We start from the raw sequence: 56478 nt of genomic DNA, 5'->3' as shown, positions 1-56478 counted from the left end.
GTGCCTTTGCCAAAGATATCATACTCTTTGCCATTATCAGGGCAGATGAAGCCGCTCATGTTTTCGACGATACCGGCGATCGGGATGTGAAGTTTTTCAAACATGTCAAGCCCGCGTCTGCTGTCATCAAGCGCGACTACTTGCGGCGTTGTGACGCATACACCGGCGGTCACCGGCACACTTTGTGCGAGTGTGAGCTGCGCATCGCCGGTTCCGGGAGGCATATCGAGGAAAAGTACGTCCAGCTCGCTCCAGAGCACGTCTTTTAGCAATTGCTCGATCGCCTTCATGATCATCGATCCGCGCCAAATGAGGCTAGCACCCTCCTCCATCAGCACGCCCATACTCATCATCTCTATGCCGTGGCTGAGTATCGGCTTTAGCTTATTCCCCATGACCTGAGGCTGAGTGTTGAGCTCTCCTAACATCCGTGGGATATTTGGTCCGTAGATGTCAGCGTCAAGCAGGCCTACTTTCTTACCAAGCTTCGCCATCGAAATGGCTAAATTTAGCGTCGTGGTGCTTTTACCCACGCCGCCTTTGCCGGAGCTTACCATTACGAAATTTTTGATCTGCGGCGCGATATTTTTACCGCTCTGAGAGTTCGACTTCTCTTGAGGCATCTTTGGCTGGATGATGTTTATCTCGGCCGCCGCTCCACCAAGCACGCGCGAGATATCTGCTTTTAGTTCGTTTGCTATGTCAGGATTTGAGCTGACGATCTCCACATCTATCTTTATGATTTCGCCCGCTTGCACGTTTTTAACAAAGCCAAAGCTTACTATATCCTTTTCAAATCCGGGATAAACTACGCCCTTTAGGCGCTCCATGATCTGTTCTTTACTTAACATCTTTCTCCTTTATGATTTTTCTTGAAATTTTATACGCGCAAAATTTCGGTCCGCACATCGAGCAAAATTCCGCCTCTTTAAACACGTCTTGAGGCAGGCTCTCGTCGTGAAGCTCACGAGCTTTATCAGGGTCAAGTGCGAGCTCAAACTGCTTGTTCCAGTCAAAGTTATACCTAGCATCGCTCATCGCGTGATCTCGCTCTATGGCTCCTGTCCTACCGCGTGCGACATCAGCCGCATGTGCTGCGATCTTATGAGAGATTATGCCGTCTCTGACGTCGTTTGCGTTTGGCAGCCCCAAATGCTCCTTTGGCGTCACGTAACAAAGCATCGCCACACCGTGACTGGCCGCGATCGCTCCGCCGATAGCCGAAGTGATATGATCATACCCCGCCCCGATATCGCTTACTAGCGGCCCGAGCACATAAAACGGCGCATTATGACACCACTCTTGCTCGATTTTTACGTTGTATTCGATTTGGTTTAGCGGTATGTGACCTGGACCTTCGACCATGACCTGCACGTTTTTCTCCCACGCACGAAGCGTGAGTTCGCCAAGCACCTTCAGCTCGCTTAGCTGCGCTTCGTCAGTAGCGTCATACAAGCAGCCCGGACGCAGGCTATCGCCAAGCGAAAGTGCGACGTCATACTTCGCACAAATATCCAAAATTTCATCAAATGCTTCGTAAAATGGATTTTCTTTATGATAGTGCATCATCCAGCTGGCCATCAGACTGCCGCCGCGACTTACGATACCCATCTTGCGCTTTGAGATAAGAGGCATAAATTTCAGCAAAAAGCCCGCGTGTATCGTAAAGTAGCTCACTCCCTGACTAGCCTGACGCTCAATGACTTCAAGCATCACGTCTTTGTTTAGCTTTTCAAGGTCGCACACATCGTGAATGATCTGATACATCGGCACGGTGCCTACAGGAACGCTGGAATTTGCTATGATAGCCTCGCGTATGGCGTCTAGATCGCCACCTGTGCTTAGATCCATGACCGTGTCGGCTCCGTATTTCAGACAAGCTCTAAGCTTTTCAAGCTCGCCATCGATATCGCTAGCAAGGCTTGAATTCCCGATATTTGCATTTACCTTCGTCTTAGCGTCTATGCCGATCGCCATCGGGACTAAATTTTTATGTTTTATGTTTGCGGGGATTATCATCGCACCACTAGCTACGCGCTGCCTGACAAACTCCGCCTCAAGCCCCTCGACATCCGCGACATAGCGCATCTCGGGGGTTATGATGCCGTTTTTAGCGTAATACATCTGTGTAGGCGTCGCATCGTTTTTTCGGGCGTCAAGCCACTCTTCTCTCATCAAATTTCCTAATATCAAAATTCGGATAATTTTACTGCAATTTAACTTCTTTTATGCTTTAACAAAAATGCTCTTGGTTTTGAAATTCTTAAAATAAAGACTTCACAAATAGAGCCAAAAGTTTAATACAAGTTTTGTAGGTGTATAATATCGTAACATTTCAGCCAAAATAAATATAAGGAAAAATTTTGCTAGATATCTCTCTCATCATGCTTGGAGCTGGGAATTCCAGCCGTTTTGAGCTACCGGTAAAAAAGCAATGGCTACGTATCGGCTCCGATCCGCTTTGGCTGGCCGCTACAAAAAATTTGAGTGAATTTTACACGTTCAAAGATATAATCGTCGTGAGCAAAGAGTGCGAATACATGGCTAGATTCGCCCCTCATTATAAATTTGTGATCGGCGGAGACACACGTCAGCAAAGCCTGAAAAATGCACTGAATTTAGTCAGCAGCCAGTTCGTACTAGTTAGCGACATCGCCCGCCCTTGCATCACACACGAGCTTTTTAGCAAGATAATAGAAGGCTCAAAGCAAGCCGACTGCGTAGTTCCGGCGCTTAAGATCGCCGATACTGCGTATTTTGGCGACGAAGCGATAGACAGAGAAAAGATAAAGCTCATCCAAACGCCGCAGCTTTCAAAGACGAATTTGCTAAAACAAGCGCTTGAGACCGATACTCTTTACACCGACGACAGCTCCGCGATGAGAGCTGTTGGAGCTAGCGTATGGCACGTGCTTGGCGATGAGAGAGCGCACAAGATCACGACTAAAAGCGACCTCGCCAAGATCCCCTGTCTGATCCCTCCTTCAAACGAGCATTTTACGGGCACCGGCTTTGACGTGCATGAATTTGAGCGCGGACGCGAGCTGTGGCTTTGCGGAGAAAAGATCGAATATGAATTTGGCCTCAAGGCTCACAGCGACGGCGATGTAGCGCTTCATGCGCTAACGGACGCGATATTAGGAGCTGCCGGGTTTGGCGATATAGGCGAGCTCTTTCCTGACACAGACGCTGAATTTAAGGGCATAAGCTCGCTACTTTTACTGCAAGAGGCCTATAAAAAGGTGCAAAGCGTAGGCTTTGAGCTGGTAAATGCCGATATCACGATCATGGCTGAGCGCCCTAAAATTTCAAAATTCAAGCGTAAAATGGAGGCAAATATCGCGGGTGCGCTAAATTTGACGCCAAACCGCATAAACGTAAAAGCTACCACGACAGAAAAGCTTGGCTTTGTAGGGCGCGGCGAGGGCATAGCCGTGATAGCAAGTGCAAATTTGAAATACTATGATTGGACGAAATGATGAAAATTTTAATAGTTGAAAACGAGATATATTTGGCTGGCTCGATGGCTACGAAGCTCGCTGATCTGGGGCATGAGTGCGAGATAGCAAAGAGTGCGAAGGAGGCCTTTAAGGACGAAGAGTTTGATGTAGTGTTACTTTCTACCACACTCCCGGGACAGGATTTTTACCCGATAATAGAAAAATTTAAAAGCTCGATCATCATCTTGCTAATCGCATACATCAGCAACGATACCGTGCTAAAACCCATCCAGGCGGGTGCTGACGACTACATACAAAAGCCGTTCATGATAGAAGAGCTCGTGCGTAAGATGAATCATTTCGAGGAGCACAGACGCTTACAGGGCATGCTGCGAAACTACGAGAGCTATGTCGATTATAGTTTGAGGAATTTAAAGATAGACGAATTCGAGCCAAAAAAGGTGAAATTCCCGCTTTTAATACGCACCTCAAAGATCGCCTACGCCGATAAATTCGTTCATAATTATATGAAAATGACAAAAATTCCGTTTATATTTTTGCCCGCGACCAAGCTGGCTCAAATAGAAAAAATTTTAAGACAAAATCACGATGACTACGTATACATCTCGAGCTTTCAGCTGCTAAAACAAGATGAAAGAGACAAAATTTTATCGCTCGTGTATAAACGCAAGGTGATAATCTCGACCAGCGACTTTGAGCAAAAAGTGTCATTTGAAACGCTTGATATCTCAAACGGCGAAAATCTTTTCAGTATCGACGAGATCGTCACGATCGATGATTATATAAAATACATCATCACGAACTATCAAGATAGATTTCCCGATACCGAGCTATCCAAGAAACTAGGAATTTCACGCAAATCACTTTGGGAAAAGAGAAAAAAATATGACATCCTCAAGAAAAAATAAATCCATCATCATAAACACCGAAGTATTTGGTACGCTGGAACTCATAAAAAATCAAGTCATCTCAAATTTCAGCGCCCTTATGGACGACGAGCAGATAAGACTGGCCAATGAAAGCGGCTATTTCGAGGGTGAGCCGATGCCCTACTCCTTTGGCTTCGCCCCGCCAAGCGAGATAAATCAGCACACGATAAAGCAACTAAGTGCAGGAGAGCGCGTAAATTTAGTACTAGAGGGCAGAAACGTCGGGCACATCGACATAGATAAAATTTTCAAGCTTGATAAATTTACACGAGAAAAAAATATATTTTTAGCCAACGAATCAGCCAACGGACGACAGCTACAGCTGGGCGAATACGCAATCAGCGGTGAGTTTGAAATTTATGACGAGAGCATAAAAGATGCAAAATTCAGGCTAAAAAACGTCATAAAAGAGATAAACGCCAAAAAGATAACGTCAGTGTTTTTGACCGCCGACCCTTTTAACCGCGCGCACGAAAGGCTCATTCGCATGACGGTCGACAAAGCCGACCTAGTCATCGTATTTTTGGTGAGGACGCTGCAAGAAAACCATATAGACTACGCCATCAGAAAGCGAGTGCTGGAATTTTTCAACCAAAACTATTTACCAGAAAAGCGCGTATTCGTCTTTCCCCTTGAAAATACGACGCTTTTTAGCTCACACACAAATCCTACGCTAGAATGTATCGCTGCGCGCTCATTTGGTGCAAATAAGCTAGTCATCGGACAAAATCATGCCGGTATCGGTATGTTTTACGACCACAACGAGGCGCATACGATCCTTGATCGATACAAAAACGAGCTGGCGATAGAGATCATAGTCTTACCCGAGCTAGTTTATTGCAACCAGTGCCGCACACTCGTAAGCACGAAGACTTGCCCTCACGGGCAACATCACCACATCAAATATCATCCGGACATCATCAAAGAGCTGCTTTTTAAGGGTATCATGCCACCAGCTATCCTCGTGCGACCTGAAATTTCGGCATTCATTTTAAGCGAGCTCTTTCCAAACCGCTTCAAGGACGTGCAAAAGCTCTGCGACGATCTGTTCGTAAATTCGGGGCTATTAGAAAAACGCACCGACCGCGATTTTTATGAAGAGCTGATGAAGCTTTATCAAACCTCGTCGATGACATAAGGAAATTTATGCAAAAGCTATTTTTGACATTTTTTGGCTTCGGGCTACTGCCAAAAGCTCCCGGTACTTGGGGCTCTATCGCCGGCACAGTAGTAGCAGTAGCGATACTTTGGGCGTTCTCGCCGACTACACTTTTTCTGGCAAGTATTTTACTTTTTTTGATCAGCATAAGTATCATAGATAGATATGAAGCGCAAATCGGTATCCACGACAGCTCGCACATCGTGATCGACGAAGTAGCCGGCGTCTGGCTCGCAGTAGCCATAAGCGGCGGTACGATCTCGCAAATTTTACTATCGTTCGCCTTTTTTAGGCTCCTAGACATCAAAAAACCATCCGTCATCGGCCGCGTGGATAAAAATGTAAAAGGCGGACTTGGCGTCATGGGCGATGATATGATAGCGGGATTTTTCGCGGGGTTGATGAGTGCGATGGTTTATGGCGCCTGCCTAAAATTCGGGATAAATTTGCCTTAAATTTTGAATTCGTAGCCACTCGCTCCTGCTGATAAATCAAGAAAGCTATGTAAGCGAGTTTGTTTTTAAAATTTAGCTTTGTTTTAAAAAATTTTAAGACTCTGTTATAATAAATCATTGACACTTGCTTCACTTCTGCTTTGCAGTTGCGAACGAAGTGAAGCAAAAACCCTGCTCACTCCGCAAAGCGCCGAACATATAGCACGATTTACGCGGTCAGCTACCGCTTCCCTGTCCTCGTAGCGAAGTCTCGTTACGAGTGCGTAACACGAAGTAAAAATCGGTGGCGATAGCGTCGCTTCACAAGGTTTGACTTCGCTTTAAAATCTAAAAATCAATAAAATATTGTAACAGAGCCAAATTTTAAATGTTCTAGCGTAGTTAAATCTTATTAACGAGCTTATCGCCACCTTATTTACTGATTTTCGTTGCCAATGCTGTTCGTATGCGTTTGTTGATCGTTCCTAAAGTAAGGCTTAATGAAGTTATTTACGAACTTTCCTGGTATCCAAACCTCGCTTCTCATACTCTTCGATCTCTAAAACATAGGTCGGATTTTTCTTTTTAGTCTCGTTATTTAGGTAGCTTATGAGCTTTGCATCGACATTTTTATGCCTGCAAACAAGCGTTATGAAATTTAGATAGTTACTGGCTTCTTTTGGGGCTTTATCACCATTTTTAGACGGTATGCTCATCTGCTCGGTAAAAATTCTCACTAACGTAAAAAGCTCGTTCTTGTTGATAGTGCTGTCTGAGGCAAATTTTACAAGATCGTCTATCTCGATCTTTTTATCTTTTGGCAGATCGGGTAAAACCTCTTTAAAGGCAGGCTCCGCCCGATTTTTAATAATCTTTAAAAATAGATAAAAAAGCCCGCCGACAGCTATGAGTAAAATTACGATACAAATTAAAGCGATGCTTTTGATAGGAGTCATTAAATTTTAAAGCTTCGTGCAAATTTTACGCTTTGGAAAGGCCAAAAAGGTCATCGCAAACATAATGCCTATACCTATCCAAACAAAGTCCGGTATCGGTAACGGGTCTCCAGCGGCATAAGAGTGCATGCCAGCAAGATAGAAATTTACACCAAAATATGTCATCAAGATCGCCCAATAAGCAAAAAACGATGCGACAGCAAATGCGTATTGGTTGTTTAGCTTTGGTATAAATCTCATGTGAAGCACCGCCGCATAAACTAGTATCGAAACAAGGGCCCAAGTCTCTTTGCTGTCCCAGCCCCAATATCTGCCCCAGCTCTCATTGGCCCAAACACCACCTAGGAAATTTCCAAGTGTTAGAAGGCTTAGTCCAAGTATCATCGCCATCTCGTTTATTCTAGTAGCCTCCAAGATATTACGCGTGATCTCGGGGTTTGGCTTGCGCTTATTTTGCATTATGATAAGGATGAGCGTAAATCCTCCAAGGAGCGCGCAAAGTCCTAAAAATCCATAGCTCGCTGTGATGACAGATACATGTATCGTCAGCCAATAGCTCTGAAGCACGGGCACGAGAGTGGTTATCTGCGGATCCATCCAGCTAAGATGCGCGACAAATAACGTAACGCCTGCTAGTATCGATGTCAGCGCGATCGCGATAGGACTGCGTTTTGAGAATATTATGCCAGAAAGGCCAAGGGCCCAAGCGATATAGACCATCGACTCGTATGCGTTGCTCCAAGGTGCATGCTCGGCTATATACCATCTTAGCCCAAGCCCTATGGTATGAGCTATAAAGGCTAGGATATTGACACCATAGACTACTCTCACTATGCCGCTTATCTTGACCTTTGGCGCGAGCATTTTCACGAAAACGAATAACAAAAGCACCAAACCTGCGAGCAGATAAACCGGGATCAAACGGTCAAATATCTTAAATTTATTGAACAAAATTTCGATCTCTACCTTTTTCTCGCTAGGCATTATCGCAGAGCCGTATTTTTTCTGATACTCGAAAATTTTATCAAGCGACGCGTCGGCCTTACTCCAATCCTGCGTCCTAGTAGCCTCGTCTACGGCGGTAAAATAATCCTTCATCATGGTAACTACGAGATTTGCCTCCTCCGGTGAGAAATACATCATCGCAGATGCCGGCGAATACCAAGAGTTGGAAGGGTCATCTTGCTTAGGGAAAATTTTGAAAATTTCACCTATAAAAATCATATAAAAGACGTTTAAACGCTCATCGACCTTGATGACGTCTTTGTCAAAAGTGCCGCGTGAGCCGGGATGCTTGCGATTTGCGATCTCTGCAAATTTCGTGAGCTTATACTCGCTACCGCCATCTTTGCCGACCTTGAAAAAGTCATTGAAGCTTGCATATTTTGCATTTTCATCTACGCCTATGTCTTTTTTTAGCTCCTTGCTAAAGCCAAGAGCGATGATAGGCTCGCTTCGCCAAAATTCAGGCGTCACCATTATAGAGAGCATGGCTTGGTTGGAATTTAGCGAGCCGATGCTGTCTTGTCTGTGAATTTTGTTTAAAACTTCTTTGCTTAAAGTATCAAAAGGCTTTATCCTACCATCTGGGCTTTGCACAAGGAGTCTTGAGAGCTTTTGGGCGTGTTCGGGGCTTATCTGAGGCAAAAAGTCACTTGCTTTGGCCTCGTTAGCTCCAAACACGATAAGACATGCCGCGATACATGCCGCTACCTTTTTAGCCGCTTCATTATCTATGAGATTTGCGAGCTTTCTAAAACGACTGCCAGGATTTATGACGTTTAGTAAAAAGCCAAGACCAAGTAAAAAATAACCGATATATGTAGGAATTTTGCCTGGGTCTTTGTTTACGGAGAGTATCGTTCCCCTCTCGTCTCTATCGTATGAGCTTTGGAAAAACCTATACCCATCGTAGTCAAGCACGTGATTCATGTAAATCCTATAATCAAAACTAGGGCTGACACTATCTTTTACGACGACATCACTGGCATAGCTCATAGGAGAATTTGAGCCGGGATAGCGCTTTAGCTCGAAGTCTTTTAAAAATAAGCTAAAAGGCAGTTTGATCTGCTGCGGCCCCCAAGAAGCTATGAAATTTTGCCCGCCGATAGTCGTGCGAGCAGGCTCTATGAGGTTGTAAAACAATGTCATCTCCTTATTTTCGCCTTTATAGCTAAGCTGGGCTATTATCGCGTCAAATTCGCTATCTTGGGTCGTGACTAGCTTCCTTGCGGCACTGGCAGATATAAACTGCGGTGCGAAATTTATACCGTTTACGCTATATAGATTCATAGGGGCAAACTCATTCACGCTACCCGCGTCAAGCTCTATTTTTGCATTATCACTCATCGAGAATTTTGAGATTTTTTGATTTGAAGTCACGCTAAATTTACCATCTTTTAACTCAAACAACACATATTTTTGCCCCTCTCGTGGCTTGGCATTAAAAATAAAGCTGATCTCGCCCGCCAAAGCCTCTTCGCCGTCTAGCAAATACACCTCTTCTCTGTTTGTCTCGTCGGATATAACGAGCTCGATCACCGGTTTACCACTTGGATCGTCTACGAATTTATAAGAAGCCTTGGGGATATACTCGATAAATTTAAGTCTTGCGTCCGCATCCGCGAGCTTTAGCGCGATGTCAAACCCCTCTTTGTTTATATTTTCAACGCCTCTAGGCACCGAAGCGGAAATCTCCTTGCCGTCCACGTCTGCAGCAAAATTTACATACGAGCCCTTAGTCGTTACTATGTTGGTTTCGGTATTTTCCCTTATATGCACGTTTCCTTCAAAGCCAAAATACCTCGTGATGCCAGCGCCTACTAAAATAACCAAAAATCCCAAATGAAAAAGCAAAGACGGAAGCTTTTTTATGTTCAAAAGTCTGTAATGAAAAATATTGTAAGCCAAATTTATACCAAGCAGTACCTGAACGAGTGCGAACCAGCCGGCACCATATACATAAACCCACGCTAGCTCCGTACTTGTCTTGCTTTCGATTATCGTTGCCGCACCACTTGCCACGGCAAATATGATCATCAAAACGATAGCCGAAGTCATGCTAAAAAATAGTGATTTTATGCCAAACATTACTTGCTTCCTTTTTGTGCGTATGTAAAATTTATCTTAGATAGCTACCCTGTTTTTTCTCTGTAGAAACAGGCTTATTTGCTTGGTCATCTTGATCGGCAAGTGCATCTTTGCCTTTTAGATAGGCTAAAATTGCTCCAAGATCGTTGTTTGTAGTTATTTTGGCTTGATTTTGCATTATTAGTTTGCCATCGCCCCCAAAAGATGTGTCGCTTCTATATGAAATGATGCTGTCTTCGATATCTTTAGCATTCATATCTTTTAGCGCTACTGCACCGTAAGGTCTTTTCTCGGCGTTTTCTCCATGACAGCTTTGACATTGTTTTTCATAAAGCTCTTTGCCGAGTGAGACACTATATCTGCCTTTTCTATCGACACCAAATTTTAAAATTCTATTGTCTTTATATCTTCGCGGATCTTCATCGATAAATATTTGAATTTTTTCATTTCTTTCATTGGCCTGTTTTGTCGCCATCTCTGCAAGCTCTTTACCAAAATCGCCGTGGGCCTCTATATAATACACTTGTGAAGCGCTGAATGCACTTGCCGCAAAAAGACACACCAAAAAAGAAATTTTAAAAATTTTCATAAGTTTCCTTAAAATCTTGCTCTAAATTTAAAAATCCCAAGCTGGGGAATACCAACTTGGGATTATAGCATAAGTTGATTAAACTAAGCTGGGTAAATTAGAATGAGTATTTAGCCTCAAATCTTAACTTATCTTGTTTATCCTTGTTTCCATCATTGTCTTTTTTCTCTAGGAATGAATAGAATGAGCTAAACTTAAGTTTCTTGTTGTATTGATAAGCAAGTCTTGGAACGATCTCTTGATATTTGTTTTTTGTGTCATTGCTATATTTTATTTCGCCCTTTACATAATCAACACCTGCAAAGAACTTATCGTATGTATAACCGGCTGTTCCAAACCAGAAGTTACCTTTACCAGCAGCAAAAGTATAGTCTGCATCATCATAGCCAAATAGCTCTTCGCCCGGTTGTATCAACTGACCCTTATCTTCTAGAGCAAATGATGTTACACCATGATCTTTAGCTTTCCAGCCAATATAACCGGCAGATAAATCTAAACCAAACAGTGATGTAGAAAGTTCGGCTGCATAGAAGTTACCGTCATCATATGGAACAGTTGCTGCTGCAGCGTCTTTAAAACCAGAGTCCGCATTACTATTCACATATTGAGCTTTAGCACCGATAGAAACATCATTTGTCACAGCAAAATTTCCAGCTACTTCAACAGCTAGTAAATCGACTACTTCTGTCAAGCTGGCATACCATAGTTGAAAGCTTATAGGATCATAAGAGCCTACAACTGCTGCAGCATAAAGGTTTCCTGCATTATATCCGTTAAGAGGATAAGTAGAAGGGTTTTTAGCTCTTATATTATCAAAAAGCGTTCCATCTGTTTCACTACCATTTTCAAGAGCATCAAATGCAAAAGCTGTAAGAGTTAGACCTTCGATATCTTGATTTACTACTCTAACACCTGTACCGATAGCATCATCTGTAAAGAATGAGCCGATCTCTTGTTTGCCAGCTGTTATAGTAGTACCACCGATAGTGTATCCTAGATAGAACTGATGAACACCAAAAGTATCTGTGGTATTTGTTGTATCTGTTCCAGTATTTAGGTGACCAGAGGCATCACTTGAGTTATATCTCAAGCCCAATACACCAAAGAAATTATCGTCGATCGCAGCTTTAAAATTTGTTACGATTTTAAAGTTATGTTTTGCCTCTGTATTTCTATCGCTCTTAGAAGCTTTTTCTGTTGTATTTGTATACCTATATCTTGCAAATCCTGAAAGATCTACATTTTTTATAGCTTCTTCAAGTGGAGTAGCTGAAGCTACGCTTGAAAATGCACCTAAAGCAACCAAAGCCGCTAAACTAATCTTTGTTAGTTTCATTTGTTCTCCTTTTAAGAAATTGTGTAAGGGCATTATAATACATAAAATTTAATTTTAAGCTTAAAAAATCCTAAATTCTAGCGAATTTGCTACCGATCGTTTACCGAAAAACACTAAAAATTCAAAATTTTACTAAAATCATATATCAAACTTAGAAAGTAGCACCGAAGAAAAATCAAGTTTTAAAAGTGGAAAATAAAAAGAAAGGGGCGAAACACATCAGCCCCTTAAAAGGAGTTCTAGTTTTGATTGCTTGGTGAAATTATAATAGGACTAAGTAAATCAACGGATAATCAAAACGTTATTTTCTCTTCTTTTGGAATTTCTATATTCGTTTTGATATTTTTCTTTTTTATGACGATGTCATTTTGCGGCTTTTTGATCCCGGAAAATGAGCCTCTGGAGCTTCCTTCGTGGATAAGAAGCATGCTCTCAAGCTGCTTACCGATAAAAGTCGCATACACTAGATCGCCCTTGTCGTAGTAATATTTGGTGGAGCAAAAATTAGCACTAGGCAATTTGGCGTTTTTGGTATCGCTCGCGATGATAGTGTAGCAATACTTCGAATCCTCATAATGAAGCTCTTTTATGAAGCCCTTGATAGCGCTTTTAACAAGTCTTTGTTGCACTTGAGGAGTTTGCTTTTTGGGCGCTTGATTTTCAAAAAATGAACAACCAGTAAGGGCAACCACGGCTAAAGTCATGGTAAAAATATGAAATTTTGACATTTGCTTTCCTAAAAAATTTTAAAAAAGTATAGCTCATAAATTTAAATGCTTTAAAATTTAAGTTAAATAGAATTTACTGCCTAAGCGAAAGATCAAAAGAGGAATTTTAGAATTTGGCTACCATTCATAGCAGCCAAATAAATTTACGCCGATACGTTTAGAACGTTACCGCCGAGCTCTGCTATCCTTTTATCGACGCTCTCTAGCGCCCTATCGATGGTGTGTTGTGAAATTTCAGGCAGATCGCCGCCCCAAAGCTTTGCGGCATCTTTGAAGCCTTTTAGTATCCCCTCTCGCCCGGCCTGAAGCTTTTGTGCGTCGTCACCTGCTGCCGAGATGACGAAATTTGCTATCCTGTCGGCGGTATTTTTGACCCCGAAAAATCCATCCTCTCCGACTAGCTCGCCAGCCTCTTTCGGGCTAAGCGAGTCGATGGATTTGCCGCTATATCCTATGGCGTCATAGTTGATGCCTTTTAAAATTTCAGCTAAATTTTGCGGAAAATTTTGACCTCTGTCGCCAAAAAGTGAGCTGACCGCACTTTGAGCGCTGAAATTTGAACTAGATACTGAGAGAAACTGGGCTTGAAACTGCAAAAAATAACTATTTGATATCTCTTTTGCGCTTATTTTAGAGGCGGTTTGCTCCGAGGATTTAGTATTTTTGTATTGTGAAATTTGCGGATTTTCTTTAGCGTTTGGATTAGCATATGCGTTGATGTTTGTATTTACCTGCATGATAGCTCCTTTATAAATTTTCTAGCTTGAATATCGTCAAAATACAAATTTTATAAAGGGGCGAGCCGAGGCCCGCCTAGTTATCATTTGGCAAGTGTAGCGCTAAGCATCCAGATAGCTTTTTCATATTTTCCTATCTGATCTTGTGCATACATTTGAGTAGTAGTATCGCCCTCTGCGATCTTATCAAGCTTTTTAAACTCGCCCAATAAGTGTTTGTAATCAGCCAAAACGATCTCTAAAACTTCGCTCGGAGTGTAGCTGGCCTTTGGCTCGTGTTTTATGTGAGTTAGTTTGTTTAGCTCCTCAGCTTTGATGACAGGTTTGCCACCAAGCATGATAGCTCTCTCGGCTGTGTCATCGAAAATTTCGCTCATATCTTCGTAAGCTTTTTCGGTATATTCATGCACGCTGAAAAACTGAATGCCCTTTACATTCCAGTGAAGATCGTGGAATTTGATATAAAGCGCATTTGCATCGGCCTGGATTATATTCAACTGTGAAATAACTTTTGACATTTTGTCTCCTTGTGGTTTATTTGTGATGAAATTATAGCATATTTTACTTAAAATAATTTTAACTAGATAATAAAAAATATTATCTAGTTAAAATTATGAAAAGGCTCTATTGCAATAAATTATTGACGCTTACTTCGCAAACCATGCTCGCTCCGCAAGACGCCGAACATGTAGCACGATTTACGCGCTCAGCTACCGCTTCCCTGTAAATCGGCGGCGATAGCGTCGCTTCACAAGGTTTTTACTCGAATGCTGTTCGCATTCTCCTGCTTTGAAAGCTGAAAATCAATGAAATATTTTAACAGAGCCTATGAAAAATATAAAAATTTTAGCTTTTTAATAAGTACTGATCTGTTATTTTTTAGTATAGTCAAATAGGCTAAAAGATGAAATTTTACTTAGCTGATAAGCTTAAATACTCATGAGAATTCTTTTATCTAAACAGAACTAATTTGATTTTACGTAATCATAGAAAGCATAATAAGATAGTAATTTTTATAAGTGGTGTCCCCAGCGAGATTCGAACTCACGACCTCAAAATTAGGAATTTTGCGCTCTATCCAGCTGAGCTATGAGGACAAAAATTTATTTAAAATTTTTAAAAGCAGGTCTGCCAGAGGACAAACCTGCATAAATTTAGCTTTTAGCCGTTTCTCTTTTTAATGATCTCTTCGCTTACATTCTTTGGAACTTCTTCATAATGATCAAATTCCATAGAGTAAGTCGCACGACCTTGAGTACCTGAGCGAAGATCTGTCGAGTAGCCAAACATCTGAGCTAGAGGGCAGAAAGCCGTGATGATCTTGCTACCGTTGCGCTCATCCATCGAGCTAACTTGACCGCGGCGTTTATTAAGATCGCCGATGACATCGCCCATATACTCTTCAGGAGTTTCGACCTCGACCTTCATCATAGGCTCAAGGATGACCGGATTTGCCTTTCTGGCGCCCTCTTTAAAGCCCATAGAAGCAGCAAGCTTGAACGCCATTTCAGAGCTGTCCACCTCGTGGTAGCTTCCGTCGTATAGAGTGACTTTTACATCTTCTACCGGATAGCCGGCCAACACACCATTTTGAAGCGCTTCGCGGCAACCTTTCTCAACGGCAGGTATGTATTCTTTTGGAACGACGCCACCTTTGATATCATTGACGAATTCAAATCCGCTAGCCGGCTCAAGCGGTTCGATACGTAAAAATACGTGTCCGTATTGACCACGACCACCTGATTGCTTAGCATATTTATACTCTTGCTCGACTGGTTTGCGGATAGTCTCGCGGTAGGCAACTTGCGGCTGACCTACTTCTGCGTCGACTTTAAATTCACGAAGCATACGATCGACGATGATCTCTAAGTGAAGCTCACCCATGCCCGAAATAATAGTCTGACCGCTCTCTTCATCGGTATTTACTCTAAAGCTTGGATCCTCTTGAGCTAGCTTTTGAAGTGCTATCGCCATTTTCTCTTGATCGGCTTTTGTCTTTGGCTCAACGGCGACTGAGATGACAGGCTCAGGGAAATCCATCTTTTCAAGGATGACTTTATCTTTCTCGCTTGCGAGAGTATCGCCAGTCAAGGTATTTTTTAGACCTACTACCGCGCCGATCTCACCGGCATGAAGGACTGAAATTTCCTCACGTTTGTTTGAGTGCATTTTTAGCAAACGACCGATTCTTTCCTTACTATCTTGAACGGTATTGTAAGCATAGCTACCGCTTTCAAGACTTCCGCGATAAACACGGATAAATGTCAGCTGTCCCACAAACGGATCGGTCATGATCTTAAATGCAAGCGCAGCAAATTCGCCATCATCGGTAGACTCGACGGTAACTTCCGTGCCGTCCTCATAAACACCTTTGATAGCCTCGATCTCGTCCGGAGCTGGTAGATAGTCTACGACGGCATTTAAAAGCGGTTGAATGCCTTTATTTTTAAAAGCTGTTCCGCAAAGCATAGGGATTATGCTCATTCTTAAGCAGCCAGCTTTTATGCCTTTTTTGATCTCTTCTTCGCTTAGCTCTTCGCCGCTGAAAAATTTCTCCATCAAGCTATCGTCTGTTTCAGATACGGCCTCTATGAGCTTCGTGCGATACTCTTGCGCCTTTTCCAAAAGCTCGGCCGGGATTTCTTTTTCTACATAGTCAGTCGGTTTTTTATCATCTTCCCAAACATAAGCTTTCATCCTCACAAGGTCGATAACACCCTTAAAATCATCCTCTGCACCGATCGGAATTTGAATAGGCACAGGATTTGCTTTCAAACGGTTTCTGATTTGGCTTTCAACATTATAAAAATTTGCGCCGATCCTGTCCATTTTATTTACAAAAACGATCCTTGGAACGTGATATTTGTTCGCTTGTCTCCAAACGGTCTCACTTTGAGGTTGGACGCCGCCGACCGAGCAAAATACCGCGACTGCGCCGTCAAGAACACGCATAGAACGCTCGACTTCGATAGTGAAATCAACGTGGCCCGGAGTGTCGATCAGGTTTATTTGATGCTGTTTCCAAAAACAAGTCGTCGCAGCCGAAGTTATCGTGATGCCACGCTCTTTTTCTTGTTCCATCCAGTCCATCGTGGCCGCACCGTCATGCACCTCGCCGATCTTATGGCTCATACCGGTAAAAAATAAAATTCTCTCGCTCGTGGTAGTTTTTCCTGCATCGATATGAGCTGCGATACCGATGTTTCTGACCATATGTAATGGTGTTTTTCTATCTGCCATATTGTGCCTTTCTTACCAGCGATAATGAGCAAACGCTTTATTAGCCTCTGCCATTTTGTAGGTATCCTCTTTTTTCTTGAAAGATGCGCCTTTTGAATTTGCGGCATCAAGAAGCTCGTTTGCCAGCTTGTCTATCATGGTTCTTTCGCTTCTTTTTCTAGCGTAAGTGATCAGCCAGCGGATCGCAAGCGCTTGTTGGCGGACAGGACGAACCTCCACAGGGACTTGATACGTCGCACCGCCTACACGGCGTGATTTTACCTCTAGGATAGGTTTTACGTTTTCGATAGCATCGTTAAAAACATCTATGCCTTTAACATCGCCGCCTTTTTTCTCGATAGCTTTAAGCGCTCCATACATGATCTCTGTGGCGACGCTTTTTTTGCCGTCATACATCAAAGAGTTAATAAATTTAGTGATTACTTTGTTTCCGTAAATCGGATCAGGTAAGACTTCCCTTACAGGGGCTTTTCTTCTTCTCATTTTGATTTTTCCTTCAAATTTTATAAATTTTACTCAAACGTTTGCAAATCTACGCAACGTCTGCGAACCTAAATTTTACTTTTTAGCAGCTGCAGCAGCGCCTGCTTTAGGGCGTTTCGCACCGTATTTTGAACGTGCAACAGTTCTTTTTGCGACACCAGCAGTATCTAGCGCACCGCGAACGATGTGGTATTTAACACCCGGTAAGTCCTTGACACGACCGCCGCGTACCAGTACGATGCTGTGTTCTTGTAGGTTATGGCCCTCACCGCCGATGTAGCTGATAACTTCAAAACCGCTTGTAAGCCTGACTTTGGCAACTTTCCTCAAAGCTGAGTTTGGTTTTTTAGGAGTCGTAGTATAGACCCTAGTGCAAACTCCTCTTCTTTGAGGGCACTCTTTTAGCGCTGGAGATTTTGACTTGACGGTCACTTTCTTGCGCTCTTTTCTGACCAATTGATTTATGGTTGGCACAGTAATTCCTTTCGACTAAATTTATTAAAAAGACCTAATAATATTTAAAAACAACTTAAATAATGATTAATCAAATTTTAAAATAGCAAAACACAAGGCCGTTTTACTTTATCAATACTCATACGTTCCTTTTTTGATAAAGCCGTTCTCATCTTTTAAAATTTCGCCTTTCGCGATGACATACTCAAGCCCTAAATTTTCGTCAAAAAGTAGCAAATCAGCATCATATCCTATTGAAATTTTGCCCTTTTTATCGGCGATAGCGATAGAATTTGCAACATTTGTAGTAAAAAACACCAAAGCCTCCTCCAAGCCAAAGCCGTCATTTACCAAGCTTAAAAATTCTTCAAACAAAGCTCGTACGCTGGCAACGCCGATCTCAAGTAGCTTCCCGTCAGCGTCATAGCTGGAAAAGCTACCATATCCATCGGAGCTGACGGTTATTCTATCGGTGCTTAAGCCCTGGGATTTTATACGCTTGATCGCCTCCAGCGGGCTTAGATGATTTTTGCAGGTAAGATCGATATATCCGCCGTCCTTTAGAAATTTAACGGCTTCATTAAATAAATTTTCATTTCTATTTACATGCGTAGGCTGAAAAAACGTAATAGGGATGTCAAATTCTTCTAACGCCTCATAAACTAGCCCGAGCCCCTTTTTACCGTCGCCCATATGAAGCGTAGTGTGGCCTGATTTGGAGCTGATCATCCCGGCGACCCTACCGGCCGAGACAATGCGGGCCAGCTCATTTTTGCTGACGGACGAGGAGCGGTGGTCGCTGATGGCCAGCTTTATGCCTATGATCTTATCTACAAATACGATGTCTTTTTGTATATCGCCCGTGATAGTCGGGGTTTGTACGTTATATGCGCCGGTGTGAGCGTAGCAAGTGATACCTTCGTCATTTAGCGCGTTTGCCTTTGCGACTAAATTTTCCACGCTTCTAGTCGCACTATCGGTGCCTAAAAGCCCCACCGCAGTCGTGATGCCAGCCTCTATAAATTTTGAGAGCATTATCTCGGGCACCCTAGTTTTAAAGCCGCCTTCACCGCCACCGCCCGTGATATGAACGTGCTTGTCGATGAGCCCCGGCGTAGCTATAAATTTTGAAGCCTCGATCACTTTTAAATTTGGCAAATTCGGGTTTAAATTTTCATCTATGCAGACGATCTTGCCGTTGCAGACAAAAATATCTTTACGTCCTATAAATTTAGGAGAGAAAATTTGAGCGTTTTTTATGAGCAGCATCACTCCTCCTTTTTATCTTTTAGCGGCGCTATACCGATGCCCGTGATAGCTAGGATCACGGCAAAAACGATACCCATATAGTTCATGACCGCCCAAGGCAGATATTCCACCGTCGCGACACCAAGCGTAGCCGTCATATAAGCTCCGGCCGCCGACCATGGTATGAGCGGAACGACGACGGTGCCGGAGTCCTCGAGAGTTCTGGATAAATTCTTAGCCGCCAGTCCCTTTTCTTTATAAAAGTCCTTAAACATCTCACCAGGCACCAAGATCGACAGATACGAGCTACCGGTCACAAATGCAACCGTCAAACAAGACGATATGGTCGAGATGATGACTCCAGCTTGCGATCTGACCTTTGACATTATCGTGTGAAGCACGACGCTTAGCATACCGGTAACGGATAAAATCCCGGCAAAGCCCATAGCACAGATGACGAGGATGGTCGTGGCATTTACCGAGCTCACACCGCCTCTGTTTAAAAGCTTCATCATATCTTTTGAAAATTCACCATCAAGTCCGCTCATGTTTAGATTAAAGCCGCTCATCACGGATATCAGACCGTTTTTGAGGCTAAAGCCCTGTAAAAATACACCAAACAATACAGCCATAAAAGACGATATGAGCATCACGGGTATGGTCGGCCATTTTAAAAAAGAGCCCGCTAGGACTAAAATCGCCGGCAGAAAAAGGATAACGTGAAAGTCAAAAACTCTATCAAGCTCGGTCTGAAGCGACAGTATCGATGCCGAGACATCACTACCGCTCGCTGCGCCCGAGCCTATAAAAAGATAAACGACGATCGCTACGATAGTAGCCGGCACGGTCGTGTAAAGCATATGTCTGATATGCTCGTAAAGCTCCGAGCCTGCGGCTATCGGGGCTAAATTTGTAGTATCTGAAAGCGGAGAGAGCTTATCGCCAAAATAAGCTCCTGCTACGACGGCTCCGGCAGTCGCAGCCAGATCTACATTAAGACCCTGAGCGATACCCATCACAGCTACGCCCACCGTGCCGGCCGACCCCCAGGACGTACCTGTGACGGTCGATAGGATGGCGCATATCAAAAAGGCGGTAACGACGAGGTATTTTGGGCTGATGATCCCGACGCCGTAGTAGATGATCATCGGTATCGTGCCGGAAAACATCCACGAGCCAATAAGTAGGCCCACGACCCAAAGTATCATGAGCGCCGGAAGCGAGCTTGAAATTTTGTCGATTATACCCACTTCGAGCTCTTTGTAAGAGTAGCCAAGCCGCCAGGCGATGAGCCCGGCAACGAGCGCCGAGGTCAAAATGATAGGTTCGACTTTAAGCTTGTAGTAGCCCACTCCCAAAGCAAGTCCGAAAATCATGACCAAAACCGGCGTAACGCTTTGCAAGAACGTCGGCTTCAACTTTTCGCCAGACATGACAGCCTCCTTAAATTTAGATTTATTAAAAATCTATATTCTAAAGGCTTAAGATATTATAAAAATTTAATATTAAAAATAAGATTTTTATATTTGATTAGTAAAATGTAACAAAAGCTAAATTTTAGTCCGCCTTGATGGCATATTTGCCGCTTCCACAAAAGATCGTGCAAAGAGCCATAGCCATATAAAGATATAAAATTTCAGCCTCAAAGCCGCCGTGTCCGGTAAGAGCCAAGAAATTTGGATGCGCAAGATAAACTATAAACAGCGCATTTGCAGTGATTATAGCTGCGGCGACTCTCGAATAAAACCCGATGATCAGCATAAGCGGAGCCAAAACCTCGGTGATATAAACGCCATAAGCGAAAAATTCCGGCATCCCGGCCGAAGCTACCATCGATTTTATAAAGCCGATGCCGCCTGTAAGCTTTCTAAAGCCATGCATAAACAGGCAAATGCCAAGGCCAAGCCTCACAAAAAGCAGTCCTAAATCTTGATTTTTCATCGATAGTCCTTTTGGATCTTAAATTTTAATAGGATTGTATAAGAAGAAAGTAAATAATAAAGAGCCTCAAAATGAGGCTCTTGCGTCAAATTTGCTTGATTTTTATCTTTTTATCTTTATAAAGACCTGTGCCCACTGGTATCATACGACCCAAGATGACATTTTCTTTTAGATCTTCGAGATAGTCAAATTTCGCTGCGATCGATGCCTCCGTGAGGACCTTTGTGGTCTCTTGGAAAGATGCAGCCGAGATGACGCTATCGCTTCCGATAGCCGCACGCGTGACGCCAAGAAGGATCGGCTCGGCTATCGCCGGCTCTCCACCCATTTTCATTATGCGCTCGTTCTCCTCTTTAAATTTATTTCTTGAGACCATATCGCCGACAATGAAATTTGTATTTCCGCTATCTACGATCTTTACTTGGCGAAGCATTTGAGAGACGATGATCTCGATGTGCTTATCTGCGATCGCGACACCTTGTCGGCGATAAACTTGCTGAATTTCGCTTATCAGATAGTAATGTAACGCCTTTTCGCCCAAGATCCTCAAGATATCGTGGCTTGATATCAAGCCATCGGTAAGCTTTTCGCCAGCATGGACGAATTCGCCGTTTCTGACTTGAATTTGACGCGTCTTATCGATCAAGTATTCGGCGGTAGCGCCGTCTTCGGCCTCGATGATGATGCGCTCTTTAGAGCGAAGCGGCTTGTCAAATCTAACTACGCCGTCGATCTCGGCAACTATAGCCGTATTTTTCGGACGTCTAGCCTCAAATAGCTCACTGACACGCGGAAGACCGCCGGTGATATCTTTTGATTTTGCGACCGCCTTTGGCGTCCTGGCGAGCACATCGGCCTGAGCGACCTCGGCACCGTCAGCTACGAATATCGCGGTCTTTGGATCGAGTTGATATTTTATCATACCGCCATTTTTAGTCGCAACGACGATGGTCGGCTTGACTCCGCTTGGCAAGTACTCGTTGATGACAAGACGGCTTTGTCCTGTCGCCTCGTCAAACTGCTCGGCGGCGGAATATCCAGGCTCGATATCCTCGTAAGAGACCACGCCCGCCTCCTCGGCGATAGTCGGAGTAGAATAAGGGTCCCACTCTGCAATAACGAGTTTATCGCTATTTTCAGGAAGCGCGATGACGCTTTTTGCCTCCACGTTTTCATTATCGGAAAGCTGGATGATAGAATTTCTTGGTATATAGTGGCGGACCGCCTCACGACCGTCTTTGTCGGAAACTACGACAAATAGGCCTTTTTCTGTGACCTTGTGTCCCTTTTTGATATCTTTTAAACGATCCAAATAATCACCGTTTAATATAAAGAATTTTATCACTCCGCTCGCATCAGCCAAAATTTTCTGCGTCACAGGCTCGCCGTCGGCGATCTTAAGCTCGCTGGCAAACGGGATACGATTGGGCACGTTCCAGCCCTCTTTGATGATCTCTACGATACTCTCGTTCGCAGCTACTTTATCGCCGCTTGAGTATGGTATATACATCTTTCCTTCGATCTTGCCGCTTACGCCCGCAAGCTCGTTTGGCTTAGCCAGATCGTTTCTTCTTATCGTATATTTGGCCTCTTCTTTTTTGCCTTTGATCGTGATATTTACGTCTTCGTGGGCAAATTCTATCTCTATTTTACCGTCGATCGTAGATTTTATCTTTGGCTCGACCAGCAATACGGCAGCGCTTCGCCTGTTTGCAACGATCCTTTTGCCGTTATTTTCGTAAGTGTTAAGGTTATAATACCTTATGAAGCCCTCTTTTTGGGCTATGACTTGACGATCTTGCTGCTCGGTGGAGGCCGTTCCTCCGATGTGGAAAGTCCTAAGCGTTAGCTGAGTTCCAGGCTCGCCGATAGATTGAGCCGAAATGATGCCCACAGCCTCGCCGGGTTTTACGAGCTTGCCTTCGCCCAAATTTATACCGTAGCATTTAGCGCAGACGCCTTTTGGCGCTTTGCATGTGATAGGCGTTCTTATGCTTACTGATTTTATGCCCGCTTCGCTGATGGTCTTTGCCTTTTCCTCGTCAAGCAGTGTGCCTTCGGAGAATAAAATTTCATTTGTTATCGGATCGATAACGTCATCTGCCAAAACACGTCCTAAAACGCGCTCTTCCAGGCTCTCGATTAGCTCGCCGTTTTCGGTGATGTCGGTTATCTCGACGCCCTCGTGAGTACCGCAGTCATGCATAGTGACCTTCACATTTTGCGCCACGTCGATGAGCTTTCTTGTTAAATAACCGGCATTTGCCGTTTTAAGAGCGGTATCAGCTAGACCTTTTCTAGCGCCATGGGTCGAGATGAAGTACTCCATCATATTTAGACCCTCGCGGAAATTTGAAGTGATAGGCGTTTCGATGATAGAGCCGTCAGGTTTTGCCATCAGACCGCGCATACCGGCAAGCTGGCGGATCTGCGCCGCAGAGCCTCTCGCACCGGAGTCCGCCATCATATAAATAGAGTTGAAACCTCCCTTATCGTTTTGGATGAGCTTCATCATCTCGCCTGCGACGGTGTTATTCGTATCGGTCCAAATATCGACGATCTTATTATATCTCTCAGAGTCAGTAAGCAAGCCAGCTCCGTATTGACGCTGAATTTCGCGGACTTTTTTCTTTGCCTCGTCGATATGCTTTTGCTTGCTCTCCGGCACGATGATATCTGCGATAGATATTGAAATTCCAGCCTTTGTAGCGTATCTAAAGCCTAAATTCTTAAGCTTATCAAGAAAATCAGCCGTGACCTCTAGCCCGCCGTTGCGATAGACATAATCAACTAAATTCGCGATATCTTTTTTCTTCATTATCTTGTTCCACATGTTATCCGGGACAAAATCAGGCAATATCGCGCGAAGTATCAAGCGGCCGGCTGTAGTGAACATAGTCTTGCCATCGACCATAGTCTTGATCTTTGCGTGCAGACCAAGAGTATTGGCCTCCTCGGCTATCATGACCTCATCGACGCTAGAGAAAATTTTATTTGCGCCCTTCTCGTCGTTTCGCTCAAGACTTAGATAATAAATTCCAAGGACCATGTCTTGGCTAGGGACAGTTATCGCTTTGCCGCTTGCAGGAAGCAAGATATTCATCGAGCTTAGCATCAAAATTTTGCACTCTGCGATCGCCTCTTGGCTTAGCGGCACGTGAACAGCCATCTGATCGCCGTCAAAGTCGGCATTGAAAGCGGCACAAACGAGCGGGTGAAGCTGGATAGCCTTGCCCTCGACAAGTACCGGGTGAAACGCCTGGATAGAGAGCTTGTGAAGTGTCGGAGCGCGGTTTAGCATGACCGGATGGTCTTTAACGACCTCCTCTAGGCACTCCCAAACCTCGTTCGTCTTATCCTCTATCATCTTTTTAGCTTGTTTTACGGTCGTTGCATAGCCTTTTTCCTCAAGGCGAGCGAGCAAATGCGGCTTAAACAGCTCTAGTGCCATTTTCTTAGGCAGACCGCATTGATCCATCCTTAGCTTTGGTCCGACAACAATGACGGAACGTCCCGAGAAGTCCACGCGCTTTCCTAGCAAATTCTGACGGAAGCGACCCTGTTTTCCTTTGATGATCTCGCTTAAGGATTTAAGAGGGCGTTTGTTTGCGCCCTTTACGGCATTTGCACGGCGACCGTTGTCAAATAACGCATCAACGGCTTCTTGCAACATCCTCTTTTCGTTCCTTATAATGATCTCCGGTGCATCAAGCTCCAGTAGGCGCTTTAGACGGCTGTTTCTATTTATGACACGGCGATAAAGATCATTCACGTCTGAAACTGCGAATTTGCCGCCGTCAAGGCTGACTAACGGCCTAAGATCAGGTGGCAAAACAGGCAAATTCGTGATCATCATCCACTCCGGACGGTTGCCTGAATTTAAAAAGCTCTCGATAACTTTCAAGCGTTTTACTATCACTTTTTTCTTCGCATCGGAATTCGTAGACTCCACTTCAAGCTTTAGCTGCTCTAAAATTTCAGTCAGATCAAGCTCTGCTAGCATATCATGGATGACTTCGCCACCCATTCTGGCCGCAAAACCGCTGTCCTCATAACGAGCGGCCAAGGATTGATACTGCTCCTCGTTTAAAACATCGTATTTTTCGACCTTTTTAGAATTTTCATTATCATAAAAGGCTTCGCCAGGGTTTTCGACGATATACGCCTCGTAGTAAAGCACGCGCTCAAGATCTTTCATCTTTATGCCAAGTAGTGTTCCGATGCGGCTTGGGAGTGAATTTACATACCAGATGTGCGCGACCGGAGTCACTAGCTCGATGTGCCCCATGCGTGAGCGGCGGACTTTCGAGCTTGTCACCTCGACGCCGCATTTTTCGCATTTGATACCTTTGTAGCGCATCTTTTTATATTTTCCGCAAAGGCACTCGTAGTCGCGGATAGGTCCGAAAATTTTGGCGCAAAACAGACCGTCACGCTCAGGCTTTAGTGTGCGGTAGTTGATAGTCTCAGGCTTTTTGACCTCGCCATAGCTCCATGATTTTATCTTTTCAGGGCTTGCCAAACGAAGCTGAAAAGCCTCAAAATCGCGCGGTCTATGCTCCTCTTTTATCTCAACTGGTTTTAAATTATTCATTTTCATTTGTCTCGTCCTCATCATATACTTCTACATCAAGAGCTAGCGACTTTAGCTCGTTGGTCAGAACAAAGAAAGTCTCAGGGATGCCAGTCTCCGGCACGTTCTCTCCGCGTGTCAATGCCTTATAAGCAGACAAACGGCCGTCTACATCGTCTGATTTGACAGTCAGCATCTCTCTAAGCGTATGCGCTGCGCCATAAGCCTCAAGCGCCCAAACCTCCATCTCTCCAAATCTTTGACCGCCAAATAGCGCCTTGCCGCCGACTGGCTGCTGAGTGACTAGGCTGTATGGTCCCGTGCTTCTTGCGTGGACTTTCTCATCGACTAGGTGGTGGAGTTTTAGCATATACATGCAGCCCACATTGACGCGTTCGCGAATTTTCGAGCCCGTTCGTCCGTCGTAAAGCTCGGTCTTACCGTCACTATCGATCTTTGCCATCTCAAATAATTTGACGAATTCATCGGCTTTGACGCCCTCAAAAATAGGAGTGGCAAATCTAACGCCGTTGCTCCAATCCTTTGCGTATTCAAGCAGCTTCTCATCGCTCATCTTGCCAAGTGCATTTTTAGCGTTCATAAGCTTTGAAACGCTTGCGATCTCTATCATCTTGGCCCTTAGCTCTTTTAGCCACTCGCCTTTTTTGGTTTCAAAAATTTCATTTATCTGCTCGCCCAAGCGATATCCTACAAGGCCCAAGTGAGACTCCAAAATTTGACCGATATTCATACGACTAGGAACGCCAAGAGGGTTTAGCACGATATCAACGATCTGACCGCTCGGAAGATACGGCATATCGACTTCTGGCACGATATTTGAGACGATACCTTTGTTGCCGTGGCGACCGGCCATCTTATCGCCTACTTTTAGCTTGCGCTTAGTGGCGATATAGACCTTGACCAGTTTGACTACGCCACTTGGCAGGATATCGTCTTTTTCTAAAATTTCGATCTTGGAGTCATGCTCCTCTTTTAGCTTTTTCTTCTCGTTTTGGAAATAGTTTTTAAGCTCGTCATATTTTTTCTGAACCTCTTTTGAAAAGCCCTTTACGATAGAATTCAGCGTGAAGCGGTTGATGTTTTCAAGATCGGCTTTGTTGATTTTCGAGCCCTTCTTATATGTCTTTTTATTGATAGACTGCTCACTGGTAAGCTGGCTCTTAGATAGTAGCGAAGTGACCTTTAGCATCTCCTCTCTATCTAGCATCAATAGCCTGTCGTGGTGTTCTTTTTCCAAAAGGGCCTTCTCTTCCTCGTAGGCTTTATGCGTTCTGCTGTCTTTTTCGTGGCCCTTTTTGGTAAAAATTTTGACATCTACGACGACACCTTCCATAGAGGCCGAAGCGTAAAGCGATTTATTTACCACATGACCGGCTTTCTCACCAAATATCGCGCGTAGCAAGCGCTCCTCTGGGGTCGGCTTCACTTCGCCTTTTGGAGAGACTTTACCGACTAATATCATACCGGGCTTTATCTGCGTGCCTATCTTTACGATACCGCTTTCATCAAGATGAAGCAGGTCTTCTTCTTTGATATTAGGTATGTCTTTGGTGATCTCCTCTACGCCGTCTTTTAGCTCGCGAGCTTCGATCTCTTTTTCATAAATATGGACGCTAGTGAATGCATCCTCGCGAATCATCTTTTCACTGATGACGATAGCATCCTCGTAGTTGTAGCCGTTCCAAGGCATAAACGCGATAAGGGCGTTCTTGCCGATAGCAAGCTCGCCCTTTTCCATGCTAGGGCCATCGGCTATTATCTGATCCTCTTTTATCTCATCGCCTTTTTTGACGATAGGGTGTTGAGAAAATGTAGTATTTTGATTGGTCCTTAAATTTTTCTCAAGCGAGTAGTGATCGATATAAGGACCGGCCTCGTCCTCACCTAAGATAAAGATGTTTTTGTTATCTACCTTTTCGACTATGCCACCGCGGCGTGCTTTTATGCTTTCCCACGCATCACGAGCTATGACGCTTTCCATGCCCGTTCCCACGATAGGAGCCGTAGAGCGAAGAAGCGGCACTGCTTGGCGCTGCATGTTTGAGCCCATCAATGCACGGTTCGCATCATCATGTTCCAAAAACGGGATAAGCGAAGCTGCGACACCGGCTATCATACCGGAGCACAAATCTATCAAAGTGACATCCTCGCGTCGCGCAAGCATCATCTCGCCCTCGCGTCTGACCTCGATGAGATCCTCTACGATGTAGCCGTTTTCATCAAGCTTGGTAGAGGCTGGAGCGATAACGTTGCCCTCCTCTTGAGTAGCCGTCAGATAAACGATCTCGTCGATCACTTTGCCATCGACGACTTTTTTATAAGGAGCTTCGACAAAACCAAGGTCATTTACCTTCGCGTATGTCGAAAGTGTATTTATAAGGCCGATGTTTTGACCTTCCGGTGTCTCGACAGGGCAAATTCTGCCGTAGTGAGTCGGGTGAACGTCGCGCACCTCAAAGCCCGCACGCTCTTTTACCAAGCCGCCCTCTCCAAGCGCTGACAGACGACGTTTATGTGTGACCTCGCTAAGAGGGTTGGTCTGATCCATGAACTGACTGAGCTGGCCGCTAGTGAAGAATTCCATTATCGTTGCGGTGATCATTTTTGGATTTATGAGATCATAAGGCATGATCTCCTCTGTGTTGTTGCTTAGGCTTGTAAATTTATCACGGATCGCTTTTTGCATTTTGACGAAGCCAAGATGAAGCTCGTTCGCTAAAAGCTCGCCTATAGAGCGGATACGCCTGTTGCCCAAGTGATCCCTGTCGTCTATATGACCCTGTCCGTTTTTGACCTTTATGAGATATTTCGCAGTCTTTATGATGTCTTCGCTAGTTAAAACGGTGACATACTCGGGCACGTCAAGGGCTAGCTTGTGATTCATCTTCATACGACCGACTTTCGTAAGGTCGTATCTTTCAGGATTAAAGAATATGTCGTTTACAAAGGTCTTAGCAGCCTCTTTGACGACAGGCTCGCCCGGCCTCATTACCTTGTAAATTCTGATCGCAGAAAGATCGTTCTCATCGTCGACACCCTCTGTTTGTCTTAAAATTTTAAGCATCTCGTTATCGGCGATGAATGAATTTATGATCGCATCATCGACGCCTGAAGCGGAGTTGTTTATTATCTCGATACTGTCTTGTTCGCTTAGAATTTTGACGAGTTTATTTTCATCAAGCTGAGAAAGGGTGTCATATAGCACCTCGCCGCTTTCTTTGTTTATGACCGGGCTAGCCAAATAGCGGCTTACCAAAACCTCGGTAGGGTATTCGACCCATTTAACACCGTCTTCTATGAGCTTGTCTGCCTTTTTCTTTGTAAGGCGCTTACCTGCTTGATGAAGGACGTTGCCCTCTTCGTCTTTTATATCGTAGTCTATCCTGCCAAGATAATCATCCGGGCTAAAAGGGGTTAAAAATTTATTATTTTTTATACTTAGTGTTTGGATAGGATAAAATAGCTTTATAATGTCTTGTTTTTTATATCCGAGCGCCCTAAATAGTATAGTTACCGGCACTTTCCTGCGCTTATTTATCCTGACGTATAATACATCTTTCGTGTCGTATTCAAAATATAGCCAGCTTCCTCTATCAGGTATGATCTGAGCGGTATAAATGAGCTTGTTTGCGACCGTTGCGCTCTCCTCTTGTTTGAAAATAACGCCTGGACTTCTGTGAAGCTGGTTTACCACCACGCGCTCTACGCCATTTATAATAAATGAAATTCTATCGGTCATTAGGGGAATTTCACGTATAAAAATCTCTTGCTCTTTTATATCTTTTACGCCGACTTTTTCGCCGGTCTTTTCATCTTTTTCATGCACGATGAGGCGAATTTTCATCTTTAAATTTACAGAATACGTAAGGCCTCTTTCGATACATTCTCTTATCGTATATTTTGGTTTTCCGATCTCAGAGCTCACATATTCCAAACTTAGGCGATTTTGCGGATCATGTATAGGAAAAATCGATTTAAAAACTTTTTCAATCCCGCTTTCGGACTGGGTATTGTCTAAATTTAAAAAATTATCGAAGCTCTTTTTTTGTAATTGTAGTAGGTTAGGAACATCTATCTCTTTGACGACATTAGAGAAATCAACTCTAAGACGATTTCCTGAGTATAAGCTATTTAACATTGCATCTACCTCGTGGTAATTTTGAAAGAAAAGTATAGCCTCTCTTGCAAGGCATCTAAATTTAAAAAAGAGAGAGCACTAGCCCTCTCTGAAATTTTTGATAATTTCAAGAAAATGAAATTACTTAAGTTCGACTTTAGCGCCTGCTTCTTCAAGCTCTTTTTTAGCTGCCTCAGCCTCATCTTTGCTAATGCCCTCTTTAAGAACGGATGGAGTTCCTTCAACTGCGTCTTTAGCCTCTTTAAGTCCAAGACCGGTAAGAGCTCTAACGACTTTGATTACATTGATCTTCTTGTCGCCAGAATCAACCAATACGAGGTTAAATTCTGTTTTCTCTTCAGCCGCTTCAGCAGCACCGCCAGCTACTGCACCGCCAGCTACCATAACAGGAGCGGCGCTTACGCCGAATTTCTCTTCAAACTCTTTTACGAGCTCGCTAAGCTCGAGTACTGAAAGATTAGAAATAAATTCTAATACGTCTTCTTTAGTGATTGCCATTTTATTATCCTTCTAAATTTTTATGCTGATTGTTCTTTTTTCTCTTTAAGCGCATTTAGTCCAATAGTGAAATTTTGGATAGGCGCATTCCAAACTTGAAGTAGCATAGCGATAAGCTCATCGCGACTTGGCATCTTCGATAGAGCCTTGACTTTATCAACGCTTGCAACTTCTCCGTCAATATATGCTGTTTTGATTTTGAAAAGCTCGGAATTGGCTTCTTCAAATTTAACAACAACCTTTGTCACAGCTAGCTGATCTTCACTCCAAAGATAGATATTCGTATCTTTTAGGCTCATTCCGTCTTTAGCGGAATTTTTAAGAGCTATGTTAGCAAGCGTGTTTTTGATGACTTGAACTTTAACGTTTTGTTCTCTTGCAGCATTTCTCAACGCTTCAAGTTTTTTAACGCTAAGCCCGTGATAATCGCAAACAACGATCGCTTGAGCATCTTTAAATTCGCTCTCAAGTTTAGCTATAACTTCAGATTTTTCATTACGTGTCACTTTTTCTCCTTTCCGACCGGTGATTTCAAGCAGAGCGGGTCGAATCGATTAAGCCCGAAGGCCTCGGCTATCTCCAATCTAAGATATAAATTTAATTTAATAAATTATTTTAGATCCATCACTTCTTGAGTATCAAGAGCGATAGACGGGCTCATCGTCAATGACAACGAAGCATTTTTGACATATCTACCTTTTGAAGCAGACGGTTTATGCTTATTTATGGCTTTTATAAAAGTTGAGATATTCTCGTTTAGCTGTTCTTTACTAAAGCTGACCTTTCCAAGCCCTGCATGGATATTTCCTTGTTTATCGACACGAAAATTTACTTGACCGCTCTTTGCATTGTTTACAGCTTGAGCTACGTCCATAGTAACGGTCCCTGTTTTTGGATTTGGCATTAAGCCTTTTGGTCCAAGGATACGACCGACTTTACCTACTAGACCCATTAAATTTGGAGTAGCGATAAGAACATCGAAATTCATGATGCCTTTTTGGATATCCTCAACAAGCTCATCAGAGCCCACGATATCTGCGCCCGCAGCTTTTGCCTCGTCGGCTTTGGCGTCTTTTGCTATGACGGCGACACGAACGGTTTTACCTGTTCCAGCCGGCAATACCACAGAGCCACGAACCATCTGGTCGGCATGTCTTGGATCAACGTTGAGCTTAAGCGCTATTTCTACGGTTTCATCAAATTTAGCAGACGCTAAAGTTTTGATCGTAGTGATCGCTTCATCAAGATTATAAATTTTATTTTCTTCTACTTTTTTAAGTAGCTCTTGAAATCTTTTAGTAGTTTTTCCCATTAAATTCTCCGCATTTTAAAGTGCTTCCGTCTTTTGATACTCAGCCTGACGGTAAAGGCGTTTAGTCTACTATCTCGACACCCATAGAACGAGCTGAACCGGCAATGATTTTAGCCGCTTGCTCTTTATCGTTCGTATTCAAATCTACAAGTTTTTTCTCAACGATCTCTAAAACTTGAGCTTTAGTTAATTTACCAACCTTGTTTTTCAAAGGATTGTCCGTCCCTTTTGCTATGCCGGCAGCCTTCTTTATAAGGTCTGTTGCAGGTGGTTGCTTCGTGATGAATGTAAAGCTTTTATCTGCATAAACGGTTATAACGACAGGTATATTAAATCCTACCATATCCTTTGTTTTCTCATTAAAAGCTTTGCAAAATTCCATGATATTTACGCCCTTTTGACCAAGAGCTGGACCAACTGGCGGGCTTGGATTTGCCTTCGTAGCGGCAATCTGTAATTTTATTTCGCCTATAACTTTTTTAGCCATAAACTTACTCCTTAAATTATCTTTTCAACTTGTGAATATAAAATATCGACCGGCGTACTTCTGCCAAATATAGAAACATTCAAGCGAAGCTTGCCATGAACCATGTCATACTCCTCCACGATACCGGTAAAGTTCGCAAAAGGACCTTCTGTGATACGAACGCTTTCGCCCTCATCAAAGAAAATTTTAGGTTTAGGCGCAGCACGTTTTTGTACTTTTTCTAAAATAGTATTTATGTCTTTATCACTTAACGGAGTAGGCTTTTTGGACTCGCCTATAAATCTTCCGACTTTTGGCAAGGATTGAATTTTATGCCAAAGAGCGGTATCTAAATCAAGATGTGCAAAAGCATATCCGGGATAAAGCGTTCTTTCGTTTATTTTTTGTTTTCCATTTTTGATCTCGATAACGTCTTCGGTAGGAACGATGACTTCTTTTAGTTGCTCTTCGATGCCATGATCTTTGACCAAATTTTCGATACCTCTTTTTACGGCCATCTCGCTACCAGCATATGTTTGAATAGCATACCATTTATGTGCCATGTCATACTTCCTTAGATAATTTTTGAAAGACTAAATGACATGATGGCATCGACCAAAGCCAAAAAGAGCGACACTACCGTAACTACAATAAAAACGGTAATAAAAGCGTTTCTAACTTGCTCTTTTGTAGGAAATATGACCTTCAATATTTCAAGTTTTGATAGCTTTATATAGTTTATTAATTTTTCCATCTTTAACCTTATTATGGCAGGGCAAGAGGGATTCGAACCCCCAACCATTGGATTTGGAATCCAGCGCTCTACCGTTGGAGCTATTGCCCTAATGGTATCAGCCCATTAGCTTTTTAGCTTTACTTCTTTATGGAGAGTATGTTTTTTAAGCCTCGGACAATATTTTTTAAGCTCCAACTTTTCTGTCATAGTTTTACTATTTTTTGTAGTAGTATAGTTTATATCACCACTTTCAGAGCATTTTAAACCAACTTTGATTCTCATTAAATTTCCTTAAGGCAAAAGAGCAAAATCGCTCTTTTGCTAAATTTTAAATTATGCAAGTATCTTAGAAACGACACCTGAACCAACAGTTCTGCCACCCTCACGGATCGCAAAACGTGTGCCCTCTTCAAGAGCGACAGGAGCGATGAGTTCAACGGAAATTCTGACATTATCTCCAGGCATAACCATCTCAGTTCCCTCTGGAAGTGTGATAGAGCCTGTAACGTCTGTTGTTCTTACATAAAATTGTGGTCTATAGTTGTTAAAGAATGGAGTGTGGCGTCCGCCCTCCTCTTTTGTTAGAATATAAACCTCACCCTCAAATTTTGTATGAGGAGTGATTGATTTTGGCTTGCAAAGAACCATGCCGCGCTCAACGTCTTCTTTTTTAGTGCCTCTTAAAAGAACGCCTACGTTATCGCCAGCTTCGCCTTGTTCCATCTCTTTTCTAAACATCTCAACGCCAGTAACTGTCGTAGTTTGAGTAGGTTTGATACCAACGATCTCGATAGTATCGCCAACTTTTACAACACCTTTTTCGATCCTACCAGTAACGACTGTTCCACGACCCGAGATAGAGAAAACGTCTTCGATAGGCATTAGGAAGTCTTTATCGGTAGCACGAACTGGAGTTGGGATATACTCATCGACTTTATCCATAAGCTCAAGAACTTTTGCTGACCACTCACCATCAACACCTGCTTTAGCCTCTTCGAGGGCTTTAAGAGCAGAACCTGATATGATAGGAGTATCATCGCCAGGGAAGTTGTACTCGTTAAGAAGCTCGCGAATTTCCATCTCAACTAGCTCAAGAAGCTCAGCGTCATCGACCATATCGGCTTTGTTCATAAATACAACGATATATGGAACACCTACTTGGCGAGATAGCAAGATATGTTCTCTAGTTTGAGGCATAGGGCCGTCAGCAGCAGAAACGACTAGGATCGCACCGTCCATTTGAGCAGCACCGGTGATCATGTTTTTAACATAGTCGGCGTGGCCTGGGCAGTCAACGTGAGCATAGTGGCGTTTTTCTGTTTCATACTCGATGTGTGAAGTAGCGATGGTAATACCGCGCTCTTTTTCCTCTGGAGCGTTATCGATATTATCATAGTCTTTCATCTCTGCAAGACCTTTTCTTGAAAGAACAGCAGAAATAGCAGCTGTCAAAGTAGTTTTACCATGGTCGACGTGACCGATAGTACCAATGTTTACGTGTGGCTTGTTGCGTGAAAATTTTTCTTTAGCCATCTTTTCCTCCGTTGTGATATGTGACTTAATTCTAAAATTTGCATTGTTATGCAACCAAAATCGTATAAACCAGTGGAGCTCATAGCGGGACTTGAACCCGCGACCTCTTCCTTACCAAGGAAGTGCTCTACCTCTGAGCCATATGAGCGCTTTAAGACGCTTGGCCGAGACGATCTTAATTTAACAATGCAAACAACTACTATGGAAACTATAGACTGAATGACTGCGTTTAGGTAAAAATATCTATACAGCTCCCAGTTTAGTGTCCAAATTCTTGGAGCGGGAAACGGGGCTCGAACCCGCGACCCTCAGCTTGGAAGGCTGATGCTCTAGCCAACTGAGCTACTCCCGCAATAGCATGGTGGTGAGACGTGGATTCGAACCACGGAAGACATAGTCAGCAGATTTACAGTCTGCCCTCGTTGGCCGCTTGAGTATCTCACCCTTTTAACATTAAAAAATGCTTGGTATTTCTGGTCAAACACTGTTACAAAAAATGGAGCTGGTGAACGGACTTGAACCGCCGACCCACTGCTTACAAGGCAGTAGCTCTACCAACTGAGCTACACCAGCACCCTAGTTTGTGAAGTGTGAATTATATCTCAAATCAAACTAAAAGTCAAGGCTACATAAAATAATCTAATTTTATAAAATAAAACTGCAAATTTAATTAATTTTAAAAACTATATTCTTATAATATGCGAAAATTTTAATTTTAAAAGGATGAATATGGAGTTTTTACCTTGGGTCGTGATCTTGATGTTGATTTACGTCATATATTTTCTAATGATACGCTACGAAAAAAGGATCGCATCGCTCAACAAGAGGATAGAGCAAAACAGCGACGGCATAAAAGAAAATAGAGATATGATAGGACAAAATAGATCTTTGATCGAAAAAAACAAACACGACATAGAAAAAAATGCTAAAAATATAACCACAAATTTAGAAAAAATCGATATAGATTTGGACGATTAAGGTTTCCAAAATTTTTCATTTTTCTCTTTTTGCAACAAATTTTCATAGGCTTGCATTTTTACATTCACGGGCTCTAAATTTATGCCGTCTTTTTTGAGTCGGTAATATTTTCCGCCCGTCAAACAATACTTTGGCTCTAAATCATAGCGCTTAGATAGCGGTAAAACGCGAAAACTAAGGTTGTCCAGGATCAAGGGCTCTTGCTTTGTATCTTTCCAAATCGCTAAGACCATATGATATCCACCAGAAAATTTCTCTTTGACGATCAAAAGACAGCTTTGATTATCCACGCCAAGATCTTTTAGACTAGCCTCTTTCGTGATCGCATACTCCTCGCAGTCTCCACCTCCGCGGCGTAAAAATTCGCCTCTAGTGCTCCATACGTCGATGTTTGTATTATAAAAATCATCATATCTTGGTATAAGTGAATTTATATAAGAATTTACGAGTTCAAGCTTTCTCATGAAATTTTCATCTTTGATTTTTTTCATAAATTTAGCGTAGTGATTTAGTATATTTTTGCAGCGTTCGTCTTTGCACGACCCGATATTTTCGGCCAAGAGCTCGAAATTTTGCCCGTATGAAACGGCAGCGATCAGCAAAAAGACTAAATTCCTAAGCATCTCTTTGCTGCATCAAAAGCACGAGCCCTATCCTATCTTTGACGCCTAGCTTGTTGTAAATAGCCGTAGTATGGGCCTTTACGGTCCTTAACGTTATGTTTGCAGTATGTGAAATTTCGCTATTGGTTAGGCCTTGATATATCAGCTGCGATATCTCTTTTTCGCGGTTGCTAAGCTCGTTAAGGCTGTCTTTTTTGATATCGGCTTTAGCGTAAGAACCGGTCAGCTCACCTATCATCTCTTGGATAAATTCCGGATATAGCCAAACATTGCCTTTATGTATCGCCTCAAAGGCATCACTAAAGTGGATCTTTTGCATATGCGAGTTGGCGTAGCCTTTTATCCCGGTCGTAAGTAGCGACTTACCTTCACTGAATTTAGGCTCGTTAGTGAGGATCAAAATTTTTAAATTCGGGAAATTTTGCAAAATTTCGCCGATAAATTTTCGGACATCGCCCTTGATAGCGTCTTTATCGATGCCGACGATATCGGTCTTGTCGTTTAAAACGCTCGTAAAGTCTTTTTTATTGTGCGCAAATTTCACATTTTTGCCAAACGAATAGCCCCTCCATAGGTTATTCAGCGACCCGTTTTGCGTAAATAAAACTACGTTCATGTCCGTCCCCTCATCTTATTTGCATATTTTTTCATAAATCATATTTTCATTTACAAAGACAAAAATATGACGCACCCTGGCCTCTTCTTTTTTATAGTCATACTCGAAAGTCGCTAAAAATTCGAGCACGCGCTTTGGCTCTTCGTTTAAAAATATATTCATCTCAAAGCCCTCGTTTGATAAAGCGTACCTATACGGAGCGCTCAAGGATAGCTTATCCAGGTCAAATTTTAGATTGTCATTGCTCTCGTCATAGCCTTTTATGACGATTTTTAAATTTTTTATGACCTCGTCCTTGATCTTGATGTCGTCAAATTTAAAAATTTCACCATCTTGCGGCCCTTGCGCCAAAATTTCATCAAAGCTTTTAGTGCAGTCTGCAAAGACCAGATCTTTTATCTCGCGCCCTATCAGGTCACACTCCTCTTTGCCTTTAACGATAACGTGATCTTCTATCGATCTTGGCTTTAAAATTTCATAATCTTTAAAATTTTTATCGTAATAGGCACTTTTTACCGCTTTATCAGACATCATCTCTCCGTTAATGCGTTGTTTTTGGCTTTTAATATCGGCTTAAGAAGATAATCAAGTATCGTCTTTTTGCCTGTAATGATATCGGCAGAAACGATCATGCCTACCTTTATGCGAAGCGGCTTTTCCTCACTTCCAAGATAGTTTTTATCAGTCTCGATGCGCACTAGATAGTAGCTCTCGCCGGTCTTTTCGTTCGTCTCGGTGTCAGCGCTGATTTGTGTCACCTTGCCCTTAAGACCGCCGTAAATGCTAAAATCGTAAGCTGTGAATTTCACTATCGTATCAAGCCCCGGTCTCAAAAATGCGACATCGGCCGGCTTGACCTTTACCTCAGCTACGAGCTTGTCTTCAAGCGGCACGATCTCAGCGATGTTTTCTCCGGGCTTTATGACACCAGAAATCGTATGCACCATCATTTTACTGACTATGCCGTTTACAGGAGAGCGCACATAGGTCCTTTCGACCCTGTCGCTAAGACTGATCTGCGACTCGCTGATACGGGCGATCTCGGCGGAGACTTCATTTAGTTCCTTTTTAGCGTTATTTTTAAACGCGAGCTTCGCCTCGGCTATCTTGTTTTGCGCCTCTTTTATGGTTGATTCCACGCGAGGCAGAGCCAAAACAGACGCGTCTAGCTCGCCTTTTAGATCGCTTACTCGCCTTTGAAGCTGGATATACTCGACCTCGCTTACGAGCCCTTTTTTAAAGATCGGCTCCATGATGGCCTTTTCTTTTAGCATAAGGTTGTAGCTGTTTTGCGTTTGTGAAATTTTATTTTTAAGCTCGGTCAGCTCGCTTTGACGCTGAGTTATCTGCTCGGTTAGAATTCTTATCTGCTCGTCAAGATGCTCTAAATTTGAGTTATGCAGGCTGATCTCATATTTTATGGCTTTGGTATTATTTGCGTCGCGCTTTTCGTCATAGACGAATTCCTTGTCGTTTGCCTCGGCATCAAGCCTCATAAATTTCGCCTCCAGCTCGTCAAGTCTAAGCTTAGACTCTCCGTAGCTACTTGAGAAATTTTTGTTGTCTATCCTTAAGATGATCTGATCTTTTTTGACTTCGTCGCCCTCTTTTACGAAAATTTCATCTACGATGCCGCCTTCGAGATTTTGTATGGCTTGGTTTTTGCCGGACGGGATTATCTTGCCGCTTCCTCTTGTTATCTCGTCTATCTGCGCCCACGAGGCCCAAACGATGAGCCAAAAGATCGTGAAACTAAGAGCGTATAATATCTTTTTAGATGTTGAGGGTGCTTTCGCGAGCACGGCTTCAGAGAGGCTGGACATAAATTTCAGATCGTATGCGTCATAGTCTTTGGCCTGGATATCAGCCTTGATATCTTTAACTCCATCAAAGATATCGGCACTGGCGCGCTCTTGCTCTTCAAGGGTGCTTGGCTGTTTTATCTCTTCCTCGTTCGTAGGGCTTGATTGAGTATTTTTTTCTTCTTGCATGTTTATTTCCCGCTAAGTCGTGCCAAAACTTCGTCTCTTGGACCGTCTAAAAGAATTTTGCCGTTATCCATGACTATGAGCCTATCTACCAGATCTAGCATAGATGTCCTGTGCGTTATGAGTAGCATCGTTTTGTTTTTCATATTTATCTTTAGATTCGCCTTTAGCTTGCTCTCGACTGTACTGTCAAGCGAATTTGTAGGCTCATCGAGCAAAATGATAGGGCTATCAAGCAAAAATGCTCTTGCCACTGCGATACTTTGACGCTGTCCGCCGCTGATGCCGTCGCCTCGCTCGAAAACCGGCATATCAAAGCCTAAAGGATGGGCATTCACATATTCGTCCACTCCGCTTATCTTGGCGGCTTTGATGATCTGCATATCATCGACATAAGGTGCTTTTTGCACGATGTTTTCCCTGACCGTGCCTTTAAAGAGCACGACATCTTGCGGCACATAGCCTATGTTTCTACGAAGGTCGGCAGGATCGATTTGATTTATATCTATGCCATCTATCAGCACCGCTCCTTCAGTGGGTGAGTAAAGCCCCAAAATGAGCTTTTGCAGGGTCGTTTTGCCCGAGCCGTTTTTGCCGATTATGCCTACTTTCTCACCTGCTGATATCACGAAATTTATCCTATCTAGCGAGCCTTTCGTGGTTTCTGGATATGTGAAGCTGACATTTTTAAATTCTATCCTTCCGGCAAAGGAATTTCGCCTTACGAATTTCTTGCCTTCCGGGCGCTCCACTGGCATTTGCATGATCTTGCTGAGGCTAGCGTAAGCGGTCTTTGTCTGCTCGAAATTTGCCGCTAACGACGCGACTTGACCCATCGGAGCGATAGCGCGCGAGCTGAGCATCACTGCTGCGATGAGCCCGCCCATCGTAAGCTGCGTGCCTTGTATCATATATACACCAAGAACGATGATAGCGATCGTGTTTAGCTGCACCAAAAACGATGTGACCGTCGTTATCGAGGTCGTTATCATTTTTGACTTTATACTTCTGTTTGCTATCTCGCCGGTAGCCTCTTCCCAGTTCCACTGCACATGGCCGCTAGCCCCTAGCGTCTTTATGGTCTCAAGTCCGCTAAGGCTCTCTATCAAAATTCCGTTCTTTGCCGCTGAGGCCTCGAAAGTGCTTTTTATCGCATTTTGCAAAGGATCTTTTATAAAAAACGTATAGCACAAGATAGAGAGCATTATGACGATAGGCACGATGACTAGGTAGCTGCCTATAAAATATGTAACTATCAAAAATATAAGCGCAAAAGGCAGATCCACGATCGCCGTGATCGATGCGGAGGAGAAGAAATTCCTAACGGTGTCGAATTCTTTCATATTGCTGGCAAACGAGCCGACCGATTTTGGCTTGTTGCTAAATTTCATATCCATGACGCGCTCAAAGAGCATTGAGCTCATTATGATGTCGCTCTTTTTGCCTGCTATCTCAAGGAAATACGCTCGCACGAATTTCAAAAAAAGATCGATACCATAAACCACGCTCACGCCAAGAGCAAGCACCCAAAGCGTCTCTACGGCGTTGTTTGGTACGACACGGTCATAGACGTTCATCGTAAAAAGCGGGCTTGCGAGCACGAATAAATTTATGATCAAGCTAGCCAGGATCACATCTATGTAAATTTTCTTAGAGCGCTTTAGCGTTCCCCAAAACCAATGCTCCTTGCCGGTGTCGATGAGTCTCGTGGAGTTCGTATCCTCCGGGACGAATTCACGCTTTAGATAATAAGCGTAGCCCAAATACTCCTCTTTGAGCTTATCTAGCTCGATAGTGCTGCTGCCCGAGGCTAGCTCGGGGGTTATCACGTTTGCCGTTTTCTTATCGTGGCTTATGGACTGTAAGATGCACGCCTTTTTACCTCGAAGCATCAAAATGCAGGGCAAAACGAGCGGTGAAATTTCCTCGAGCTCTTTTCTGACAAGAGTAGAGGCGAACCCCGCACGAGACGCCGCACGAGAAAAAAGCGACTTCGAGCCGTTTAGCGAAAAGAGCTCTATCTCCTCGCCGTCCTCGACAGGTAGCCCTATCGTGAGAGCGTCGGCGCTGTAAGGGTTGTTGTGAAGCTTAGTGAAGATGACCAAACACTCGAGCAGTTCGTCTTTTATATTTTCATTGTGCATTTATCATCCAATATTTTTGATCTCATCGATATAAATTCCTTGCATATTCATAATGCCAAGCTCGAGCAGCTTTTTCTTTTGCTCCTCGCTTTCAACACCGATGGCTACGAGCTTGATGTCTTTAGAGCTCATGATGACCTCAAGCGACTGCCTAGTCTGCGCACTGCCGTTTTCACTGAAAAAGTCTATGATGTTTGCGGCTTGAATTTTAACATAATCAGGATTTAGCTCTTTTAGCCTCTCGATGCTTTTAGCGTCGAGCCCGAAGTGATCAAAGCCAAAGCCAAAGCCAAATTCTTTGAGCTTATTCGTGAGCTTTATCACGCTTTGCAAGCTAATATCGTCTTTGTTTGGAATTTCTATATAGTTTTTAAATTTAGACGAAGCGCTTATTTTCTTAAGCACAGCCTCGAGCTTGTAAAAATTCTCGTCGGAATTTAAAATTTCCTTGCCCAAATTTATCGCCAAAGAGCCGTCAGGTAAAATTTTGCTAGGTAAAATTTGAGCTATCCTGTTTAAAATATGCAGATCAAGCGCCGCACCAAGGTCGAGTTCGTTTACCATCGGCATGAAATAAGAAGCCATCTGCCACTTACCCTCATCGTCCACAAGACGCAAGTAAAGCTCGTATTGCTCAAATTTATCATCGCTGCTGGCGACCTTTTGAGAGGCGAATTTAAACATATCGTTTTGCATGGATTTTGATATGAGGTCTCGGTATTTTTCCTTACCCATGATGAGCGCATTCGTGCTGTCTTTAAAAATTTTATATGTGAAATTTCCCTCTAAACGTGCATTTGCCAGTGTCACATCAGCTGTCGTCAGCAAAGTGCCTATTTGGCTTTTTGGCTCGTAATCCACTATCGCGGCGTTTGCCGGATACTCGTTTTCGTTGATGGCAAAATGCTGATACGTTTTTTTCATCTCGTCCATTATCTTTTCCGTAAGGCCGGTAACGCTTTGAGGATCTACACTCGGCATCAAGAGCGCAAAGTCGTTGTCATTTAGCCTGGCTATCACGGCGTTAAATTTGCTCTCGTCGACGCAGCTTTTTAAGATTTGAGCGATCTTTATAATAAAGCTTTGCCATTTCTCAAAGCCTAAAATTTTCTTTAAATTTACAAGCTCTTTAAAGCTTATAAGCACAATCGCACCGCGAGAATACTCCTCGCTTGCAAGGTATTCGCTAAATTTAGTCTGGAAAAATCTCCTGTTGTAAGCTCCACTCATGCCGTCTTTATAAAGCAGCTCTTGGTATTTATTGAGCGTAGCGGCCTCTCTTTCAAATATATCCTCGACTTTTTTGACCATCGAGTTCATCGCAAGCACCATCTGCCTAAGATCGGTCGTGAAAGGGATCTTTTCTTGGATCAAGAATTTATTATCAAGTATCGCTTCGGCTTGATTTTGCACCTTTAATAAAGGCTTGAATATCGCCTTTAGCCCGAAATAACTCACCACAAGCGAGACAGCTATCATGGCGAGTAGAAATTCAAATATATTTTTTATATTGGAGTAAAGCTCGTTATAAGCAAGCGCGGTGCTGCCTTGAACGTAAAGAGTGCCAAATTTCGTCCAGCCGGTCATTATCTCGCTTTGAACGATAGGCGCTTCAAATTTTGCAAATTTGAAAAACCACTCCGGTACGCCCATAGCTTGGGTAGGCTGAGAGCTTTCTATCAAAATTTTCCCGTCTACGTCTTCAAGCTTTATGAGCTGATAGCGACCGCTGTCAAACATCGAATTTATCATCGTTTCAGCCATCGACATATCGTCGGGATCTATGATAGGCTTTAGCGCCAGTCCTAAAGAATTTGCCGTATGCCTGGCATTTTCACCAAGCTGATCGTTGATGTAGCTATTTAAGCTTTTAAAATTCAAATATCCTACCGCCATGAATATCACGATACCAAAAGCTATCACAGCCAACATGATCTGTTTAAATAGTGTCATAAATCCTCTTTTTGCATTTTATCTATCAGTTCCAACCATTTCGGGTTTTGTTTTTTATTGCCGCCCGGAACGACCTGCCCCAGTCCCTCTTGCTTTGCGAGATAAAGCGAGTCGCCGTTAAAGCTATAAACCGGCAAAAGATCAGTCCTTTGTGTCGCGATCTTGATCTTGCCGTTTATGTTGTCTAGTATGAGTGGGATCGATTTTGGCGTCTCATAATACGAAAGTACCATGTGAGCTTGATTGTATTTTAGAGCCTTGACGTAGGTAAAATATAACTTATCCGTCGGGACTCCAAGCTGCTTTAGCGTAAAATACTTCGCTATCACGTAATCCTCGCAATCGCCCGCACCCTTACCTAAAAATTCCATCCTCGTAGCCCAATAATCCTTTTTGCCCCAAACTTCCATATCGGTAGTCCATCTTAACGCATTGAAAAAATCATTGACCTTAACGAGCTTCTCTTGAACGCTCGCATTTTGCAAGGAGGCCATCAGTGCATTTAAAGCACTTGCTCTTCTTCTGGCGTCCTCTCCGTAAATTTGACCCATTTTCGCTATCGTGGAGGATTTTATGAAATCAGCTACCAGCCCACATGCGAAAATAGATAAAAGAGCGCCAAAACTAAGCGCCCTTAAGGCTTTTACGACCTTTTTGGTCATATCCTAGGCTACCTTAGATCGTTTTGAATACTGCAAGCACCCTGGATATATCTCTTTGCAAAACCAGGCTCGAAGCTATCAGAGATCATACCCATGTTGTCAAGCAGCCTAAATTTCGCGTAAAGCAGCGCCGTTTCGGTATTTATTATCTCTTTTAGCGCGGTATTGTACTCGCTCTCTGCATCGAGCAAATTTATAAGGTCGCGGCGACCTATCCTAAATTCGTCCTGATATGCGTCCAGCGTCGCTTTAGCGTATTCGACGTGCTGATTTAAGTAGCTCATTTTTTCCTGCTCTAAAGTGTAGTTTTGCCACGAAAATTCCAAAGACTCTCTAAGCTCTCTTAAGAGATTGTCCAGAGTTTGCTGCTCTTGTTGCACCGCTAGCCTACTTTTTTCTTTATCCAGCTTATCGTTTCCTTTGTTATAAAGGTTGTAGTTTAGCCTCACGAGCGCATCGAAAGTCTGCTCCTCATAATTATCATAAAGCACGTTCGTGTGATCGTATCCGCCAGATACTACCAGATCGACTTTCGGTAAAAACGGCGCATTTTTCTCTTTTACCACCGACTCGGCCATAGCGATATTTGATCGCTGCACCAATAAAGACGGGTTACAAAGCATCGCTTTATCGTAAACGGCTTGTTTTGTCGCAGGTAAAGGAAGCGTGAAATCAGGCATTATCAAATTTTTAGCCTCTACCTTTTTACCGTATAGCTTTTCAAACGTAGAGAGCGCGTCCTCGTAATTATTTTTTGCAGCCACGTAGTTTGACTGGGCCAAGGTGTAGCGAGAGCCGGCCTGACGCTGCTCGGAGACTATGCCGTATCCTGACTGCGCTCTGTCTTTGATCTGATCGAAAATTTCTTGATGATTTTTGACGTTTTGCTCTTCTACCTCTAAAATTTTCTTGGTTTTTATGACTTCCAGATACGCATTAGTCATGTTTAAAGACAGTCTATCAGCAGCCTGAGCCACGCTGTAAGCAGCCGAGTCCATGCGAGCGCTTTGAGAATTTATCCTGTTTTTATCCGCGCCGCCGTTATATAAATTTTCGACTAAAGTCAAAGTAGCGCCAGACACCCTGCCGTCGCCTTTTTGTGTCGTTATACCGTTATCAAGGCGCTTTCTCTCGTATCCTACGCGACCTGAAGCGTCTAGTGTCGGATAGTAAGCGTTTTTAGCCATATTTAGGTCTTTGCCCACTTGCAGATAGTTAAATTCGACCGCTTTTAAATTTGGATTTTCGTTCAAAACGGACCTTACGACATCGTTTAGGGCTAAAATGCTATCGTCACTCTTTTGTGCGGGGGCTTGATCCGGCTTTGCCATCGCTTGCTCGATGTCGGCTTTGGTATCGCCGGTGTTGTTTGTAGCGGAATTTTCATTTGTAGTTTGATTATCTTTACGCTTCATGAACGCATCTTTATATCCTGACGCGTCTCTTACTTTGCCCAGTAGCTCGTTAGCCTGCGCGGCGGAGACTGGCGTAGTATCGACATAGACGAATTTTCGTCCGTTTAGATCGTAGCTTCCCACACTTAGCCTGGAGTCTTGCGAAATTTTATCGCTTATCTCTTTTACTACGTTGTTTACTCTGTTTTGATCGCCGTTTTGGCTGAACGTAGCGACGAAGATCCTATAAGACATATCCTGTGCGGACAACACCATAGCGGCCGTAAGAGCGCTGATTGCAAACATTTTTTTCATCGTAAAATCCTTTTTATTTTGGCTCGATAAAACACGTCGTTTCTATGAGCCGTTTATTATACATAAAAGAGAATTAAACGTTTTTTAAATAATCTGTAACCTAAAATTTAAATCGTTTTTGAGTAGCGCCTCAAATTTTCAGGAATTTTTTGCAAATACTCGTCAAAGCACATCGCGATATTACGGATGATGAGCGTCCCCGTCTCATTTACGCTGATCTTTTCAGGAGTGATCTTTACAAAATCCTTCAGCTCTTCAAGCTGTTTTAGCTCGCCTTTAAAATGCTCGAAAAATTTCACGCCAAATTCGGCCTCGACCGCCTTTATATCGAGTGTAAAGTTACTCATCAGACTCATTATCACGGTCTTTCTGAGCAAGTCCTCATCGCTTAGATAAATACCTTTTGCATAAGGCAAGATCCCGCTATCAAGCGCGGCTTCATACTGATCCATATCTTTGAAATTTTGCGCGTAATGGCGTTTGCACTCGCCGATACTAGTGACGCCGATACCGATCAGATCGGCTCCGCCCTTTGTCGTGTAGCCTTGGAAATTCCTATGCAGCGTGCCATTTGCAAGTGCGGCAAAAAGCTCGTCGTTTGGCTTTGCGAAGTGATCCATCCCTATCATCTTGTAGCCGTTTTTCGTCAAAAATTCCGCCGTATATTTTAAAATTTCAAGCTTTACCTGCGGGCTTGGCAGCGTCGTTTCATCAAATTTACGCATAGATTTTTTTATCCACGGCACGTGAGCGTAATTAAAGATCGCAAGACGGTCCGGATCGAGCGTGAGGGCAAGCTCTAATGTGTGCTTGAAGCTATCCAAACTCTGATAAGGTAGGCCGTAAATGAGGTCCATATTTACCGAGTTTATGCCCTTTTTACGCGCTAAATTCACCGCATTTTGCGTGATCTCGTATGGCTGGATGCGGTGGATCTCTTTTTGAACCTTCTCATCAAAGTCCTGCACGCCGTAGCTAACGCGGTTAAAGCCGTGCGAGACCAGCACGTCAAGCTGCGCTTCGTTTAAAAACCTGGGATCGATCTCACAGCTTACTTCGGCGTTTGGCAAGAAATTTTGAAATTTCGCCTTGATAAGACGAATGATCCTGTCAAGCTGAGTGGCATCGTAAAATGTCGGAGTGCCGCCACCAAAGTGCATTTGCAGCACGGGCACGCTAGTATCCAGATGTGCGCTTAAAATTTCAAGCTCCTTTTTAAGGTAGCCGATATATCGCTCTTTGCGGTCGTCTTTGCTCGTGTAGATCACGTTACAGCCGCAAAAATAGCACGCACTCCTACAAAACGGTAGGTGCAGATAAAGCGATAGAGGGCGGCTTTTATCGCGATTTTTGAGCTCGTTTACGTAGTCATCGTAGCTAAATTTATCGCTAAATTCTGGCGCAGTCGGATAGCTCGTGTAGCGCGGTCCAGGACGCGAATACTTCACATAGGCGCTAAAATCAATCATTTGCCCTGCTCCTTGCAAACTGCATCATCTCTTTGATATTTACAAATAAATTCGGATGCTCTTTTTTTATGTTTTTTACGAGCTGGTCGAGGTCGATGTTGAAATTTTTATTTTTCTGCTCGGCGGCGATCTTTTTTATCTCGTCCATCGCAACGACCCAAACATCGCTAAAATCGACCGGAACGTTTTGCCAGATCGTCTTTTCAAGCCGCAGGTCGAAATTTTCCTTTTGTGCTGCGCGGTAAGCCTCGATGAGCGCCGAGAGCGACTTTATCGAAACCATCGTGTGTAAATTTTGATGCTCATCTATGCCAAACCAAGGCTCTACGCCGTCCCATGAGCCGCTTTTTAGACTCAGGACGTGCTCGTTTGGATTTTGCGTAGGAACGATCTCAAATATCGTCCTCTCATCGTCCTTTAGCCCCAAACTACTGCTGATCTCGTCTATTTTTTCATAGGCTTTTTCATTTTTTTCTTCACTCATTTTCATCTCGTTTTTAAATTTATCTTTTGTCATTTAGCCAGACCATCACGCCCTTTTGCGCGTGCAGGCGGTTCTGCGCCTCTGCGAAAATCTCATCCGCATGCGCTTCAAACACCGCTTCGCTCACTTCATACCCGCGATACGCCGGCAAACAGTGCAAAAATATCGCGTTTTTAGCGGCTAAACTCATCAAATTTTCATCGACGCAAAAGCCTGCAAATTCTCGCAAGCGTTTTTCTTTTTGTGCCTCTTGCCCCATCGACACCCACGTATCTGTCGTCACCACGTCCGCGCCCGAGACTGCCTCTTTTGGCTCGTTTGAGAGGTAAATTTTAGCCCCTGAAATTTTAGCGTTTTGTTGCGCTTTTTCTAAAATTTTAGCATCCGGCTCGTAGCCCTTTGGCGTTGCGATACGAAGCTCGAGCCCAAGCTTGCTAGCTAGCATCAGCCACGAGTGCGCCATGTTGTTGCCATCTCCGATGTAGGCGATCTTCTCGCCACTTCCGCGCTCCCTCATCGTCAGATAATCCGCCATGAGCTGGACGGGGTGAAATTTATCGCTCAGCCCGTTTATGACGGGATTTTGGCTAAATTTTGCAAATTCTTCAAGCGTCTCGTGGCGATTGACGCGCAGCATCGCCATGTCGCACATTGAGCTTATCACGCGCGCGGTGTCTTTTATCGGCTCGCCGCGTCCGATTTGCAGGTCGTTTGCGCTTAGAAATAGCGCGTGCCCGCCCAGCTGATACATCCCTACTTCAAAGCTCACGCGCGTCCTGGTCGAGCTTTTCTCAAATATCATCGCCAGCGTTTGATCCTTTAAATACGGCTTAAATTCCCGCACTTTCGCCTCTTTTTTTATCTTACCGGCTAAATTTATCATCTGCAAAATTTCATCTTTGCTAAAATCATCAAGCGTCAAAAAATGTCTCATTTTATTCCTTAAATTTAGGCTAAATTTAAAAATTTCGCCTCAAAATTTCCGCCGCCTCTTTGGCGTGATAGCTGATGATGATGTCAGCTCCCGCGCGCTTAAAGCCCACGAGCGTCTCCATCATCACGCGCTCATAGTCGATGACGCCAGCTTTTGCGCCCGCTTTTAAAAGTGCGTATTCTCCGCTCACGTTATACGCGCATATCGGTAGTCTCGTCGCCTCTCGTAGCTCGCGGATGATATCAAGGTATGCTAACGCGGGCTTTACCATCAAAACATCCGCCCCCTGCGCCTCGTCTTCTAGGCTCTCGCTCACGGCTTCCAGGCGGTTTGCGCTATCCATCTGATAGCTCCTGCGGTCGCCAAAGCTAGGCGCACTCTCCGCCACATCGCGAAAAGGTCCGTAGTAAGCCGACGCAAATTTCGTCGAATACGCCATTATCGGTAAATTTTCAAAGCCATTCTCATCGAGCGCACCGCGAAGTGTGGCGATGATACCGTCCATCATGCCGCTTGGCGCGATCATATCCGCGCCGTTTTTAGCATGCACGAGAGCCTGCGCGGCGGAGATTTCCAGCGTCGCGTCGTTATCGACCGTCTGATGGACGTGATCTAGGATGCCGCAGTGTCCGTGGTCGGTGTATTCGCAAAAGCACAGATCGGTTACAACCAGTAAATTTGGAAATTTATCCTTTATAGCTCGAAGCGTGACGGCGATAATGCCCTCGTCGCTCAAAGCATCGGAGCCTACGCTATCTTTCACGCTTGGTATGCCAAATAAAATCACCGCCTTTATGCCTAAATTTATGACCGCCGCGCACTCTTTTAAAATTTCATCCACACTCATCTGAAAGACACCCGGCATCGAGGCGATCTCCTTTTTCACGCCCCTGCCCTCCACGACAAAAAGCGGATAGATGAAGTCGTTCACACTTAGGCTCGTCTCCCTTATGAGGTCCCTAAACAGCGGATTTATCCTAAGTCTTCTAAAACGTTTAAACATATTTTTGCCTTTACTTTGCTACAATTTTGCCTTAGTGTATCATATTAGGAGTTAAAAATTTATGAATATAAACCTTTCGAGCGAGGCGCACCTGCCTTCGCGTTTTGGGATGTTTGAGATAAAGGCGTTCAAAGAGGGCGAAAAGGAGCATTTGGCGATATTTAAAAGACCCTTTGACGAGGTCGTAAATGTCCGCATCCACTCCGAATGCCTCACCGGCGATGCCATCGGTAGCCTAAAATGCGACTGTCGCGACCAGCTCGAAGCTAGCCTAAAATACATCGAGGAGCATGGCGGCATGGTCATCTACCTGCGTCAAGAGGGGCGAAATATCGGGCTTTTAAACAAAGTAAATGCCTATCATCTCCAAGACAGCGGGCTTGACACGATCGAGGCGAACCATCAGCTGGGCTTTAAAGCCGACGAGCGCACATACGAGATCGTGGATTTTATCTTAAAGCATTTTGGCATCACGAAGATAAATTTACTCACGAACAATCCGCAAAAGCTAATGGGCTTAAAGTGCGTGCAGATCGTCTCTCGCGTGCCTATCGTCATACACGCAAATAAATTTAACGAGGGCTACTTGAAGGTAAAAAAAGAGCAAATGGGGCATATGCTCGATGATTGAAATTCCAAGCGATTTTAGCGAGCAAACGGCAAAATTTACGCAAATTTTGGCTAAATTTAACCGCGTGCATAGCCTGACGAATTATAAAAATTTTGATGAGCAAATCAGCGACAGCATCAGTCCGCTTAAATGGCTTAAATTTTACCCCGAAACGGCGATCGATGTTGGCAGCGGGGCGGGATTTCCCGCGATATTTTTGGCGATGATTTTAAAGGATTGCCGGTGGTGGCTTTTTGAGCCAAATGCGAAAAAATCATCATTTTTAAGCTACGTCAAAGCCGAGCTAAATTTAAAAAACGTGAGTGTCAAAAGCTGTAAGATCGAGGCTTGCGAGCCCTTTGTAGCGCAGCTCATCACCAGCCGCGCGCTGATGAAGACAAAAGAGCTGCTTAAAATTTGCCGCGGCTTTTATGACAATGAGACGCAAATTTTACTCTACAAAGGAAGCAGCGTAGAGGGCGAGCTGGACGGACTTGACGCGCAAATTTACGGCGTCAAAAATAGAAATTATGTATTTTTAAATGTAAAACGAGACTGGAAAGAAAATGAGTAAAATTTTAATATTTTTGGCTATTTTGCTAGCCGTTTATATCGTGTTTTTTAAAATGAAAAAGCGCGGCGACAAAGAGGCGCAAAATTTCGTCGAGTGCGCTAAATGCGGTACTTTCGTCGATATGAAAGAGACAGTTTTAAGTAGCGGTAGATACATCTGCAAAGAGTGCATAAAGGATGAGCGATGCAACTGATCGGTCACTGGCTCGTGCCCTACGAGTCCTTATTTTGGGTGCAATCCAAAAATGAAATTTCAAACGAGAGACAAAATTTATTTAAATACGACGAGGATGCGATAGGGCGCGCAAAGGAGCTAAATGCTGAATTTAGCGTCATTTGCCGCTATGTTAGCGAGGCTATCATCGCAAACGCCGCAGGAGCGAAATTTATCGTTTGCAGCACCCACGAGGCCAAAGAGATCGCGGATCTAGCGCAGTTTTATCTCTTTGACAGCAAGATTGCCTGCGTGATAAAAAGCGAGGACGAGCTTGAGATTTTGGCTAAATTTGGCGTAGACGTCGCGATATTCAGACAAGGCATCATCGGTGGAAATTTTTAAGACCTGTTTTTTGATGGTTGTTTTGATGCTACTTTTTGTCTTTGTAGGCGGCTACGTCGGCGGTCAGCAGGGTATGATCATCGCATTTTTAGTCGCGCTTGGGATGAATTTTTCTCATATTTTTTTTCCGACAAGCTCGTGCTAAAACGCTACAACGCCGTAGAGGTCAGCAAAAAAAACGCAAAAGGACTTTACGCGATAGTGCGTAGGTTGAGCCAAAACGCGGGTCTGCCGATGCCAAAAGTATACATAATCCCCGAGCGAGCGCCAAACGCCTTTGCCACGGGTCGCAATCCCAGCCACGCCGCAGTAGCCGTCACGGAGGGACTTTTAAATCTGCTTAATGAAAACGAGATAGAGGGCGTGCTAGCCCACGAGCTAAGCCACGTGCGCCACTATGATATCCTCACGGGCTCGATAGCCGCAGTGATGGCCGGAGCTATCGCGATGCTGGCAAATTTCGCAAAATTCGGCGCGGCTTCAGGCTCAAACCGCAACACACAAAAGGGCAATGCAGCCATAATGCTGATAATCGCGCTCATAATGCCACTAGCTGCCACGATCATACAAATGGCGATATCCAGAGAGCGCGAATACAAAGCCGATAAAGGTGCAGCGCTACTGACAGGGCATCCCGAGTGGCTAGAAAGCGCCCTAAATAAGCTCGAAAACTACTCGAATTCATACACGATGCAAAACGCCTCGCCGCAAAGCGCGCATATGTTTATTATTAATCCCTTTGGCGACATCAAAAACACGCTAAGCACGCTCTTTCGCACGCATCCTAGCACGAGCGATCGTATAGCCGAGCTAAAAAAGATAGGAATGCAGCTAAAAAATCGATGATTTGCGGCTAAATTTAGCTTTTTAGCAAACAAAAGCGCCTAAGGGAAATCAAAATTTGACCCCGTTTTAAAAAAAGTGTAGATATTTAAAAATTTTATGACGCCCTGGCGTAGTCAAATCTTAATGCGTTCGCAACGCTATGTTACAGGAAAAACACGGGCAGTGTTTTGAATAAGACGAAGTCGAAGCGTCCCCTTGGGCTACGAGTGGAACGAAGTAGAAAACTTCGCTCGAGGTATGGATGCGGTAGCTGACCGCCAAAATACGACAAGGACAGCTTTTATAGTGGATAAAATTTCATTTTTGATTTAGACAATCAAGCCTCGTGATCTCATACTCAAACAAAAGCTTGCCGTTCTCATCGTAAAAAAGCTGCTGTAGCGCGATATTTGCATCAAGCAAAGCAAGCACCTCTTTATCTTTGCAGGCCTCGCGCAGGTTTAAATTTTTAGTCTCCTGCGCATATTTTTTCAGCTCGTTTTCGTTAAATTTCGTGACCCAAGTCTTTTTCGTATCATTTACCCCGTATCTGTAGATCAAAGTATCAGAAACGTTTAAAATATCGTTTAGCACGAGGTTTGAGTTGCATCTATGAGGTAAAGCTTTCTTATAAAATTTCGCGTATCTTTCCGCTGCCTGCTCGGCGCTTGAGGCAAATGAAATTTCACACAAAATCAGCAAGAAAATGGCTATTCGCAACTTCTTTTGTCCATTTTGATATCAAAAAAATGCCTACCATCAAGCGCGTATCGGCCCTTTAGCGTTATGCCGCGATTTAGCACCGCGTGAGATATCGCCGTAGCGCATAAGGCGGCCTTACCATTTTCGTAAAATTCTTTTTTCAAGGATCTGATCTCGTTTGCGCTGTATCGCGAAATTTTTCTATTTTCAGTATCGTTTAGCGCGAAATTCGCCTCGATATCAAGCCCCTTGTAGCTAAGCGACTGCAAAGTCACCATCTCATCGACTCTATGAGGCAGGTTTTCCTTTGCCAGCTGAGCGATAAAGGGCGGTATCTGCTCGGTTTTTAGACTTGCTAGTATCTGCTCGTAGAATTTTATCTCGTTCTTGTCCATGCCAAAGGCGAAGCATGTCAAAAATGCCAGAATGATCTTTCTCATCGATTTCCTTTAAATGATGTTATTCTAGCTGTAAATTTTAAAAATTTAGTAAAGATCGCGTTTAGACGAATTTTCGTTTGATATTTGGTGAGAGCTTTACCAAAATGTCGTAGTTTATCGTATCAAAATATCGCGCCCAAACGTTGGCATCGTCAAACACGCAGACCCACTCGCCCGCGTCCTCACAGCTAAAGCTGTCCATCGACATCTTGCCAAGCATCGCCTTGCCGTTTGCAAGCGGTAGCTCGCCATCTCCAGCGTATCTAAGTAGGCCGTCGCCGTATCCTAGATCGTAAGTAGCGATATTTATATCTTTATCGGCGCAAAATTTAGCCCCGTAGCCTACGCATTGACCCGCTTTTAGCACGCGTTCGCTCACCTTTTGCGCCCAGAGGCTAAGCACCGGTTTTAAATTTAGACTATCGTCAAACTGCGCGTATCCGTGCTGAGCTATGCCGACTCTGACCATATCGTCGTCAAATTCGCCAAATCTCTCGAGCGCGGCGGAGTTGTGTGAGTGAAAGATCGGATGAGGCATGGCGAATTTCTCGCAAAGCCTTAAAATTTCGGCCTTTGCCTCTTTGAAATTTTGCCTTTGCACGAAATAATCGGCGTTCATCTCATCGCTCGCGCGAAAATGCGTATATGCGCCCTCAAGTGCTAAACCTCTCTCTTTTATGGGCCCAAACGCCGCTTCAAGCTCGCTAAATTTCAGCCCGTTTCTGTGCATATTCGTATCTATGACTAGATGTATGCGCGTGCCACGCTTTATGCGGTTAAGCCCTTTCATGTCGTTTATGGCGTATATGAAATTTTGATCTTCATCGCCGTTTGCGATATGCGAAAGGATCAAAATTTTCTCGAAATTTCGCTGTATTTCAAGAGCTTCACTCTGGCTTTTTACAGCGCAAAATTTTATCCCAAATTCGCTCGCCGCAGCGGCTATCAGCTTTGCGCCGTGTCCGTAGGCGTTGTCTTTTAGCACGAGCATGACGCGCTCTTTGCCGCCGGCTTTGTTTGAAATTTGCATTAGATTGTGGATGTAGGCTTTTTTATTTAAATGTATCTCAGACATTAAAATTCACATCAAATGCGTCATAAACATCGGGCAAGAGCTTTCTTAGGCTGTAATCATAAGCGTAAAATCTCGCGTAGATCTCTTTTATATCCGCCTTTTTCACGGCGTCAAAGTCAAAAACATCAGTGCCGTTTTTCTTTGGCACTTGCCTGTCTAGCTCGGTGAAAAATTCGCTCCTAGCCTTTAAAATCGCCTCTATTTTTTGTTTTACTACATTTTTATCTTGCATTTTCACTCCTCGATAAAAATTTTCATATCATTGCCGTAAAGCTTGACATAAAGTGTCTTTTGTCCCGCAAATTTATGCGTAGCGCTCGCATAATCCTCAAAAAAGCTCACGCGAAAAAGCTTATCTTTTTTGAGATTTGGATAAGGCGTGATGAGAAAATTTGAAAACGCTATGCTCTTGCTCTCTTTTCGCGCGAATATCGATTTTTTCATACTTTTGAAATTTTCTAAGCTCATGCCGTCGTAGCGCGCGAAATCTTTATCGTAAAATTTCAAATAGCTGTCTATATCGTTTTCGATCCATGTCTTTTTCCATGCAAAAAGTCCCGATATGATCGCGGCTATTTCACTTGCGTTGGTCTGAGGCCTCACGTCCTCGTATATGAGCGCCAGCGTCTTTTTGTGGTCGATAACCTTGTCAAATTTCATCAAAATGTCATTTTCCATCGCGACGCAACCCTTGGTTTTCAGCTCGTCCGTCCTTTGTCCGTCAAGCGGATAGCCATGTATCCAGATGCCTCCGCCGTTTCTTTTGGCTAGTTTGTCAAGCAGGTTTGGATACGAAAGCGAAAAGGCAAGAGGCCCTAGATACGGATCGCTTGGCGTAAATCTGCGCGTAAGCTGATAGACTCCCACAGGCGTTTTTAGATCGCCCTCTAAGAGCTTGTCTCCGCTTTTGCCCACTATCACGCCGGTATCAAAAACGCGTTCCAGTTTGCCGTTATCATAAGAAAGCACTTCCAGCTTTTTGCCCGTTTTATCGACTACCGCAAGCAGCACCTCGTTGTCGTAGTAGCCGTATTTTACGTCTTTGCCATCAAGTCTTTTAGCCCAGTATTCTTTGCTTAAAATATTTTTCTCTATCGCCTTTATGACGGCGCCAGCACCGCTTTTAAGATAGATATCCTCGTAATTTTGAGCGCTAAGGCTCGCCGCCAGTATGAAAAAAGGGAAAATTATTTTTTTCAATCAAAACCCCGAATTGTGAAATTTAATCCGTAATTATAGCTTAAAATTTATATTTTTCACGCCTTTAAACATAAATTTAGGTCATTAGATTGTATAATTTAAAAATTATTATCAAATCTCTTTAAAGGAAAAAATATGAAAAAATTTGTTTTAGTGGCCATTTTCGCGGCTTTTGGCGGCATGAGCCTATTTGCGGGCGACATCAGCATCGACAACATCAGAGCTAGGGACACTAAACCGGGCACTAACAACAGCGCTATCTTTATGAATATCAAAAATAGCTCAAATGCCGATGTAAAGCTAGTTAGCGTCAAATCAAGCGTCTGCAAAAGCACCGAGATGCACACTCATAAAATGGCAGATGGTATGATGGCGATGGTGCAGGTAAAAGATATCAACGTGCCTAAAAATGGCGAAGTGATGCTGGCTCCAGGCGGCCTTCATGTCATGCTCATCGATCTTAATAAGCCTCTAAAAGACGGCGACAAAGTCGATCTTGAGCTAAAATTTAGCAACGGTGAGACGATGAAATTTGACAGTATCAATGTGACTAAAAATTTCAAATAATGAAAAAGTTCCTAGCCATTTTTTCGTTTTTATTCATAGCGGTGGGGCTATTTTGGGTTTGTTATAAATTTTTTATGACAAGCAGCGACGATCCGCCTGAATTTGCAAATTTCAGCACTACGCTGGAGCCTTTGGCGTGCGATATGAACAAAGCCGCGTGCCCTGTGGATTTTAACGGCGAGCAGCTGAAATTCGAGCTCAATCCAAAGCCGATCTACGCGATGAGGCCGGTCACTTTAAAGATCGCTGGCGGCGCGAAGCTAGCCCTTAAAGAGCCCGGCCTTGAAATTTACGGATTAAACATGGACATGGGCGTCATACGCGCGAGGCTAGAGCAAAAAGGCGACGATCTACTCGCTCAGGTCGTGCTTAGCGCCTGCGTGGTCGATATCATGCGTTATAGATTTGACGTGACGGATAAAGGCTCTAAAATAGGGCTTCACATAGACTTTGACCTTAAAATTTAGGAGGCGGCGAATGAAAAAGGTGTTTGGATTTTTGGTATTTTTGCTCATTTGCGGTGGGGCTTTATTTTTGCTCATCAAGCCAAACAAATATGACTTCACCGCCGACTCCGCGAACGGTCAAGTGACTCTTAAAAATTTTGACGGCAAATACAAAGCCATATATTTTGGCTTTCTTTTTTGTCCCGATGTTTGTCCGACGACACTCTCTCTTTTGGGTGAGCAGCTAGAGGCGCTAAAACGCGATGACTTCGAGCTTATCTTCGTTACTTTAGATCCCGAGCGCGACACTCCGGAGAATTTGACCCTAATGGCGCAAAATTTTTACAAAAATTCGATCGGCCTCAAGATGAAAAATTTAGCCCAAGTCACGAAACATTACGGAGTGAAATTTAAAAAAGTCCAGCTCAAAGACTCCGCGCTAGACTACTCTATCGCACATAGCTCGTCGATCTATCTGCTCGATAAAGAGGGGAAATTTTTCAGCGAGATTTCAAATCTAACAAAAGAAAACATCAAAGAAAACCTACAAAATATGATCAAAGAGCGACCTTGAGCCTGCTTTAAGCGTCGCAAGATAAAAAAGGATAATCATGAACAAAATTTCAAAATTTACGCTATGCCTCGTGCTTTGCGTAAGCGCGGCATTTGCCAAAATAGAAACTCTCGAGGCCTCTCCTCAAAATGTAGAAAAATTCGAGCAGATCGTCGACGTGAGGACCCCTAGTGAGTGGCAAGAAACCGGCGTCATCAAAGGCGCGAAGCTAGTTACACTCGTTAATGACAAAGGCGAATTTCTAGCCAAGCTAAAAGACTCGGGCGTCGATCTTAGCAAGCCG

The 56478-nt window shown here is 43.7% G+C and carries 55 protein-coding genes, 6 tRNA genes and 1 pseudogene (2 of these 62 cut by a window edge); 14 read left to right on the top strand and 48 right to left on the bottom strand.

Annotated features, from left to right (window positions below):
* Together HMPREF1139_RS06360 and thiC are read right to left on the bottom strand one after the other, a co-directional pair.
* Positions 1-851 carry the 5' portion of an Mrp/NBP35 family ATP-binding protein gene (locus tag HMPREF1139_RS06360; protein WP_009650579.1) on the bottom strand. Its footprint begins 250 nt before the window's first position, so the window shows 851 of its 1101 coding nt (coding positions 1-851); its start codon is at positions 849-851; its stop codon lies beyond the left edge, outside the window.
* Positions 841-2175, bottom strand: a complete 1335-nt coding sequence (gene thiC / locus HMPREF1139_RS06355) for a phosphomethylpyrimidine synthase ThiC (protein ID WP_009650452.1) — start codon at positions 2173-2175, stop codon at positions 841-843. The genes HMPREF1139_RS06360 and thiC overlap by 11 nt, the downstream gene beginning before the upstream one ends.
* 188 nt (positions 2176-2363) lie before the next feature.
* On the opposite strand from thiC, the gene HMPREF1139_RS06350 reads away from it, so the two are divergent.
* From HMPREF1139_RS06350 to HMPREF1139_RS06335, 4 genes are read left to right on the top strand one after another with little or no spacing between them, the layout of a single operon-like run.
* The gene (locus HMPREF1139_RS06350; RefSeq protein ID WP_009650534.1) at positions 2364-3479 is read left to right on the top strand and encodes a bifunctional 2-C-methyl-D-erythritol 4-phosphate cytidylyltransferase/2-C-methyl-D-erythritol 2,4-cyclodiphosphate synthase; all 1116 of its coding nucleotides are present in this window, start codon (positions 2364-2366) and stop codon (positions 3477-3479) included.
* Positions 3479-4369: a response regulator gene (locus tag HMPREF1139_RS06345; RefSeq protein ID WP_009650501.1), complete on the top strand. Its 891-nt coding sequence runs from the start codon at positions 3479-3481 to the stop codon at positions 4367-4369. Before HMPREF1139_RS06350 ends, HMPREF1139_RS06345 begins: the two co-directional genes overlap by 1 nt.
* Positions 4347-5528, top strand: coding sequence for a sulfate adenylyltransferase (locus tag HMPREF1139_RS06340; protein WP_009650586.1), 1182 nt, complete (start codon positions 4347-4349; stop codon positions 5526-5528). The genes HMPREF1139_RS06345 and HMPREF1139_RS06340 overlap by 23 nt, the downstream gene beginning before the upstream one ends.
* Before the next feature lie 8 nt (positions 5529-5536).
* Positions 5537-6004 carry a phosphatidylglycerophosphatase A family protein gene (locus HMPREF1139_RS06335; protein WP_009650474.1) on the top strand — a complete coding sequence of 156 codons (468 nt, stop codon included), beginning with the start codon at positions 5537-5539 and terminating at the stop codon, positions 6002-6004.
* A gap of 485 nt (positions 6005-6489) precedes the next feature.
* Here HMPREF1139_RS06335 and HMPREF1139_RS06330 read toward each other — a convergent pair whose 3' ends face one another.
* From HMPREF1139_RS06330 to HMPREF1139_RS06190, 29 genes are all read right to left on the bottom strand, one after another.
* Positions 6490-6939 carry a hypothetical protein gene (locus HMPREF1139_RS06330; RefSeq protein ID WP_009650551.1) on the bottom strand — a complete coding sequence of 150 codons (450 nt, stop codon included), beginning with the start codon at positions 6937-6939 and terminating at the stop codon, positions 6490-6492.
* Positions 6940-6945: 6 nt separating this feature from the next.
* Positions 6946-10029: a cytochrome c biogenesis protein CcsA gene (gene ccsA / locus HMPREF1139_RS06325; protein WP_009650566.1), complete on the bottom strand. Its 3084-nt coding sequence runs from the start codon at positions 10027-10029 to the stop codon at positions 6946-6948.
* 31 nt (positions 10030-10060) lie between these two features.
* The gene (locus HMPREF1139_RS06320; RefSeq protein ID WP_009650472.1) at positions 10061-10618 is read right to left on the bottom strand and encodes a c-type cytochrome; all 558 of its coding nucleotides are present in this window, start codon (positions 10616-10618) and stop codon (positions 10061-10063) included.
* A 97-nt stretch (positions 10619-10715) separates the two neighbouring features.
* Positions 10716-11954 (bottom strand): major outer membrane protein, encoded by a 1239-nt coding sequence (locus tag HMPREF1139_RS06315; protein WP_009650584.1) that lies wholly within the window; start codon positions 11952-11954, stop codon positions 10716-10718.
* 293 nt (positions 11955-12247) lie between these two features.
* Positions 12248-12682, bottom strand: coding sequence for a hypothetical protein (locus tag HMPREF1139_RS06310; RefSeq protein WP_009650498.1), 435 nt, complete (start codon positions 12680-12682; stop codon positions 12248-12250).
* Between the two features lie 143 nt (positions 12683-12825).
* The gene (locus HMPREF1139_RS06305; RefSeq protein WP_009650537.1) at positions 12826-13419 is read right to left on the bottom strand and encodes a hypothetical protein; all 594 of its coding nucleotides are present in this window, start codon (positions 13417-13419) and stop codon (positions 12826-12828) included.
* Positions 13420-13502: 83 nt separating this feature from the next.
* Entirely contained in the window at positions 13503-13937 is a 435-nt protein-coding gene (locus HMPREF1139_RS06300; RefSeq protein ID WP_009650514.1) for a Dps family protein, read from the bottom strand.
* Positions 13938-14439: 502 nt separating this feature from the next.
* Positions 14440-14516, bottom strand: a tRNA-Arg gene (locus HMPREF1139_RS06295).
* Between the two features lie 64 nt (positions 14517-14580).
* Positions 14581-16659, bottom strand: coding sequence for an elongation factor G (gene fusA, locus HMPREF1139_RS06290; protein WP_009650482.1), 2079 nt, complete (start codon positions 16657-16659; stop codon positions 14581-14583).
* Positions 16660-16671: 12 nt separating this feature from the next.
* Entirely contained in the window at positions 16672-17142 is a 471-nt protein-coding gene (gene rpsG, locus HMPREF1139_RS06285; protein ID WP_009650489.1) for a 30S ribosomal protein S7, read from the bottom strand.
* Positions 17143-17217: 75 nt separating this feature from the next.
* Positions 17218-17616: a 30S ribosomal protein S12 gene (gene rpsL / locus HMPREF1139_RS06280; RefSeq protein WP_011992521.1), complete on the bottom strand. Its 399-nt coding sequence runs from the start codon at positions 17614-17616 to the stop codon at positions 17218-17220.
* Between the two features lie 111 nt (positions 17617-17727).
* On the bottom strand, positions 17728-18864 hold the full coding sequence (iadA, locus tag HMPREF1139_RS06275; RefSeq protein ID WP_009650508.1) for a beta-aspartyl-peptidase: 1137 nt from the start codon (positions 18862-18864) through the stop codon (positions 17728-17730).
* Positions 18864-20276 (bottom strand): Na+/H+ antiporter NhaC, encoded by a 1413-nt coding sequence (gene nhaC / locus HMPREF1139_RS06270; RefSeq protein ID WP_009650549.1) that lies wholly within the window; start codon positions 20274-20276, stop codon positions 18864-18866. Before nhaC ends, iadA begins: the two co-directional genes overlap by 1 nt.
* A gap of 124 nt (positions 20277-20400) precedes the next feature.
* Positions 20401-20784 carry a DoxX family protein gene (locus HMPREF1139_RS06265; RefSeq protein WP_009650464.1) on the bottom strand — a complete coding sequence of 128 codons (384 nt, stop codon included), beginning with the start codon at positions 20782-20784 and terminating at the stop codon, positions 20401-20403.
* A gap of 85 nt (positions 20785-20869) precedes the next feature.
* Positions 20870-25378, bottom strand: coding sequence for a DNA-directed RNA polymerase subunit beta' (gene rpoC, locus HMPREF1139_RS06260; RefSeq protein WP_034966231.1), 4509 nt, complete (start codon positions 25376-25378; stop codon positions 20870-20872).
* On the bottom strand, positions 25371-29516 hold the full coding sequence (gene rpoB, locus HMPREF1139_RS06255; protein ID WP_011992907.1) for a DNA-directed RNA polymerase subunit beta: 4146 nt from the start codon (positions 29514-29516) through the stop codon (positions 25371-25373). The genes rpoC and rpoB overlap by 8 nt, the downstream gene beginning before the upstream one ends.
* Positions 29517-29636: 120 nt before the next feature.
* Positions 29637-30014: a 50S ribosomal protein L7/L12 gene (gene rplL / locus HMPREF1139_RS06250; RefSeq protein WP_009650519.1), complete on the bottom strand. Its 378-nt coding sequence runs from the start codon at positions 30012-30014 to the stop codon at positions 29637-29639.
* A 20-nt stretch (positions 30015-30034) separates the two neighbouring features.
* Positions 30035-30520: a 50S ribosomal protein L10 gene (gene rplJ, locus HMPREF1139_RS06245; protein ID WP_009650456.1), complete on the bottom strand. Its 486-nt coding sequence runs from the start codon at positions 30518-30520 to the stop codon at positions 30035-30037.
* Positions 30521-30624: 104 nt separating this feature from the next.
* Positions 30625-31326 carry a 50S ribosomal protein L1 gene (rplA, locus tag HMPREF1139_RS06240; RefSeq protein ID WP_009650539.1) on the bottom strand — a complete coding sequence of 234 codons (702 nt, stop codon included), beginning with the start codon at positions 31324-31326 and terminating at the stop codon, positions 30625-30627.
* A 61-nt stretch (positions 31327-31387) separates the two neighbouring features.
* Positions 31388-31813 carry a 50S ribosomal protein L11 gene (gene rplK, locus HMPREF1139_RS06235; RefSeq protein WP_009650483.1) on the bottom strand — a complete coding sequence of 142 codons (426 nt, stop codon included), beginning with the start codon at positions 31811-31813 and terminating at the stop codon, positions 31388-31390.
* Between the two features lie 11 nt (positions 31814-31824).
* Positions 31825-32355, bottom strand: a complete 531-nt coding sequence (gene nusG / locus HMPREF1139_RS06230; RefSeq protein ID WP_009650518.1) for a transcription termination/antitermination protein NusG — start codon at positions 32353-32355, stop codon at positions 31825-31827.
* 11 nt (positions 32356-32366) lie between these two features.
* A complete protein-coding gene (secE, locus tag HMPREF1139_RS12135) occupies positions 32367-32546 on the bottom strand; it encodes a preprotein translocase subunit SecE (RefSeq protein ID WP_011992523.1) in 180 nt (59 codons plus the stop codon).
* Positions 32547-32560: 14 nt separating this feature from the next.
* Positions 32561-32636: transfer RNA gene (locus tag HMPREF1139_RS06220), tRNA-Trp, on the bottom strand.
* Between the two features lie 15 nt (positions 32637-32651).
* Positions 32652-32810, bottom strand: coding sequence for a 50S ribosomal protein L33 (gene rpmG / locus HMPREF1139_RS06215; protein ID WP_018136209.1), 159 nt, complete (start codon positions 32808-32810; stop codon positions 32652-32654).
* Between the two features lie 51 nt (positions 32811-32861).
* Entirely contained in the window at positions 32862-34061 is a 1200-nt protein-coding gene (tuf, locus tag HMPREF1139_RS06210) for an elongation factor Tu (protein WP_009650564.1), read from the bottom strand.
* Between the two features lie 73 nt (positions 34062-34134).
* Positions 34135-34209, bottom strand: a tRNA-Thr gene (locus HMPREF1139_RS06205).
* 127 nt (positions 34210-34336) lie between these two features.
* A tRNA-Gly gene (locus HMPREF1139_RS06200) sits at positions 34337-34413 on the bottom strand.
* Between the two features lie 7 nt (positions 34414-34420).
* A tRNA-Tyr gene (locus HMPREF1139_RS06195) sits at positions 34421-34505 on the bottom strand.
* Positions 34506-34558: 53 nt separating this feature from the next.
* A tRNA-Thr gene (locus tag HMPREF1139_RS06190) sits at positions 34559-34634 on the bottom strand.
* Between the two features lie 156 nt (positions 34635-34790).
* On the opposite strand from HMPREF1139_RS06190, the gene HMPREF1139_RS06185 reads away from it, so the two are divergent.
* The gene (locus HMPREF1139_RS06185; RefSeq protein ID WP_009650473.1) at positions 34791-35039 is read left to right on the top strand and encodes a hypothetical protein; all 249 of its coding nucleotides are present in this window, start codon (positions 34791-34793) and stop codon (positions 35037-35039) included.
* On the opposite strand, the gene HMPREF1139_RS06180 is transcribed toward HMPREF1139_RS06185, so the two are convergent.
* From HMPREF1139_RS06180 to hemB, 12 genes are all read right to left on the bottom strand, one after another.
* The gene (locus tag HMPREF1139_RS06180) at positions 35036-35662 is read right to left on the bottom strand and encodes a transglutaminase-like cysteine peptidase (protein ID WP_009650485.1); all 627 of its coding nucleotides are present in this window, start codon (positions 35660-35662) and stop codon (positions 35036-35038) included. The genes HMPREF1139_RS06185 and HMPREF1139_RS06180 overlap by 4 nt on opposite strands.
* Positions 35655-36278 (bottom strand): response regulator transcription factor, encoded by a 624-nt coding sequence (locus HMPREF1139_RS06175; protein WP_009650458.1) that lies wholly within the window; start codon positions 36276-36278, stop codon positions 35655-35657. The genes HMPREF1139_RS06180 and HMPREF1139_RS06175 overlap by 8 nt, the downstream gene beginning before the upstream one ends.
* 15 nt (positions 36279-36293) lie before the next feature.
* Positions 36294-36809 carry a DUF5416 family protein gene (locus HMPREF1139_RS06170; protein ID WP_009650497.1) on the bottom strand — a complete coding sequence of 172 codons (516 nt, stop codon included), beginning with the start codon at positions 36807-36809 and terminating at the stop codon, positions 36294-36296.
* Complete coding sequence (locus tag HMPREF1139_RS06165) at positions 36809-38269, bottom strand: HlyD family type I secretion periplasmic adaptor subunit (protein ID WP_009650585.1); 1461 nt, start codon at positions 38267-38269, stop codon at positions 36809-36811. The genes HMPREF1139_RS06170 and HMPREF1139_RS06165 overlap by 1 nt, the downstream gene beginning before the upstream one ends.
* A gap of 2 nt (positions 38270-38271) precedes the next feature.
* Complete coding sequence (locus tag HMPREF1139_RS06160) at positions 38272-40410, bottom strand: type I secretion system permease/ATPase (protein ID WP_009650523.1); 2139 nt, start codon at positions 40408-40410, stop codon at positions 38272-38274.
* 3 nt (positions 40411-40413) lie between these two features.
* Positions 40414-42363 (bottom strand): bifunctional diguanylate cyclase/phosphodiesterase, encoded by a 1950-nt coding sequence (locus HMPREF1139_RS06155; RefSeq protein WP_009650592.1) that lies wholly within the window; start codon positions 42361-42363, stop codon positions 40414-40416.
* Positions 42360-43025: a transglutaminase-like cysteine peptidase gene (locus tag HMPREF1139_RS06150; RefSeq protein ID WP_009650455.1), complete on the bottom strand. Its 666-nt coding sequence runs from the start codon at positions 43023-43025 to the stop codon at positions 42360-42362. Before HMPREF1139_RS06150 ends, HMPREF1139_RS06155 begins: the two co-directional genes overlap by 4 nt.
* 8 nt (positions 43026-43033) lie before the next feature.
* Positions 43034-44734 carry a TolC family protein gene (locus tag HMPREF1139_RS06145; protein ID WP_009650577.1) on the bottom strand — a complete coding sequence of 567 codons (1701 nt, stop codon included), beginning with the start codon at positions 44732-44734 and terminating at the stop codon, positions 43034-43036.
* A gap of 107 nt (positions 44735-44841) precedes the next feature.
* Entirely contained in the window at positions 44842-46203 is a 1362-nt protein-coding gene (gene hemN / locus HMPREF1139_RS06140; RefSeq protein ID WP_009650548.1) for an oxygen-independent coproporphyrinogen III oxidase, read from the bottom strand.
* The gene (locus HMPREF1139_RS06135) at positions 46196-46687 is read right to left on the bottom strand and encodes a DUF2603 domain-containing protein (protein ID WP_034966229.1); all 492 of its coding nucleotides are present in this window, start codon (positions 46685-46687) and stop codon (positions 46196-46198) included. Before HMPREF1139_RS06135 ends, hemN begins: the two co-directional genes overlap by 8 nt.
* 19 nt (positions 46688-46706) lie before the next feature.
* Entirely contained in the window at positions 46707-47621 is a 915-nt protein-coding gene (gene argF / locus HMPREF1139_RS06130) for an ornithine carbamoyltransferase (RefSeq protein WP_009650487.1), read from the bottom strand.
* A 25-nt stretch (positions 47622-47646) separates the two neighbouring features.
* Positions 47647-48624, bottom strand: coding sequence for a porphobilinogen synthase (gene hemB, locus HMPREF1139_RS06125; protein ID WP_009650556.1), 978 nt, complete (start codon positions 48622-48624; stop codon positions 47647-47649).
* Between the two features lie 61 nt (positions 48625-48685).
* Between hemB and ribA the strand changes: the two genes are divergently transcribed.
* The 5 genes and pseudogenes from ribA (at position 48686) to htpX (ending at position 51212) form a co-directional block, all read left to right on the top strand.
* Positions 48686-49255, top strand: coding sequence for a GTP cyclohydrolase II (gene ribA, locus HMPREF1139_RS06120; RefSeq protein WP_009650507.1), 570 nt, complete (start codon positions 48686-48688; stop codon positions 49253-49255).
* Entirely contained in the window at positions 49248-49808 is a 561-nt protein-coding gene (rsmG, locus tag HMPREF1139_RS06115; protein WP_009650527.1) for a 16S rRNA (guanine(527)-N(7))-methyltransferase RsmG, read from the top strand. Before ribA ends, rsmG begins: the two co-directional genes overlap by 8 nt.
* Positions 49801-50001, top strand: coding sequence for a PP0621 family protein (locus HMPREF1139_RS06110; RefSeq protein WP_009650535.1), 201 nt, complete (start codon positions 49801-49803; stop codon positions 49999-50001). Before rsmG ends, HMPREF1139_RS06110 begins: the two co-directional genes overlap by 8 nt.
* Positions 49992-50366, top strand: coding sequence for a hypothetical protein (locus HMPREF1139_RS06105; protein WP_009650590.1), 375 nt, complete (start codon positions 49992-49994; stop codon positions 50364-50366). Before HMPREF1139_RS06110 ends, HMPREF1139_RS06105 begins: the two co-directional genes overlap by 10 nt.
* Positions 50353-51212, top strand: a pseudogene (htpX, locus tag HMPREF1139_RS06100) (zinc metalloprotease HtpX). Before HMPREF1139_RS06105 ends, htpX begins: the two are co-directional and overlap by 14 nt.
* A gap of 297 nt (positions 51213-51509) precedes the next feature.
* Here the strand turns inward: htpX and HMPREF1139_RS06095 are convergent.
* The 5 genes from HMPREF1139_RS06095 to HMPREF1139_RS06075 all read right to left on the bottom strand — a co-directional run bounded on the left by HMPREF1139_RS06095 (position 51510) and on the right by HMPREF1139_RS06075 (position 54608).
* Positions 51510-51911: a hypothetical protein gene (locus HMPREF1139_RS06095; RefSeq protein ID WP_231931832.1), complete on the bottom strand. Its 402-nt coding sequence runs from the start codon at positions 51909-51911 to the stop codon at positions 51510-51512.
* On the bottom strand, positions 51902-52333 hold the full coding sequence (locus HMPREF1139_RS06090; RefSeq protein WP_009650591.1) for a hypothetical protein: 432 nt from the start codon (positions 52331-52333) through the stop codon (positions 51902-51904). Before HMPREF1139_RS06090 ends, HMPREF1139_RS06095 begins: the two co-directional genes overlap by 10 nt.
* A 61-nt stretch (positions 52334-52394) precedes the next feature.
* The gene (locus HMPREF1139_RS06085; protein WP_009650504.1) at positions 52395-53408 is read right to left on the bottom strand and encodes an alanine racemase; all 1014 of its coding nucleotides are present in this window, start codon (positions 53406-53408) and stop codon (positions 52395-52397) included.
* The gene (cmeU, locus tag HMPREF1139_RS06080; RefSeq protein WP_009650536.1) at positions 53401-53640 is read right to left on the bottom strand and encodes a CmeU family protein; all 240 of its coding nucleotides are present in this window, start codon (positions 53638-53640) and stop codon (positions 53401-53403) included. Before cmeU ends, HMPREF1139_RS06085 begins: the two co-directional genes overlap by 8 nt.
* Positions 53641-53642: 2 nt before the next feature.
* Complete coding sequence (locus HMPREF1139_RS06075; RefSeq protein ID WP_009650510.1) at positions 53643-54608, bottom strand: L,D-transpeptidase family protein; 966 nt, start codon at positions 54606-54608, stop codon at positions 53643-53645.
* Between the two features lie 135 nt (positions 54609-54743).
* Here HMPREF1139_RS06075 and HMPREF1139_RS06070 point away from each other — a divergent pair, with 135 nt between their 5' ends.
* The 4 genes in view from HMPREF1139_RS06070 to HMPREF1139_RS06055 are tightly spaced (at most 37 nt apart) and all read left to right on the top strand, a layout consistent with a single transcriptional unit that may run on beyond the window.
* Entirely contained in the window at positions 54744-55175 is a 432-nt protein-coding gene (locus HMPREF1139_RS06070) for a copper chaperone PCu(A)C (protein ID WP_009650522.1), read from the top strand.
* The gene (locus tag HMPREF1139_RS06065) at positions 55175-55642 is read left to right on the top strand and encodes a hypothetical protein (RefSeq protein WP_009650573.1); all 468 of its coding nucleotides are present in this window, start codon (positions 55175-55177) and stop codon (positions 55640-55642) included. The genes HMPREF1139_RS06070 and HMPREF1139_RS06065 overlap by 1 nt, the downstream gene beginning before the upstream one ends.
* 10 nt (positions 55643-55652) lie before the next feature.
* Positions 55653-56195, top strand: a complete 543-nt coding sequence (locus tag HMPREF1139_RS06060; protein ID WP_009650496.1) for an SCO family protein — start codon at positions 55653-55655, stop codon at positions 56193-56195.
* Positions 56196-56232: 37 nt separating this feature from the next.
* Positions 56233-56478: the 5' portion of a rhodanese-like domain-containing protein gene (locus HMPREF1139_RS06055; RefSeq protein WP_009650583.1), read on the top strand. 147 nt of this gene lie beyond the right edge of the window; only the first 246 of its 393 coding nucleotides appear in the window; it begins with the start codon at positions 56233-56235; its stop codon lies beyond the right edge, outside the window.

It is taken from the genome of Campylobacter sp. FOBRC14, from assembly GCF_000287855.1.
GTDB lineage: Bacteria > Campylobacterota > Campylobacteria > Campylobacterales > Campylobacteraceae > Campylobacter_A > Campylobacter_A curvus.
This window is presented reverse-complemented; position numbering and strand designations above follow the sequence as displayed.

What these genes read in the sequence shown, in the direction of transcription:
- HMPREF1139_RS06105 (WP_009650590.1), top strand. Translation starts at nt 49,992, where the DNA reads ATGCAACTGATCGGTCACTGGCTCGTGCCCTACGAGTCCTTATTTTGG.
- HMPREF1139_RS06150 (WP_009650455.1), bottom strand. Translation starts at nt 43,025, where the DNA reads ATGACCAAAAAGGTCGTAAAAGCCTTAAGGGCGCTTAGTTTTGGCGCT.
- HMPREF1139_RS06155 (WP_009650592.1), bottom strand. Translation starts at nt 42,363, where the DNA reads ATGACACTATTTAAACAGATCATGTTGGCTGTGATAGCTTTTGGTATC.
- cmeU (WP_009650536.1), bottom strand. Translation starts at nt 53,640, where the DNA reads ATGCAAGATAAAAATGTAGTAAAACAAAAAATAGAGGCGATTTTAAAG.
- rpoB (WP_011992907.1), bottom strand. Translation starts at nt 29,516, where the DNA reads ATGTTAAATAGCTTATACTCAGGAAATCGTCTTAGAGTTGATTTCTCT.
- thiC (WP_009650452.1), bottom strand. Translation starts at nt 2,175, where the DNA reads ATGAGAGAAGAGTGGCTTGACGCCCGAAAAAACGATGCGACGCCTACA.
- HMPREF1139_RS06135 (WP_034966229.1), bottom strand. Translation starts at nt 46,687, where the DNA reads ATGAGTGAAGAAAAAAATGAAAAAGCCTATGAAAAAATAGACGAGATC.
- HMPREF1139_RS06175 (WP_009650458.1), bottom strand. Translation starts at nt 36,278, where the DNA reads ATGAACGTAGTTTTATTTACGCAAAACGGGTCGCTGAATAACCTATGG.
- secE (WP_011992523.1), bottom strand. Translation starts at nt 32,546, where the DNA reads ATGGAAAAATTAATAAACTATATAAAGCTATCAAAACTTGAAATATTG.
- rplL (WP_009650519.1), bottom strand. Translation starts at nt 30,014, where the DNA reads ATGGCAATCACTAAAGAAGACGTATTAGAATTTATTTCTAATCTTTCA.
- nhaC (WP_009650549.1), bottom strand. Translation starts at nt 20,276, where the DNA reads ATGTCTGGCGAAAAGTTGAAGCCGACGTTCTTGCAAAGCGTTACGCCG.
- HMPREF1139_RS06335 (WP_009650474.1), top strand. Translation starts at nt 5,537, where the DNA reads ATGCAAAAGCTATTTTTGACATTTTTTGGCTTCGGGCTACTGCCAAAA.
- HMPREF1139_RS06320 (WP_009650472.1), bottom strand. Translation starts at nt 10,618, where the DNA reads ATGAAAATTTTTAAAATTTCTTTTTTGGTGTGTCTTTTTGCGGCAAGT.
- HMPREF1139_RS06145 (WP_009650577.1), bottom strand. Translation starts at nt 44,734, where the DNA reads ATGAAAAAAATGTTTGCAATCAGCGCTCTTACGGCCGCTATGGTGTTG.
- nusG (WP_009650518.1), bottom strand. Translation starts at nt 32,355, where the DNA reads ATGGCACATAAATGGTATGCTATTCAAACATATGCTGGTAGCGAGATG.
- HMPREF1139_RS06085 (WP_009650504.1), bottom strand. Translation starts at nt 53,408, where the DNA reads ATGTCTGAGATACATTTAAATAAAAAAGCCTACATCCACAATCTAATG.
- fusA (WP_009650482.1), bottom strand. Translation starts at nt 16,659, where the DNA reads ATGGCAGATAGAAAAACACCATTACATATGGTCAGAAACATCGGTATC.
- HMPREF1139_RS06170 (WP_009650497.1), bottom strand. Translation starts at nt 36,809, where the DNA reads ATGTCTGATAAAGCGGTAAAAAGTGCCTATTACGATAAAAATTTTAAA.
- HMPREF1139_RS06345 (WP_009650501.1), top strand. Translation starts at nt 3,479, where the DNA reads ATGAAAATTTTAATAGTTGAAAACGAGATATATTTGGCTGGCTCGATG.
- HMPREF1139_RS06300 (WP_009650514.1), bottom strand. Translation starts at nt 13,937, where the DNA reads ATGTCAAAAGTTATTTCACAGTTGAATATAATCCAGGCCGATGCAAAT.
- HMPREF1139_RS06180 (WP_009650485.1), bottom strand. Translation starts at nt 35,662, where the DNA reads ATGCTTAGGAATTTAGTCTTTTTGCTGATCGCTGCCGTTTCATACGGG.
- iadA (WP_009650508.1), bottom strand. Translation starts at nt 18,864, where the DNA reads ATGCTGCTCATAAAAAACGCTCAAATTTTCTCTCCTAAATTTATAGGA.
- HMPREF1139_RS06165 (WP_009650585.1), bottom strand. Translation starts at nt 38,269, where the DNA reads ATGCAAGAAGAAAAAAATACTCAATCAAGCCCTACGAACGAGGAAGAG.
- tuf (WP_009650564.1), bottom strand. Translation starts at nt 34,061, where the DNA reads ATGGCTAAAGAAAAATTTTCACGCAACAAGCCACACGTAAACATTGGT.
- HMPREF1139_RS06310 (WP_009650498.1), bottom strand. Translation starts at nt 12,682, where the DNA reads ATGTCAAAATTTCATATTTTTACCATGACTTTAGCCGTGGTTGCCCTT.
- hemN (WP_009650548.1), bottom strand. Translation starts at nt 46,203, where the DNA reads ATGATTGATTTTAGCGCCTATGTGAAGTATTCGCGTCCTGGACCGCGC.
- HMPREF1139_RS06065 (WP_009650573.1), top strand. Translation starts at nt 55,175, where the DNA reads ATGAAAAAGTTCCTAGCCATTTTTTCGTTTTTATTCATAGCGGTGGGG.
- HMPREF1139_RS06185 (WP_009650473.1), top strand. Translation starts at nt 34,791, where the DNA reads ATGGAGTTTTTACCTTGGGTCGTGATCTTGATGTTGATTTACGTCATA.
- rpsG (WP_009650489.1), bottom strand. Translation starts at nt 17,142, where the DNA reads ATGAGAAGAAGAAAAGCCCCTGTAAGGGAAGTCTTACCTGATCCGATT.
- hemB (WP_009650556.1), bottom strand. Translation starts at nt 48,624, where the DNA reads ATGTTTAAACGTTTTAGAAGACTTAGGATAAATCCGCTGTTTAGGGAC.
- ribA (WP_009650507.1), top strand. Translation starts at nt 48,686, where the DNA reads ATGAATATAAACCTTTCGAGCGAGGCGCACCTGCCTTCGCGTTTTGGG.
- rplK (WP_009650483.1), bottom strand. Translation starts at nt 31,813, where the DNA reads ATGGCTAAAAAAGTTATAGGCGAAATAAAATTACAGATTGCCGCTACG.
- argF (WP_009650487.1), bottom strand. Translation starts at nt 47,621, where the DNA reads ATGAGACATTTTTTGACGCTTGATGATTTTAGCAAAGATGAAATTTTG.
- HMPREF1139_RS06330 (WP_009650551.1), bottom strand. Translation starts at nt 6,939, where the DNA reads ATGACTCCTATCAAAAGCATCGCTTTAATTTGTATCGTAATTTTACTC.
- HMPREF1139_RS06265 (WP_009650464.1), bottom strand. Translation starts at nt 20,784, where the DNA reads ATGAAAAATCAAGATTTAGGACTGCTTTTTGTGAGGCTTGGCCTTGGC.
- HMPREF1139_RS06090 (WP_009650591.1), bottom strand. Translation starts at nt 52,333, where the DNA reads ATGAGAAAGATCATTCTGGCATTTTTGACATGCTTCGCCTTTGGCATG.
- rsmG (WP_009650527.1), top strand. Translation starts at nt 49,248, where the DNA reads ATGATTGAAATTCCAAGCGATTTTAGCGAGCAAACGGCAAAATTTACG.
- HMPREF1139_RS06060 (WP_009650496.1), top strand. Translation starts at nt 55,653, where the DNA reads ATGAAAAAGGTGTTTGGATTTTTGGTATTTTTGCTCATTTGCGGTGGG.
- HMPREF1139_RS06305 (WP_009650537.1), bottom strand. Translation starts at nt 13,419, where the DNA reads ATGCAGGTAAATACAAACATCAACGCATATGCTAATCCAAACGCTAAA.
- HMPREF1139_RS06340 (WP_009650586.1), top strand. Translation starts at nt 4,347, where the DNA reads ATGACATCCTCAAGAAAAAATAAATCCATCATCATAAACACCGAAGTA.
- HMPREF1139_RS06110 (WP_009650535.1), top strand. Translation starts at nt 49,801, where the DNA reads ATGAGTAAAATTTTAATATTTTTGGCTATTTTGCTAGCCGTTTATATC.
- rpmG (WP_018136209.1), bottom strand. Translation starts at nt 32,810, where the DNA reads ATGAGAATCAAAGTTGGTTTAAAATGCTCTGAAAGTGGTGATATAAAC.
- ccsA (WP_009650566.1), bottom strand. Translation starts at nt 10,029, where the DNA reads ATGTTTGGCATAAAATCACTATTTTTTAGCATGACTTCGGCTATCGTT.
- rplA (WP_009650539.1), bottom strand. Translation starts at nt 31,326, where the DNA reads ATGGGAAAAACTACTAAAAGATTTCAAGAGCTACTTAAAAAAGTAGAA.
- HMPREF1139_RS06315 (WP_009650584.1), bottom strand. Translation starts at nt 11,954, where the DNA reads ATGAAACTAACAAAGATTAGTTTAGCGGCTTTGGTTGCTTTAGGTGCA.
- rpoC (WP_034966231.1), bottom strand. Translation starts at nt 25,378, where the DNA reads ATGAATAATTTAAAACCAGTTGAGATAAAAGAGGAGCATAGACCGCGC.
- HMPREF1139_RS06070 (WP_009650522.1), top strand. Translation starts at nt 54,744, where the DNA reads ATGAAAAAATTTGTTTTAGTGGCCATTTTCGCGGCTTTTGGCGGCATG.
- HMPREF1139_RS06160 (WP_009650523.1), bottom strand. Translation starts at nt 40,410, where the DNA reads ATGCACAATGAAAATATAAAAGACGAACTGCTCGAGTGTTTGGTCATC.